This is a genomic window from Rheinheimera marina (assembly GCF_042654345.1).
In the GTDB taxonomy this organism is placed as follows: domain Bacteria; phylum Pseudomonadota; class Gammaproteobacteria; order Enterobacterales; family Alteromonadaceae; genus Pararheinheimera; species Pararheinheimera marina.
Genome location: NZ_JBHSGB010000006.1, coordinates 113,942 through 171,612 on the forward strand (window position 1 = coordinate 113,942; position 57,671 = coordinate 171,612).

Below are 57,671 nucleotides of genomic sequence, written 5' to 3' on the forward strand. Positions count from 1 at the left end.
TCCATCCGGATGTGCGGCAACGCGCTTTGTCCGTCCCACGGCGCCGGGCTCAGTTCGCTGAAGGCAAAATGATGAGCGGAAAATAGCTGATGATCCGGCCAATAGCCGGGCACTTCGCCTGGGAAAAAGGCGACAGGCAACGTCTGCCCGCGTTTGGTGGCACGTAAACAAGGTTGCTGCTGCCCCTGGTGTTCAATACTGCCTGCGTCACTGGCCCGCACCGCGGCAAGCACCATGACTTCAAACTGGCACAGTTGGTATTGGCTTTGGCTGAGCTGCTCGGCCACTAACTGCTGTAACAACAGGCTCAGTGCCTGATGCTGGTCTGGGGTGACATGGTCCGCTTTACTGACGGCAAACAGCACTTTGCTGATCCGCGGTTTAAACACCCGGCGCAGCCAGTGGTTGGGACCGTAATTAAAGCTCTGCAGGATCAGTAGGATACTTTGCTTCAGTTCAGATAAGGCAGCTTCACCGGCATTGAGTGCACCGAGAATATCCACCAGCACCAATTGCCGGTCAAGTCCGGAGAAGAACTGCTGGTAGAAGGGTTTGACCACCAGTTTCAGGTAATTCTGGTACTGCTGCTCCATCAAAGTCACCAAAGCTCCGCCTTGTGCCAGCTGCTCTGGCAATAACGGCAGTAACTGCAGCACAGGTGTGCCTTCCAGCTCTGCAGGCACCAGCAAGCGACCTGGCTGATTCAGGTACGCACCTGCTGTCTGACTGAACGCCTGCAATAAATCCCGGTACTGCGCACAAAGCTGCTGAACGGAAAGCGGATCAGTCTGGGTTAAATCAACCTGGTGCAACTGCTCGCGAAAAGACGCGGCCACAGCCTGACGGTGCGGCTGGCGGAACAACGCCCAGCAGTGTTCACACCACTGGGAATAACTTTGCTGCAGCATGGGCAGATCCAGCAACCATTCCCCCGGATAGTCCAGCAGCTGCAACGACAACTGCTGATAATCGCTCAGCAAACGCCGCACCGTCGAAGCACTTTGGTAACGTAAGGTCAGCGACAACTGGCTCCAGCCGACGGTCGAAGGTGGCCACTGTGGTTCAGTTAGCTTTAAATACAGTAAATTCTGTTCATAAGGGAAACGGGGGAAATGCAGCGCCTGACGGGCATCAATGCGCGCCCCTAACCAGCGTTTTTGCTGCATTACACTAAAGAATGGCATGGACTGGTTGTCGTGCTGCAGCAATTGCTGCAAGGCAGAAGTAAGAAAAGCAGTTTTGCCTGCACCGCTGAGGCCGGTTACTCCCAGACTCAGCTGTGTATCTAAGGCACGCTGGCCCAGAGTTTTCAGTTGCCAGCTTGCCTTATCTACCCACTTCATTGGCTTTTCCTTGCGGTAAACACCTGACTTGTACCTGCGATGTTTAAAGTTTATTCAGCTCACGGTTCAGTTGAAACTTGGCGGAAGTCACATGACTTTCCATGTCGCGTAAGCGGTATTCCAGACTGTTAAATTGCGCGACCAGGTGGTGTAAAGCCGATTTTGGCGCTTCACCCCGTTGCCAGACCCGGGTTTTGACTTCCACAGGTTTTTCTTCAAACTTGGCAGGTTCCACACCCTGGCGGGACTCGACCACTGATTTCTTTTCCAGAATAAACCAGGCTGCGACGTACAACACAGGTAACAAACCGCCTAAGCCTAACAGCACCGAAGTCACCACAATCAGGCGGATTAACCAGACTTCCCAACCGAAGTAATCCGCAATACCTGCACAGACCCCGGCGATTTTGCCGTTCCGGTCATCCCGGAACAGCTCACGACGTATTTTAGTCATGTTTTTCCCTCCAGCGCGGAGACTCCGCGTCCAGGATGGCTTCCAGAGTTTTAATCCGGTCTGCCATTTTTTCCGCTTTATGCGACAAATCATTTAACTGAAGCAGTTCATTGTCACTCAGCCCCTGCCCTATTTTGTTTTTGCTTCTGTAGTGCATAAAGACCCACAGTGGCGCGACAAAAATCATAAACAGAATGACAGGAATTCCAATAACCTCACCTATTTCCATGATGCACTCCTACAACGCCTGATAATCAGGCGTTATCTTTTTTAGACAATTTAGCTTTCAGATCAGCCAGTTCGGAATCTATCTTGTCAGAAGATGCCAGTTCAGCAAACTCATCTTTTAAGCTTTTCTTGCCTAAATCATAGGATTCAACCTGAGCTTCCAGCGAATCGATCTTCTGCTCATAACGCTCAAACTTATACATGGCATCCTGCAGACGGCTGCTGTCCAGTGTCTTTTTCACATCCAGACGTGACGCTACTGTTTTTTGGCGCATCAGAATGGTTTTCTGACGGGCTTTGGCGTCAGCCAGTTTTTCCTGCAGCTGAGCCACTTCGTCCTGTAACTTGCTGATATGCTCGTCCAGGTGCTGAATATCGGCTTCTACCGCTTTGGCCTGCTCCGCCGCTTTTTGCCTTTCAATCAGCGCCGCACGGGCCAGGTCTTCACGTTCTTTGCTCAGTGCCAGCTCAGCTTTGGCTTGCCAGTCTTCCACTTCGGCAGTCAGTTTGCTGATGACCCGTTGCAGTTCTTTTTTCTCTGCAATGGTTTTGGCAGAGGTGGAACGCACTTCAACCAAGGTGTCTTCCATTTCCTGAATAATCAGGCGGACCATTTTTTCTGGATCTTCAGCTTTATCCAGTAACGCGTTGATATTCGAATTTACGATATCTGAGAAGCGAGAGAAAATACCCATAGCAATTTACCTCTTAAGGATGTTTCGGTTTCGCTAGATACTATTCAGGATCCTTGCCAACTCGAAAAATTAATTTAACTTATTGTTTTATATAAATTTAATTTAGAACAAAAAAGCGCTATGCCAGGTTGCCGTTATGAAATACACTACTTATTAGTTAAATTCACCATTTCGTGAGCAGGCATGAGCAGAAGTTTTCAGCAAGACAACTTAATAGGTCAGTCCAATAGTTTCTTAAGCGTTCTGGAACAGGTGTCTCAGATAGCGCCACTGCACAAGCCTGTGCTGATTATTGGCGAGCGCGGCACAGGGAAAGAACTGATTGCGGCCCGCCTGCATTACCTGTCCCAACGCTGGGATCAAAGTTATCTCACCCTCAACTGCGCAGCACTGAATGAAAACCTGCTGGAAAGTGAATTGTTTGGCCATGAAGCAGGCGCCTTTACCGGAGCGGCCAAACGCCACGAGGGTCGCTTTGAACGCGCCAATGGCGGTACTTTGTTTCTGGACGAATTAGCCAACACGCCAGCCATGGTACAGGAAAAATTACTACGGGTAATAGAATACGGTGAATTCGAGCGGGTCGGCGGCAGTCGGCCAATTCGGGTGGATGTACGGCTGATCTGCGCCACCAATGAAGACTTACCAACAATGGCTGAGCAAGGCGAATTTCGTGCCGACTTGCTGGACCGTCTGGCCTTTGACGTCATCACTTTACCGCCGATGCGTGAGCGCCGCGAAGACATCTTAGTGCTGGCCGAGCACTTTGCCGTCAATATGGCGCGTGAACTTGGTTATGAGCTGTTCAGTGGCTTCAGCGACAAAGCCAAACGCACCCTGCTGGACTATGAGTGGCCGGGTAATGTACGGGAGCTGAAAAACGTGGTGGAGCGCAGTGTCTACCGCACGAATAACCCTTATGTGCCGGTGCATCATATCCAGCTGGACCCCTTTGAGTCGCCGTTTCGTCCACAACAACGGGTCCGTACATTAGACCGGGCACCGAAAGCAACTGCAGCCTCAGCACCAGTAAAAACAGAGACCCAGCCTGTAGAAACTCAAGTCACAGCGCTGCCAGCCAGTCAGTTTGACGCCAACAAAGGCGCTGATTTCAAACTGCTGTCTGAGAAATTTGAAACGGATTTAATCAAGCAAGCGCTGGCCGCCTGCCAGTATAATCAGAAGAAAACAGCCGAAGCACTGAACCTGACCTATCATCAGCTCAGAGGCTACATGAAAAAGTACAAGATGCTGGATAGCCAACAATGAATACCGCTTTTTGCAGCAGCCTGCTGAGCACACTCTGCCTGCTGAGCGCCTGCCAGCCACAGTTGCCCCAGACACTGGCCGAAGGGCTGGTCTATTGTGCGGAAGGCTCACCGGAGAGCTTCAATCCACAGCATGTGACCTCTGGTACCACCATCGACATAGTCAGCCAGCAACTCTATGATCGGTTGCTCGAAATCAATCCACAAAGCGGTGAACTGGAAGGCGCCTTGGCAAAAAACTGGCGGGTCAGCCAGGACGGCCTCACTTACTGGTTTGAATTGCGCCCAAACGTACAGTTTCATCACACTGGCTATTTTACGCCGGGCCGGCCCTTCCAGGCCGACGATGTGGTGTTTACCTTTGAACGTATCCTGAATAAAAGCCATCCTTATCACCGTATTGGCGGTGGCAACTACCCTTATTTTGAAAGTGTCGATCTGACCTCGCTGGTGACGGCAGTGGTGGCCGAAGATGCCGGCACAGTGCGTTTTGAACTCAGTCGGCCGGACAGCTCATTTTTATCCAACCTGGCCACCGACTTTGTATCCATTCTGTCCGCCGAATACGCCGCACAGCTGCTGCAACAGCAACAACCTCAGCTGATTGATATTCACCCGATCGGCACTGGCCCTTTTATGTTTCAGGATTACAAAAAGGATCAGTTCGTCCGTTATTACCGCCATCCCGAATACTGGGGTGGTAAAGCGCAGCTGACTCAGCTGGTGTTTGATTTAGTGCCAGACAGTGCCAAACGCATGGCGATGTTACTGACCCATGAATGCGACGTGGTGGCCTATCCGCGCCATGCTGAGCTGAAACTGGTGACAGAACGGCCGGATGTGGAAGTGAAAAGCCAAATCAGCATGAACGTTGGTTTCTGGGCTTTTAATACGCAAAAGGCGCCCTTCGACAACGCCAAGGTGCGCAAGGCACTGGCGATGGCGATAGACCGCACCACTATTTTGCAGGCGGTGTATTTCGGCCATGCCGATTTAGCGCGCAGTGTATTGCCGCCCACCTCCTGGGCTTTTGACAGCAGCGCGCCAGAACAACCTTATGATCCAGAGCTTGCCAAACAATTACTGGCCGAAGCGGGTTACCCTAAGGGCTTCCAGATGGATATCTGGGCCATGCCGGTACAGCGTCTGTACAACCCCAATGCGCAGAAAATGGCAGAACTGATGCAGGCCGATTTAGCCCGTGTTGGCGTCAGAGCCCGCATCGTCTCCTTTGAATGGAATAGTTTCAGACGCAAACTCAGCGACAATGAACATGATTCTGTGCTGATTGGCTGGTCGGCAGACAATGCGGATCCGGACAACTTCTTCCGGCCGCTGCTCAGCTGCGCTGCCGCAGAAAACGGCAGCAACAGAGCCAACTGGTGCGATCCTAAATTTGATAACCTGCTGAACCAGGCGCTGCTGACTGCCGACCCCAAACAACGGCGCAGTTTTTATCTGGCGGCCCAGCATTATTTAGCTGAACAAATGCCACTGTTCAGCATTGCGCATTCCAAGCGTTTTCAGGCGCAAAGTGTCAAAGTGTCTGGTGTGGTGATGAGCCCTTATGGTGGCGTATCGATGGCCAAAGCAGAAAAGGATTTATGATGCTGCATTATTTTCTGCGCCGGGTGTTTTTACTAAGTTTTGTCTTTGTTGCCCTGACCATTCTGGGTTTCAGCCTGAGTTACCTGTTCCCCGGTGATCGCCTCAGCACCTTGTCAGGTTTGACCAACATCAGCGAAGCACAGCAACTGGAGCTGATCCGACATTATCAGCTCGACCAATCGGTACTTCAGCAGTATCTGGCCTATGTCGGACGCATCCTGGACGGCGACTGGGGCTTATCCTTTGCCAGCCAGCAACCCGTGCTGCCAGAGCTGTTGGCCGTGTTTCCGGCCACGCTGGAACTTGCGGCCTATGCACTGATGCTGTCGTTTTTAGTCGGGGTGCCTGTGGGTTTGTTTTGCGCTATACGCTCCGAGACCATTCTGGCCCGCTTATTCTCAGCGCTCACCTTAATCGGCTATTCGCTGCCGGTGTTCTGGTGGGCGTTGTTACTGATTATGGTGTTTGCCTTGTCGCTGGGCTGGTTGCCCACCTCCGGGCGCTTGCATGTGCTGTTCGACGTGCCGGCGAAAACCGGTTTTATGCTGCTGGATATTTACCTGTCCGATTTAACCCATAAAACAGCCGCCTTTCGTGACGCTTTACACCATCTGTTACTGCCCACCATAGTGCTGGCTACCTTCCCCACCACAGTGATGATCCGTTTCACTCGCAACTCAATGCAAAGCGTGTTGGAGCAGGGTTATATCAAGACGGCCCGCGCCAAAGGTCTGAGCCGTGCTCAGGTGTTGTACCATCATGGCTTGAGAAATGCGTTATTGCCGGTGATCCGCCAGGTGGGCCTGCAATTCAGTACCCTGATCACACTGGCGATGCTGACGGAAGTTATTTTTTCCTGGCCAGGTATTGGCCAGTGGCTGATAGACAGTATTTACCAGCGCAATTATCCGGCTATCCATGGCGGCTTGCTGATGGTGTCCTCTTTGGTGATTGCCGCCAATATGCTGACTGAAGTTTTACACACCCTGTTTAATCCATTGGCGCGTAAAGGCTGATATGAAAAAGTTTCGTCTTTATTTTGAAGAGCATAACCGTGGCCCGCTGACTCAGCTCTGGCTGCAGTTTCAGCGCCAGCACAGTGCTATGTTCGGCCTGGTGTTGTTTGTGTTTTTTCTGGCTCTGGTGTTGCTTGCTCCTGTGCTGAGCCCCCATGACCCCTATCTGCAGAACCCGGACTTGCTGCTGCTGGCACCGTCCTGGAGCGAAGCTGGCCTGGTCAGCTATGCCTTTGGCACCGACGATTTGGGTCGCGATATTATGTCGCGTCTGATCACCGGTGCCGTCTACACCTTTGGTCTTTCTATTGTCGCCGTTTTAATGGCTCTGCTGCTAGGGCTGGCGCTTGGCATGATGGCCGGCATGAGTAAAGGCGTGAAGTCCAGTGTGTTTAACCATTTACTTGATTTGGCCCTGACCATCCCGTCGCTATTACTGGCCATACTGATAGTGGCGGTGCTGGGCCCTGGCTTATGGAATACAACCTGGGCCATCGTTTTGGCCCTGTTGCCTCAATTTGTGCATGGCATCCGCAACAGCATTCAGGAAGCACTGAAGCAGGATTATGTGGTGGCCTACCGGCTGGACGGCGCCAATAACTGGCAGGTACTGCGCCATGCCGTACTGCCGAATATTTGGGAACCTGTCACTCTGATGTCCAGTATGGCGTTATCAACCGCCATGCTGGATATAGCAGCCTTAGGCTTTTTGGGCTTAGGTGCGCAGGCTCCGACCGCTGAATGGGGTGCCATGATAGCGGATGCGCTGGATTTGATTTATCTGGCCCCTTGGGCCATCGCCCTTCCCGGCATGCTGCTCTTTGCGGCCGTGCTGTCAGTCAATCTGGTGGGTGACGGTTTGCGTACAGCCATTAAAAAACGGCGGGAGAGCTGATGATTCTGCTTGATATCAAAAACCTGACCATCGAACTGGAAACAGCGGATGGGTTGATTCGCGCTGTTGATCGGGTAAATCTGACGCTGAAAGAAGGCGAAATCCGTGGCCTGGTTGGCGAATCCGGCTCAGGTAAAAGCTTGATTGCCAAAGCCATAGTCGGTGTGCTGAATAAACGCTGGCGCATCACGGCGGACCGCTTCAGTTGGCAAGGCCAGGATCTCTTGCGCCTGCCCTACCAGGAGCAACGCAGCATTATCGGCCGTGATATCGCGATGATTTACCAGGAGCCCAGCCGTAGCATGGATCCGACCTCGCCGATTCTGGACCAGCTGACCGAATCTATTCCGGATGGCGAACTGGAAAGTCGCTGGTTTGGCCGGCCTTTTGAGCGTCGAAAAAAAGCAGCGGCTTTGCTGCACAAAGTAGGGATCCGCGACCACCAGGCTATTTTTCAGTCTTACCCTTATCAATTGTCTGAAGGGGTTTGCCAGAAAATATCCATCGCGATGGCCATTGCGAAAAAACCCAAATTATTGATTGCCGATGAACCGACCACAGCACTGGAAAGTACCACACAGGCCCAGTTGTTCCGCTTACTGGCAAGCTTCAATCAGCTCAAAGGAATGTCCATTCTGCTGATCAGCCACGAGCTTGAAACCGTCGCCCGCACCACAGACACCATGAGCGTGTTGTATTGCGGCCAGTTGGTTGAAGCCGGGGAAACGGAAGCCATACTTTCCAGACCTATGCACCCCTATACTCATGCGCTGATTAAAAGTGTGCCCGAGTTCCAGCCTGAACTGCAAAGCAAACAGGCCTTGTATGCCTTGCCTGGCAGTATCCCGACTCTGCAGCATCTGCCGATCGGCTGTCGCCTGGGGCCACGTTGTCCGAATGCCCGCAAAGAATGTGTAAAAACCCCATTGCTGGACCGTCAGCAAAACCATTTCTACAGCTGTCATTTTCCGTTAGGGGGTAAAAAAGCATGAAACCTCTGTTACTGGAAGTGCGGCAACTCTCAAAAAGCTATCAGAGAGCTCAGGGGGTATTTGGCCATAAAAAAGTCCAGGCCTTGTCCCACGTCAGCTTTACCCTGGAAGCAGGCCAGACTCTGGCGATAGTCGGTGAAACAGGTTCAGGTAAAAGTACGCTGGCCAAATTACTGATTGGAATTGAAAGCCCGGATCAGGGCGAAATACTGCTGGAAGGTCAGGCCATCCAAATCACTGATTTCAAAGACTACAATCAGGTGATCCGTTATATCTTCCAGGACCCTGCCCGTTCGTTGAACCCGCATCAGAAAATTGGCCAGATGCTGCAGGATGTGCTGCGTTACAGCTCTTCACTGCCTGCAGAGGAGCATCAGGCCAAAATACGCCTGACCTTGCGCCAGGTAGGCCTGATGGACGAACATGCCGATTACTACCCTCATATGTTCTCTGGTGGCCAATTACAGCGTGTGGCGCTGGCCAGAGCCCTTATTCTCGACCCTAAGCTGTTGATCCTGGATGAAGCACTGACGGCCATGGACCCGTCGTTACGGGCGCAAATCGTCAACCTGCTGCTGGAGCTGCAAAAACAACAAGGTTTGGCTTATTTGCTGATCACCAACCATTTACGCTTGGTACGACACATTGCCGACAAGATGTTGGTTCTGCATCAGGGCAATGCACTGGATTATGGTGATACCGCCGCAGTGTTTGCCGATCCACAGTTTGACTACAGCAAAAAACTGATCAGCAGCGCGATGAGTTAAGGCGTTGCCGTTGATTGCTCCTGCATAAACAGCATACCGTACGTCCTGTCCATCGCCGTTAATTGCTCCTGCATAAACGGCATACCGTACGTCCTGTACATCGCCGTTAATTGCTCCTGCATAAACGGCATACCGTACGTCCTGTACATCGCCGTTAATTGCTCCTGCATAAACAGCATACCGTACGTCCTGTACATAAAAAAACCGGCGCTTGGGCGCCGGTTTTTTATCACAACGTCTGTTATTGTTCGTCGCTGCTCGCGACTTCCAGGCTACGTACAATTTGCGCTTTGGCTTTTAACGCTGCGATCACTGCGGCATAGCTTTGCTGTGCTTTCTGCTGGCCAAACTGCTCCAGATCTTCTTTTGAAGGTGTCGCAGTCACCTCAACATTCGTCACTTTCGTCACGGCCAGCACCACTGAATCGCCAGCAACTGTGGTCAGTGAACCATAAGAGACTGCAGCCTGCTCAGACGGCTTCGCCAGTTCAAAAGCCTTAGTACGGATATCAGCATCCAGGTCGCCACCAAAACGTGGTACTGCAGTTTTGCTTTCTACAGTCAGCTGATGCTGTTGCGCAACGGCATCCATAGAACCACCCGCTTGCAGGGCTGCCAGCAGCTCCGCGGCCTGAGCCTGAGCCATCTCTTCCGTCTTCTGACTTACTACAGCGGTACGGACTTGCTCTTTGACTTCATCAAAGCCTTTGGTTTTTTCTGGCTGATGCGCGCTGATCCGGGCAACCAGCACCTGGTCGGCCGAAACTTCCAGCACATCACTGTTCACACCACCGGCAATAAACTCTTCAGAGAACAGTGTGCTGACCACTGCAGGTGCATTCAGCGGAGCTGGTGCAGAGCCCTGAGTAAAAGCCGGCACTGATTCCACTTTGCCACCTATAGCTTCTGCAGCTTCTTGCAGCGAATCAGCAATCTCGAAGCTCTTTTCGCCTAACGCCTGTTGCAGTTCAATAAACTTCTCTGCGGCCTTCTGATCTTTCAGCTCAGTAGCAATCTGCGTTTTCACGTCAGCAAAGTCTTTGGTCTGAGAAGCTTCAATCGCGGTCAGTTTAATCAAGTGGTAACCAAACTCAGTTTTTACCACAGGGCTGACATCGCCCACTTGCTTCAGTGCAAAGGCGGCTTTCTCAAACTCAGGGTCCATCACACCGGCTTCAATAAAGTCCAAATCACCACCGTTCTCTGCAGAGAAGGTGTCGCTGGATTCTTTTTTCGCCAATTCAGCAAAGTCAGCACCTTGTGCCAGCTGCGCAGCCAGGGCTTCAGCTTTGGTTTTGATCTCTGCGTTATCCTCAGCAGATTCCAGCAGGATATGCGACACACGGCGGCGTTCATCCGTTTTGTAACGATTTAAGTTGGCATCGTAATACGCCTGCAGGTCGGCATCAGAAACTTCGATACCCGCTGCATTGTCCGCTTTATTTAACTGCACATAATCCACAGCCACGGTTTCTGGCGAAACAAACTGATTCAGGTTGGTCTGGTAATAGTCCTGCAGCATCTGTTCCGTGACTTCAACTTTATCAGCAAAGCTGGCCGCTTTAACCTGCAGATACTGCACATCACGGGTTTGCTGTTGTAATTGGGCCAGGAGAGTTAATTCAGACTCGGTGGCAAACTCGCTCGATACCAGGCTGCTCACCAGCTGATTACGTGACATTTGACCACGCAGGTAATCACGGAACTGGTTTGGCTCGTAGCCGTTTTGGCGTAATAACGCCAGGTAGCGGTCGTTGTTAAACACGCCGTCTACCTGAAACTCGGTCATTGCCAGAATGGTTTCTCGCACTTGCTGATCACTGACCATCAGATTTAAATCGGTCATCAACTGCTTTTGCAGTTTTTCATCGATCAGCTTCTCCAATACCTGGCTGCGGAAGCTGTTCATGTAGTTAGTGTCGCTGGCCAGGCTGCTGAACATATCACCAAACTGCTGCTGCATCCGGTTACGTTCGTTCTGCAACGCCGTATCAAATTCTGCTTTTGTAATGTCTTCGCCGTTTACCACAGCAACCACAGGCTCTTTGGTGTTACCCAGATAGCTGCCAACCCCGGCTAATGCAAAGGTCAGGATCACAAAACCAAGGATCACCTTGGCGATCATCCCCTGAGAACCTTCTCTGATCTTCTCTAACATGCTGTCTACGTCTCTTTTGCCAACAATGTGGTATTAAAAAAAAAGCGCATCTTAGCAGATACGCCTTTTTCATTAAAGCTGCGGCAACGTCAGGCTTGGTGCTATCTGCGCCACGGCTTTTCCCCAACCGGTTGACCAGTCGGGGTCTTGATTAGTTCACGCTGTCTTTTAATGCTTTACCAGGCTTGAACGAAGGGATCTTCGCAGAAGCGATCTGGATAGTTGCACCAGTTTGTGGGTTGCGGCCTGAACGTGCGGCGCGCTCGCGAACGGCAAAAGTGCCGAAACCAACTAAGGCTACTGAGTCACCTTCTTTCAGAGCTTGCGTCACTGCGTCGATGAACGCGTCCAGTGAACGACCAGCTGCCGCTTTAGAAATGTCTGCACCAGCAGCGATTTTGTCGATAAGTTGAGACTTGTTCACAATATCATCCCCTTCAATTGTTATTATTTTCAACAACTACCAAAAATTACTTTGTTGTGTAGTGGCGCACTTGTTATATCAAGCCTGATTTGGGCTTGCAAGCACAAAACGCTGCCCCACAAAAACTTTTTGTCTGGCTGCAAGCCTTGTCTGACAAGGCCTGCAGCGAAACTGACCATAACTTAACACACAAAAAGCGTTTGAAAAGCCCCTAGGCAGGATTTTTTTGGCTTTTTTTCGCTTTTGGCGCGGCTTTTGGTGCAGTTTCAGCCGTTTCGACCACGGCCATCCCTGTTGGTGGTTCCTGCAGGGCCAACTCCAGCACGTCATCAATCCATTTCACAGCACGGATATCCAGGTCCCCTTTAACGTTATCCGGAATGTCTTTTAAATCCCGCACGTTATCATGAGGGATCAATACCCGCTTAATGCCGCCACGATGGGCTGCCAATAACTTCTCTTTCAGACCACCAATAGGCAGCACTTCACCACGCAGGGTGATCTCCCCTGTCATGGCCACATCAGCGCGCACCGGGTTGCCTGTCAGGCTGGACACCAACGCTGTCACCATGGCAATACCGGCACTTGGACCATCTTTTGGTGTGGCGCCTTCTGGCACGTGCACGTGAATGTCACGTTTCTCATAGAAATCTTCATTGATCCGCAGTTTCTCCGCGCGACTGCGCACCACGGTCATAGCGGCCTGGATCGACTCTTTCATCACATCGCCAAGCGAACCTGTGTAGGTCAGCTTGCCTTTGCCGACTACGGCAGCGGCTTCAATGGTCAACAGGTCACCGCCCACAGAAGTCCAGGCTAAGCCTGTCACCTGACCGATGCGGTTGCTGTCTTCGGCTTTACCGTAATCAAAACGTTGCACGCCGAGGTACTCTTCCAGGTTGGCCTGGTTGATGATGACCTTCTTCAGCTTGCTGTCGAGCAGAATATTTTTCACGGCTTTACGGCACAGCTTGGAGATTTCACGCTCCAGGTTCCGCACCCCGGCTTCGCGGGTGTAGTAACGGATAATACCGATAATGGCGCTGTCTTCCACTTCAATTTCATTTGGTTTCAGACCATTGCGCTCCATTTGCTTGCTCAGCAAATGCTCTTTGGCAATATTCAGTTTTTCATCTTCGGTGTAACCCGACAGGCGGATCACTTCCATCCGATCCAGCAGGGCCGCCGGAATATTCAGACTGTTCGACGTAGCAAAAAACATCACGTCTGACAGGTCGTAATCCACTTCCAGGTAATGGTCCGAGAACGCTGTGTTTTGTTCCGGGTCCAGTACCTCCAGCAAAGCTGCTGACGGGTCGCCACGGAAGTCTGACGCCATCTTGTCAATTTCATCCAGCAGGAACAATGGGTTACGTACACCGACTTTCGCCATTTTCTGGATAATCTTACCCGGCATCGAGCCAATGTAAGTGCGGCGGTGACCACGGATTTCCGCCTCGTCACGCACGCCACCAAGCGCCATCCGCACGTACTTACGGCCAGTGGCTTTGGCCACCGACATCCCCAGCGAGGTTTTACCAACGCCCGGCGGGCCAACCAGACACAGAATTGGGCCTTTTAACTTGTTGACACGTTGCTGAACAGCCAGATATTCCAGAATACGTTCTTTCACTTTATCCAGACCGTAGTGATCTGAGTTCAGAATTTTTTCCGCGCCGGCCAGGTCTTTTTTCACCTTGCTGCGTTTTTTCCACGGCACATTGGTCAGCCAGTCGATGTAGCTGCGTACTACTGTGGCTTCAGCAGACATGGGTGACATCATTTTCAGCTTCTGCAATTCAGCCGTCGCTTTTTGTTTCGCTTCCGCCGGCATTTGCGCCGCTTCAATCTTGTTATTCAGTGTTTCGAATTCGTCCGGCGTGTCTTCCAGCTCACCCAGCTCTTTCTGGATAGCTTTCATCTGTTCGTTCAGATAGTACTCACGCTGACTTTTTTCCATCTGTTTCTTGACACGGCTGCGAATACGACGTTCCACCTGCAGAATGTCGATTTCACTTTCCATCATCGCCATCAGAAACTCTAAGCGCTCGGTCACATCGATGATTTCGAGCACTTTTTGTTTGTCTTCCACCTTCAGCGGCATATGAGCCGCCATGGTATCCGCCAGGCGCGCAGCGTCATCAATACCAGACAATGCCGTTAAGACTTCTGGCGGGATCTTTTTATTCAGTTTGATATAGCCTTCAAACTGATTAATGGCCGAACGTAAAATGACTTCCTGCTCACGGCTGTCCAGCTGAGGCGTCGGGATTAAATCCACGTACGCAGCGAAGGTTTCTTCGGTATCGGTAAATTCAGCCAATTCGGCGCGTTTGCCACCTTCAACCAGCACCTTCACGGTGCCGTCAGGCAACTTCAACAATTGAAGAATGGTGGCGACAGTACCCACACGATACAAATCGTCGTCTTTAGGGTCATCCAGCGTGGCGTCTTTCTGTGCAACCAGGAAAATCTGTTTTTCCTTTTCCATGGCCGCATCCAGGCACTTGATTGACTTAGCCCGTCCGACAAACAGTGGGATCACCATGTGCGGATAGACGACCACGTCCCGTAATGCCAACACTGGCATATGCAAACGTTCTGTCTTTGCTACTGTCATGAAATCTCTCTTGAATTATTTACTGCAGGGGTGAATTCCCAGTATATGGGGGCACCATTTGGAACTTCAACGAGTTAGTTAAAATTTTGAACCAGCTGAGCACCAAATAGACAAAGCCGGTATACACCGGCTTTGTAAGTGGTAGAACAGCTTATTGGCCTGATGCCTCAGCGGTTTCGTAAATCAGGATAGGCTGAGATTCACCGCGGATCACGGTTTCGTCAATCACCACTTTGCTGACATGTTCCATCGATGGCAATTCATACATGGTGTCGAGCAAGACGTTTTCGACAATAGACCGCAGACCACGGGCACCGGTTTTCCGCTCCATCGCTTTGTTGGCAATAGCTTTGAGTGCATCGTCACGGAACTCCAGTTCTACGCCTTCCATCTGGAACAAGGCGCCAAACTGTTTGATCAGTGCGTTCTTCGGTTCGCTCAGAATTTGCACCAGAGCGTCCATATCCAGCTCAGTCAGCGTCGCCACTACTGGCAGACGACCGATGAACTCAGGGATCAGACCGTACTTCACCAAATCTTCAGGCTCCACATCACGGAAGCTTTCAGTCAGGCTACGGCTGGACTCTTTGCCACGCACTTCTGCACCAAAACCAATACCTGAACCTTTGGCACAGCGCTGCTCGATCACCTTATCCAGGCCAGCGAAAGCACCGCCACAGATAAACAGGATTTTCGAGGTATCCACCTGCAAAAACTCCTGCTGCGGGTGTTTACGGCCGCCCTGAGGCGGTACTGAGGCAATGGTGCCTTCAATCAGCTTCAGTAAGGCTTGCTGCACGCCTTCACCAGACACATCGCGGGTGATGGACGGGTTATCGGACTTGCGTGAAATTTTGTCGATTTCGTCGATGTACACAATACCACGTTGGGCTTTTTCGACATCGTAATCGCATTTTTGCAGCAGCTTCTGGATGATGTTTTCCACATCTTCACCCACATAACCGGCTTCAGTTAAGGTGGTGGCGTCGGCCATAGTAAATGGCACATCCAGCAAACGGGCCAAGGTTTCAGCCAGCAACGTTTTACCGCTGCCGGTCGGGCCAATCAGCAGAATATTGGATTTACCCAGTTCCACGTCGGCTTTCTGTTGCACAGAACGTAAACGCTTGTAGTGGTTATAAACAGCCACGGCCAATACTTTCTTCGCGTGTTCCTGACCAATGACGTAATCGTCCAGGTGGTCGCGGATCTCCCGCGGAACAGGCAGTTTGCTGGCATCACGCTTAGGCGAAATATCTTTAATTTCTTCGCGGATAATGTCATTACACAAATCAACGCATTCATCACAGATATACACCTGCGGGCCTGCAATCAGTTTGCGTACTTCGTGCTGCGACTTACCACAGAAGGAGCAGTACAACAGCTTGCTGCTTTTCTCGCCGTCAGAGCGGTGATCAGACATGGAACTTCCTCTTCAACTGGGGCCTGCACCGCACTGGCTGCACAACCCCGAACTCAATTACTTCGCATCCCTTTGCGTTAATATGGCATCGACCAGGCCATATTCCAAGGCTTGTTGCGCACTTAAGAAGTTATCGCGCTCTGTGTCCTTGATAATTTGTTCGTAACTCTTGCCAGTATGCTCAGCCATCAGACGGTTTAGTTTCTCTTTCACCGTCAGAATTTCACGGGCATGGATTTCAAAATCCGTCGCCTGGCCCTGGAAGCCACCCAGTGGTTGGTGAATCATCACCCGGGCATTTGGCAGAGCATAACGCTTACCTTTGGTACCGCCTGACAATAAGAATGCCCCCATGCTGCAGGCCTGACCGATACAGACAGTCGCCACGTTCGGTTTGATGTATTGCATGGTGTCATAGATAGACAAACCAGCCGTAACCGAACCACCTGGTGAATTGATATAAATGTAGATGTCTTTCTCTGGGTTCTCTGATTCCAGAAACAACAGTTGGGCGACAATCAGGTTGGCCATATGGTCTTCCACCTGACCGGTCAGGAAAATCACCCGTTCTTTCAGTAAGCGGGAGTAAATGTCAAAAGAGCGCTCACCTTTAGCGGTTTGCTCAATAACAATAGGGACCAGCGCGCTGACGATATCACTCATTTTTGGCTCGAATGCCATCATGGTACTTCCTTATGCTGAAGGGCCTCAGAAAAGAAAATGGCCCGAACTTTGATGCTCGAGCCATTAAAACTGTCAGACCAACAGATGTCAAATCTTAGTTTGACGCCTGTGGATTCATGATTTCGTCGAACTTGGCTTTCTGTTCAGTCACTTTGGCTTTTTCCAGAACCAGGTCAATTGCCTGCTCTTCTAAAGCCACGTTGCGCATACCTTGCAGCAGCTCTTTATTGCTGTTGTAGTACTGCACAACTTCTTGTGGGTCTTCATAGGCAGAAGCCACAGTTTCGATCAGCGCCTGAACGCGGGCATCATCAACCTGCAGGTTGTTTGCTTTGATCACTTCGCCCAGTAACAGGCCGACTTTCACGCGGTCTTTGGCTTGCTCAGCAAACAGAGAGGCTGGCAGTTCTGGCAGGTTTTTCGCGTCCAGATTGTTGCCGAAACGTTGCAGAGCCTGACGACGCAGCACGTCCACTTCACTGTCGATCAGTGCTTGTGGCACGTCAACTTCGTGGTTAGCCAGCAGGCCTTTCACAACCTGGTCTTTTACTTTGGCTTTGATGTTGTTGCTCAGCTCGCGTTCCATGTTTTTCTTCACTTCAGCGCGCAGTGCATCCACTGTTGGTTCAGCCAGGCCGAACAGCGCAGCGAACTCTTCGTTCACTTCTGGCAGCTTTTGCTTCTCAACGCCGTTCACTTTGATAGCGAACGAAGCCGCTTTACCTTTCAGGTTTTCAGCGTGGTAGTCTTCAGGGAACGTCACTTCGATCGTGAATTCGTCACCGCTTTTCTTACCGATGATGCCGTCTTCGAAACCAGGGATCATACGACCCTGACCGATTTCCAGCGTGAAACCAGAGGCTTTACCGCCTTCAAATTCAACACCGTCAATGGAACCGGTGAAGTCCATATTGACGCGGTGACCTTTGGCGATAGCGGCTTTGGTTTTGTCCCATGTGGCGTGTTGCTTACGCAGCGTGTCAATCATTGTGTTCAGATCGGCGTCAGTGATATCAACCACTGGCTTGCTCACTTCCACTTTGTCCAGGTTGTTCAGCTGAACTTCCGGGTACACTTCAAAGGTAGCAACGAATTCTAAATCCTGACCTTCAGCCAATTGCTTAGGAGCAAAAGTCGGAGCGCCGGCTGGCGTCAGTTTGTTCTGGATAATGGCTTGGTAGAAATGGTTTTGCATTTGACGTGAAGCCACGTCTTGCAGCACTGGCAGACCAAACATTTTTTTGATCATTGATACCGGAGCTTTACCAGGACGGAAACCGTCAATACGGCGGGTTTTAGCGATAGTACGTAATTCTTTTTCAACTTCAGCGCTAATTGCCGCAGCCGGGACTGTAATGGTTAAACGGCGTTCTAAACCCTGAGTGGTTTCCACAGAAACTTGCATCTTGTTACCTCAAAATCAAATCAGGCGTTTCATGACGCCATCTTAGTGCTGGTCCGGGAGCCTTCTGTTGACGCGTCATCCAGACCTGTTATACAGGACGCGGCATTATAACGAGGCTTTTTCCCTGCGTCGAGCTTTTGATAAAAACTCAGATTTGGCGCGGCTTAGAAGGCTGATTTTGCTATTTTTTTGCGATAACTTTCCACTATTTTGCCACCCGCTTTACTTGCAGCAGCTTGCGTGCTCGGGGCACACTGCCCCTTCAGTTTTACACCGATAAGAACTATTTATGACCGAACTGGATCTGTGGCCACTCTGTGGCATTTTGTTGCTCGCTGTCGGGCTATTGCTGAAATTCCACCCGCTGCTGGTGGTGATTTTGTCGGCACTGGCGACAGCACTTGCCACCGGCTGGCCCTTGCTACAGTGGCTGGAACAGTTAGGCGACACCTTTTTACGCACCCGCAACCTGCCGTTAATACTGCTGTTACCGCTGGCGGTGATTGGCTTGCTTGAACGCCATGGTCTGCGTTTGCAGGCACAGCGGCTGATAGGCCAGATTAAAGTGGCCACCACAGGCCGTTTATTGCTGGTGTATCTGGCGCTGCGCGAAAGCTCAGCCGCCGCCGGGCTGACCAGTTTAGGCGGGCACCCGCAAATGGTCCGCCCCCTGGTCGCCCCTATGGCGGAAGCCGCCCACCCGGATGGTGCCAAACACCCTGTGGTGCGAGCTAAAATCCGCGCTATGTCCGCGGCAACAGACAATGTGGGCCTGTTTTTTGGCGAAGATATATTTGTCGCCTTTGGCGCCATTATTCTGATGCACACCTTTTTACGCGAGTCCGGTATTGAGACAGACCCGCTGCATATCGCGCTCTGGGGTATTCCCACTGCTGTGGCCGCCTTTTTAATTCATGGCTACCGGCTGGTCCGGTTTGACCGCTACCTGGCGCGACTGCAGCAGGAGCAAAGCCATGATTGATTTGCCCTTGCTGTACCTGATCGTTGGCCTGTTGTTTGCGGTGGTTGCTATTTATGCAGTGCAAGACCGGCGTTTAGCCGCCGCGCTGTTTTGGGGCAGCTATAGCCTGATTTTTCTGGCTGGCGATCTGTTGCCTAAAGCGCTGGTCGGTGCACTGGTGGTGCTGATGAGCGTGATTGGCGGGCTGTCGCTGGTAAAAAGCCGCAGTTACATCCCGTTGTCGGACGAACAGCAATTGACCTCAGTCAACCGGCTTGGGCACAAATTATTTGTGCCGGCGCTGCTCATTCCACTGGGCACTGTGTTTGGTGTTTTGGTGTTGTCTCATGTGCAGATCTTCGACCAGCCGTTGTTGGCTCCTGCCAATCTGACTCTGACAGCACTGGCGGTGGCCGCCACACTGGCGCTCGGTTTTGCGCTTTATTACTGCAAAGAAACTCCCGCACAGGCGCTGTCAGAGTCTTCCCGCTTAATTGAAGCCATGGGCTGGGCCGTGTTGCTGCCTCAGTTATTGGCCACCTTAGGCTTGCTCTTTACTCAGGCTGGAGTCGGTGATTCTGTCGCCGCGTTAAGCCAACGTTATCTGGCGCTGGACCATCCGCTGGCCGCCGTCGCCTGTTATGCCATTGGTATGGCGCTGTTTACCATCATTATGGGCAACGCCTTTGCCGCCTTTCCGGTGATTACCGCAGGTATTGGCATTCCATTGCTGGTGCAGCAGCACGACATTAACCCGGCCATGATGGCCGCCATTGGCATGTTTAGTGGCTATTGCGGTACCCTGCTGACGCCGATGGCCGCTAACTTTAATATAGTGCCGGTGGCACTTTTGGAACTGAAGGACAAACATGCGGTGATTAAAGCGCAGGCGCCAACCGCCTTTGGTTTGTTGCTGACCAATATTGCATTGATGTACGTTTTTTTAAGGTGGTTTTAAATGGCAACAATACTGCTCACTGGCTTTGAACCTTTTGGCGGCGAAAGTGTGAATCCTTCCTGGCAGGCCGTTCAGGCACTGGATGGGGTCAGGCTGGATGACGAAGTGCAAATTCGTGCAGTGCAGCTGCCTTGCTCATTCGCGGCCAGCCTGCAGGTGCTGCAGGAAAACCTTGAGCACTATCACCCCGTATTGGTGCTATGCCTGGGTCAAGCCGGCGGGCGCACTGACCTGAGTTTTGAAAAGGTGGCTATTAATCATATCGACGCCCGCATTGCTGATAACGCAGGTGCGCAACCGATTGATCAACCGGTGATTGCAGGAGGCGCAACCGCTTACTTCAGTACGCTGCCACTCAAAGCCATGGTGGCTAAACTGCAGCAGGCCGGGTTTGCCGCCAGTATTTCCTATACAGCAGGCACCTTTGTCTGCAATCAGGTGTTTTATGGCCTGATGCATCTGCTGCAAAACCAGCACAAGGTGAGGGGTGGCTTTTTACATATTCCTTATTCGCCAGGCCAGGTAAAAGGCAAACAGTTGCCATCCATGCCCCCTGAACTGGTCACAGAAGCATTGAAGCTCTGTCTGCCGGTGGCACTGCAAACTGAACAGGACTGGCTGATCGCCGGTGGCACACTGGACTAAAGCCGTCAGGGCGAATAAAATTCGCCCGCTTCGCTTATCACAGGCCAGACGGGACGACCCGCCTGCGCGTCACAACATCGGGGACGACCCCATTCATTGCGAGTCACAGTCCGTCGCAGAACAGCATCTGCCATGGCGCTCGTTGGAGATACAGCATGAACTGGGTTTTATTAATCATTGCGGGCTTATTGGAAGTCGGTTGGGCTGTGGGCCTGAAATACACTGAAGGGTTCAGTAAGTTCTGGCCTTCCGTCTGGACTTTGCTGGCGATGCTGCTGAGCATCAGTCTGCTTGGTCTGGCGATGCGGGATTTACCTGTAGGTACTGCTTATGCCGTCTGGACCGGCATAGGAGCCGTGGGTACGGTGATTGTCGGAATTTTCTTGCTTGGCGACCCGGCCAGTTGGCCGCGTTTAATCAGTATTACCATGATTTTGCTCGGTATTATTGGGCTTAAACTGTCCAGTTAAGCTGAATGCCATATGGGGAGCCAAAGGCTCCCCTTTGGCTGGAGCTACAGCGTGATATGCTGTCGCACCCGCTCCGCCAGACCCAAACCAGCCTCTGACATCGTCAGGTAGGTGTGATCAGCTCCAGCTGCCATGATTTGCTGCGCTTCGTCACTGTGCATACTGTGCGACACGATCAATCCGGCAAAGCCAGCCTGACGTAGTTTCCGCGTTGCAATCACCTTGGCTTCCACATCATTCAGACACAACACCACAGCACGAATGGCATTGAGCTTCACGCCCTGCCAGAACACCTGGTCTTCTGCATCGGCATAGAGCACGTTTTTACCCAGTTCATGGTGCTGCGCCACTTTCGCCGGGTCCGAGTCCAGCGCCACCAGGTGACACTTGTGTTCCAGGTATTCATAAGCGGCACTGCCGGTGCGACCCATACCCATAATCAGTACTTCGGCGTCGCCCAGCGACACAGGTTGTTCATCCGGGTGATGGCTGTCGCGCTCAAAAGGGATCAGTCGCTGCGCCAGTTTTTCGTAAAGCGGGTGGGCAAAACGGTTCAGTGGCGCCGACACCACAAAAGACAAGGCCACAGTCAGCGCCAATGGGATCAGGAACTGCGGCATCGCCACCGCGACTACAATCAGCGCAAACTCACTGTAATTGCTCAGCACCAGGCCCGATAAAAACGCGCTGCGCGCCCGCAGTTTAAACAGCACCAGCAAACCAAAAAACAGCAAGGCTTTCACGGGCAACAACAAGGTCATCAAGCCAGCAAACATCCAGGCCTGCGGATCCGGCATACCGCCAAGGCCAATCTGCAGGAAAAAGCCAACCAGGAAAAACTCTTTTAACGCCCACAAAGTCTTTGATAACTCGCCCGAGCGGTTATGCCCTGCCAGCAAAGCACCAAACACCAGCGCCCCCAGTTCTGAACTCAAGCCAAGCAAATGAAAACCTGAGCCCCCCACCACCACGGCCAGCATCACGCCAAACAGAATTTGCAGGTCGTCATGGCCCATCAGGTCCATCAGTTTGTAAAGTAGCGGTCTGAGCAGTGGCACCAGCAGCACCAACAAGGCCCAGGCGGACGGCGTAGTGCCCTGCGATAAGCTGAGCAGCGCCATCGCGATCAGGTCCTGCATGACCAAAATACCTATTGCGACCCGGCCGTGAAAGGCGCGGATTTCGCGTTTGTTTTCCAGTACTTTTGCCGCTAACACCGTGCTGGAAAATGCCAGCGCAGAGCCCAGCATCAAAGCATGCATCCAGTCAGGTTCAAAGGCGAGGTAAATCACCGGCGCATAAAACAGTGCCGACAGCGCAAAGTGCGCCAGGCTGCCACCCAGCACTTCAGTTTTCGCCAGGCTGCGGATATTGAGCTTCAGACCCACAGTAAAGAGCAGCAGCAACACGCCCAAATGGGCGACATGGGCAATGATGGCATTGCCTTCTTTCGGCAAATTCAGCTCAGGCCCAGTGGCGGTGATCACAAAGCCGGCAGCCAGATAACCAATTAACGGGGGCAACCCCACCATCCGAACCAGTAATCCAAGACTAAAGGCAAAGCCTATCCATACAGCCTCAAGTAACATTTATTTTCCTTTGTCCAGTACGTCTTTGTTTTTATCGCTTGCGCGTTCGACCCAATCTTTTGAGGTACGATGCACACCACGGCGCAGTGCAGAGCTGGCATCTTCCAGTAAATTCACGCCGGTCAGAATACCGACCACCAGCACCGACAGCCAAATGGCCGTGTGGTAATAGCCGATGCCAGCCGCCACACCAATGGCCGCCAGCATCCAGATAGTCGCCGCCGACGTGACGCCAACCACCAGGCCGTCGCGGGTTAACATGACGCCTGCGCCTAAAAAGCCGATGCCAGTTACCACCTGACCAATGATCCGGCTAGGGTCCATGAGCGCTGTCTGCAGTGACAAACTCAGGGCAACAAATAAATAGGTGCCCAAAGTGATCAGAATAGAAGTGCGAATGCCCGCTGGCTTGCCACGCAGTTGTCGTTCAAGCCCAACCACAGTGCCACACAACAGGGTACAGCCTACCCCAGCCCAACTCAGTGGACTGATATCAAACCAGGCCTGCCAATTCATTGCTGCACTCCTTGCTGTTGCTGCCGGTTGCGTTCACGCGCGGCAAGCCACTCGTCTTGCGTCATCGCACTTTGCTGTAACGGCGGCTGCCAGCTGGCTTTGCGCTGAGCAATATTGGCGGCAATTTGTTGGTACTGCTGTGCTGTTTTTTTACGCCAGTCGACAATCTCATCCATATGCCGGTAACAACCGACACAGACTTTTTCTTCATTCAGACGGCAACAAGCCACACAAGGCGACTCCATACTGCGCTCCGTTTAATTCTATCTTGTTGCAGTGTAATCAGTTTTTGTTCCAGACCAAAGTTTTTGCTGTTAGTCAGCTGTGGTTGTCAATTGGTCTGCTTTGCTTTACCGGGCCGGCTAGTTGTGGCAGTTTGAGCGCACAAACAACAAGGAACACTGCCATGAAAAACTATAACTACAGCCTGCTGGCGCTGGCTTTATCCGCCAGTTTCGTCACCCTGGCCGACGACAAAACGCCAGCCTGGTCAGTCGACAAGCCGATAGGGAAATTTGAAGACATCAAAATTGACGTGCAAAGCGGCACCTGGATGAACGTCAGCGTCAGCCCGGACGGCAAAACCATTGCCTTTGATTTACTGGGCGACATTTACACCATGCCGATTAGCGGCGGCAAAGCCAAGCTACTGACCTCCGACATTGCCTGGCAAATGCAACCTGTGTTCAGCCCGGACGGCAAGCATATAGCGTTTACCAGCGACCAGGGGGGCGGTGACAATATTTGGGTGATGAACACCGATGGCTCCAATCAAACGGCGGTCACCAAAGAAACCTTCCGCCTGCTGAACAGCCCGGCCTGGAGCCCGGACAGTGAGTTTATCGTTGCCCGCAAACACTTTACCAACACCCGCTCTTTAGGCGCAGGCGAAGTCTGGCAATACCACAAAACCGGCGGTGCTGGCATGATGCTGACCGCCAAGGCCAATGACGAAAAAGATCTGGGCGAACCGGCGTTTTCGCCGGATGGTAAATACATTTATTTTTCGCAGGACGACACCCCAGGCAAAACCTTCCATTACAGCAAAGACTCCGAACAGGGCATTTACGTGATCAAGCGCTTCGAGCGCGAGACCGGTAATATCGAGGTGCTGTTAAGCGGTGCCGGTGGAGCCATCCGGCCTACCCCGTCACCGGATGGTAAATACCTGGCTTATATCCGCCGCGTCGACTTCCAGAGCACGCTGTTTTTGTACAACCTGGAAACCGGCGAGCAGACCAAACTGGACGATAAGCTTGACCGCGACATGCAGGAAACCTGGGCTATTCATGGCGTCTACCCGACTATCGGCTGGACACCGGACAACCAGAGTCTGGTGTACTGGGCTGGCGGCAAAATCAACAAATTTAATCTCAAAGAAAAAAGCCGCAGCGAGATCCCATTCCATATTGAACGGACCAAAAAAATTCAAACCGCACAACGGGTGAAACAGGACATCAACCCAGACCAGCTGGATGTGAAAATGCTGGGCAATGTGCAGGTATCACCAGACGGCAACACCGCTGTGTATTCGGCGCTGGGCCACCTGTACACCAAACAGTTGCCTTCTGGCACACCACGGCGTTTAACCAGCCAGACTGACCACTTTGAGTTTTATCCGCAGTTCTCCCGCGACGGCAAACAGCTGGTGTATGTCAGCTGGCACGACGATAAACAAGGAGCCGTGCATTTACTGGATCTGGCCACAGGCCAGCAACGCGTGCTGACACCTGAACCAGGTAAATACGTCGAGCCGACCCTAAGCCCGGACGGCCGCACTGTGGTGTACCGCAAGTCAGGTGCAGGTTCGTTGTTATCCAAACAGTATTCCCGCGATACCGGCCTGTATGCGGTGCCGGTCAGCGGCGCACAACCGCCCAAACTGATTGCCCGCAATGGTTTTGCGCCAATGTTTGGCAAAGACAACGAGCGCGTTTTTGCCCAGGACTACGGTCAGTCCCCGGTGCTACTGAGTATCGATCTGGCGACAGAGCAGCAACGCACCTTATACAGTGCTAAATACGGCACCGAATTTAAGCTATCACCGGACGGCAAGTACCTGGCCTTTATCGACCGCTTTAAAGTCTATGTCACGCCATTTGCTGAACGCGGTGCCGTGCTTGATATCAGCGGCAGCGATACCCAGTTCCCGGTCAAGCAGTTGTCGGTCAAAGCCGGTAGCGACATCAGCTGGACAGCCGACAGCGCCAGCCTGTACTGGCATTTAGGCCCTGAGTTGTATCACAGCTCCATTGCCGGTCTGTTCGATGTCGGCAGCAAAGTGAAAATTGCCGCCAAAAATGGCGCCAAGTTAGGCTTTGATGTGCCAATGGCCACACCAACAGGCACTGTCGCTTTTGTTGGTGGTCAGGTGATTACTATGGAAGGCGACGAGGTTCTGCAAGACGCTGTGGTGCTGGTGGAAGGTAACCTGATTAAAGCAGTAGGCAGCAAAGCCGATGTGCAAATTCCGTCAGACGCCAAAGTTATCGATATCAGCGGTAAAACCCTGATGCCAGGCTTGTTTGATGCACACGCGCACGGCCCGCAAGGGGTGAACCAACTGATCCCGCAGCGTAACTATGTCAATTACGCCAGTCTGGCACTCGGGGTTACCAGCATTCATGACCCGTCAAACGACACTCAGGAAATTTTTACGGCCAGCGAACTGCAAAAAGCCGGCCTGAGCATTGGCCCACGTATCTTCAGTACAGGCACTATTTTGTATGGCGCTTACGGTGCCGGTTACACCTCGCATGTCGACAGTCTGGATGATGCCAAATTCCATATGGAACGGCTGAAAAAAGTCGGCGCCTTTTCGGTCAAAAGCTATAACCAGCCAAGACGTGAGCAGCGTCAGCAAATTATTGAAGCCGCCCGCGAACTGGACATGATGGTGGTGCCCGAAGGTGGCTCACTGATGCAGCACAACCTGAGCATGGCGGTGGACGGCCACACCACGCTGGAACACTCGCTGGCCGCAGCCGTGTTGTACGATGACGTCAAACAACTGTGGTCACAAACCAAAACTGCCTACACCCCTACCCTGATCGTGGCGTACGGCGGCATTTTTGGCGAAAACTACTGGTACGACAAAACCGATGTGTGGAAACACCCACGCCTGAGCAAGTTTGTTCCGGCGGACGAGCTGCGGGCCCGCAGTATGCGCCGGCCAAAAGCACCGGATCATCATTACAACCACGTTGCGATTTCAAAAATGGCCAAAGAGTTGAATGATTTAGGGGTGGTGACCAATATGGGCGCACACGGTCAACGTGAAAGCTTAGGTGCACACTGGGAGATCTGGATGTTCGCGCAAGGGGGCATGAGCCCACTGCAGGCGCTGAAAACAGCCACCATCAATCCGGCGAAAACCTTTGGAATGGACCAGCAGTTGGGCTCGATTAAAGCCGGCAAGCTGGCGGACTTAATCATACTGGACGCCGACCCGCTGAAAAATATCCGTGATACCGACAAGGTGAAGTACAGTATGGTCAACGGCCGTCTGTTTGACGCCGAAACCATGGATGAGCTGCACCCACAACAGGTGCACAATCAGCCGTTTTTCTTCCAGCGCTGAGCCTGGACTCGCAGGCCTGCATTGCAGGCCTGCTTGCTCTTTTAATCACCTAAACGTTCTACTAAGTTGAACGGATATCACACAATTTAGCAATATTCTTTCCAATAAATGCCACCTAAACTGCCAGCAGTGACTTTACCAGACGAGGTACGAATGTCTTTACCCCTGATATTTTTCGGCCATGGCAGCCCGATGAATGCGTTGGAGTCCAGCTCATTAACCCAAGGCTGGGCCCAACAAATTCCTGCCAAGCCGCCACGCGCTATTCTGATGATCTCGGCCCACTGGTATACCCAGGGCAGCGCGGTCACCGCGCAGGTCGCGCCTGCGACCGTGCATGACTTTTTTGGCTTTCCACCGGCCCTGCACCAGTTTAATTACCCGGCACCGGGTGACCCGGCACTGGCCAACCAGATTGCCAGCCTGCTCGCCCCTCAGCCAGTACGACTAAGTACGGATTGGGGACTGGACCACGGCACCTGGTCGGTGTTGACCCATTTGTATCCGGACGCCTCAGTGCCTGTGGTGCAATTGAGTCTGGATGCCAGTTTAAGCCCACAACAACACCTGCAGCTCGCCAGTCGCTTACGGCCACTGCGCGATGAAGGCGTGTTGATTGTAGCGTCTGGCAATCTGGTGCATAACCTGAGGTTGCTGCGCTGGCACAGTGAGAAGGTACCTGACTGGGCCAGAGATTTCCTGACACCAGTGCGACAATGGATAGAACAAGGGCAATTTGACCAGGTGGCTAACTACAGTCAGTTGGGTGAAGCCGCGCAACTGTCAGTTCCGCATCCGGATCACTTTCTGCCTTTGTTGTATGTGTTAGGTGCCAGTACAGCCGCCGACAAACTGAGTTGGTTTAACGACCAGTTCGAACATGAAGCGCTGTCGATGTTGTCATTACGTTTTGATGCGGCTTAAGGCCTCAACCGCAGTTTAATGTCAGTTTTTATACTGCTGTTTTTGCTGCTCGGCATCTGTGATCAGCTGAGCCAGCGCCGCCCCGGTCAGTTGATGCTGATGCATCAGCTGACGCATTTCAGGCGACAATTCAGCGCTGCTGTGGGAGGCAGATGGTAACTTCAGCTGGCGACTGAACGTCAGGGCATAGTCGGCCACTGCGGCAATCAGGTAAGCGGCAATTATCAGCGCCGGGTATTTCAGTTTTTGTACCATTGCAGTACCTCCTGCTCCCAAACCGCCCGCTCAGCCGGTTGTAAACTGGCAGCCACAGCGCCAGCAAATTTATAGTCTTTATTCGCTTTTAAATGCAGCAGCACAGCACCGGGTTCAGTTTCCATATCCTGGTACTCCAGCTCTGCCGCTTTTAACACTTTGGCAAACTGCAAGATTTTTGCAGTAAATTCGTTGCCCATAGGCACAGGCGCCATTAAACGCACCTGACACAAGGTATTGCGGCATTCACTGGCCAAAATTCGCAGTTCGTTGTTGCTGGTGGAGACGGCCAGATGTGCCAGCAGGTATTCGGTCGCTTCAGCCCAACCTTCATCCCGTTCCTGCCGTTCCCAGGGCGCAAAACGTTCACGCAGCTCTTTTTCCTGGCGCACTAAAGCGCGCAGATTGATAAAAGCGTCCAGTACAACGGCGGCTTGTGGGTTGGCTTTTTCAAAACGCTGCGCCTGGCTCAGCTGGGAGCTGGTCATAGGTTCCGGCAGAAGCCAAAAGCTCAACCAGGGTTTGGCCTGATACAGCATCACCCCAAGCACGACAGCAGCCCCATAAGACAGCCAGCGCACGGCAGCAGATTGCAGTAATAAGTGAAGCTGAGCTTTCATACAGACTCCGGAACAAAAGGCCGCAAAGTGTAACAGAGGGCAACAGGTGACTAAAGGGCGGCGGCACCGACTTTGTTAAATTTGTTTACACCAGAGTTCGGTGTCCTGCTCCAACAAGGAATACTGAATGGACTGTTGAAACTGGAACCCCAGCTTAGCCACCACAGCTTTGGAGCCGTGGTTCTGCGGGTGGATTAAGGCAACCAGTTCATGCAGCCCCAGTTGCTGCGCCCAGCCAAGCACGGCCAGACCGGCTTCGGTGGCCAGCCCTTGCCCCCAGAATTCTGGCAACAGCCGGTAACCCAATTCTGATTGCTGAATTTCAGTAATAAATTTAATGCCACTAAAGCCAATTAAACGCCCGGAATCCCTATGAATAAGTGCCAGACGACCGTAGCCGTAAATCCGATAGTCACGTAGTGGATGGTCATGCAAATACTGCTGCACTTGCTGCACCGACTGAACCTGTTGGTTGCCAACGTAACGCACCACCTCTGGCAACGCCATCAGAGGAAAAAACGCTTCGGCATCGTCCAGCGTAAAAGGCCTTAACAACAGTCGTTCGGTGTGTAAAGTGACAGGCATATCCTTCTCCTGTGCAGGTCACTGCAGCCAGCCGGAAAACGACTGGCTGTCGGTTAACCCGGCCGTTTTTTCTGGAACGAGGCTTTGCCGCTGGATTTTTTCACCTGGGCCGCCGCCTTTTTCGCCGGGTTCTGTCCGGTATGACGGGTCAGCGCAGGTTGGCCTGGTGTGCGTGGCAGTTTAGGGCCTTTGAGCAGTTTGGCTTCTTGCTTCTCGTCAGGCACCAGGCAACCTTTGCCGGTACCTATCAGGTGTTTCATGCCCATTTTCAGCAAGGCTTCACGAATAAGCGTCCAGCCTTTGGGGTCATGGTAACGCAGTAAGGCCTTGTGCAGACGGCGCTGACGTTCACCTTTAGGCACCGCCACCTGTTCCGTATTGCCCTTAATGTTTTTCAGCGAATTCAGCTCGGTATGGTAAATAGTGGTCGCATTGGCCATTGGGCTTGGGTAGAAGTTCTGCACCTGGTCCAGGCGGAAATCCCGTTCTTTCAGCCAGAGCGCCAGATTGATCATGTCCAGATCGGTGGTGCCCGGGTGCGCCGAAATAAAATACGGGATCAGGTACTGCTCTTTACCGGCTTCTTTACTGAAGCGGTCGAACATCTCTTTAAATTTGTCGTACGCGCCCATGCCCGGCTTCATCATCTTCGACAATGGGCCTTCTTCGGTATGCTCAGGGGCAATCTTCAGATAACCACCGACATGGTGCTGCACCAGCTCTTTCACATAATTCGGGTCTTCCACCGCCAGGTCGTAACGCACACCGGACGCCACCAGAATTTTCTTCACGCCTTTGAGCTTACGGGCCGCGCGGTACAGCTGCACTGTCGGGCTCTGGTCGGTGTCCATATGCTCACAAATGGTTGGATAAACACAGGACGGCCGGCGGCAGGTTTGCTCCGCTTTCGGGTTTTTACAGCGTAATTTGTACATATTGGCGGTCGGGCCGCCCAAATCGGAAATGACGCCGGTAAAGCCCGGCACCTTGTCACGAATCGCTTCAATTTCCTGCAGAATAGATTCTTGCGAACGACTCTGAATAATACGGCCTTCGTGTTCGGTAATAGAGCAAAACGAACAGCCGCCAAAGCAGCCACGCATGATATTGACCGAGGTTTTGATCATGTCGTAGGCCGGGATCTTCGCCTTGCCATACACAGGGTGCGGCACGCGCTGGTACGGCAGGCCAAACACGCCGTCCATTTCTTCGGTGGTCAGCGGAAACGCCGGCGGGTTGATCCATAAATGGCGATCACCATGGCGCTGCATAATAGCGCGGGCACAGCCCGGGTTGGTTTCCTGGTGCAATATACGCGAGGCATGTGCGTACAAGGCTTTGTTCACACTGACCTGCTCAAAGGCCGGCAGTTTGACGTAAGTTTTTTCCCATGGCTTTTGCCGTGGTGCCTGTACCATCACTGGTTTGGCTTCAACTGGCTGCGGCTGGGTTAAATCAATACCCTGCTTGGCAAATTCAGAAAAGCTGCCACAGCCAACATCGTCCGCCCCATAAGGGTTTGGAATAGGGTCAATTTTGCCGACTTTGTCGATGGCGGTAGAATCCATACCACGCCATTCCGGCATCGCTTCTTTGCGGATCACCGCAGTGCCACGAATGCCTTGCAGTTCGGCCACCGGCTCACCAGCGGCCAGACGGTGCGCCACTTCAATCAGCGGGCGCTCGGCATTGCCGTAAATCAGCAACTCGGCTTTGGCATCAAATAAAATGGAGCGGCGGACTTTTTCCTGCCAGTAGTCATAATGGGCAATGCGGCGCAGGCTGGCTTCAATACCGCCGATAATCACCGGCACTTCTTTGTAGGCTTCTTTGCAGCGCTGCGAATACACAATCACCGCGCGGTCTGGCCGCTTGCCGCCTTCGTTACCCGGCGTGTAGGCATCGTCGTGGCGCAGCTTTTTATCCGCTGTGTAGCGGTTAATCATTGAATCCATATTGCCGGCGGACACACCAAAGAACAGATTGGGTTTGCCCAGACGCATAAAGTCGTCTTTGCTGTTCCAGTCCGGCTGCGCAATGATACCAACCCGAAAGCCCTGACTTTCCAGCATCCGGCCCACCACGGCCATACCAAAACTCGGGTGGTCGACATAGGCATCGCCCACCACCAGGATCACGTCACAGCTGTCCCAGCCAAGTTTGTCCATCTCGGCGCGGCTCATGGGTAAAAACGGCGCCGGGCCAAAACATTCGGCCCAGTATTTCGGGTACGAGAATAACCCACGTTCGGCTTGCATCCGGGCAACCGGGGCTGAAGGACGAAGTTTTTCAGTGGTGTTAAGCATAGGGTTCTCGTATCTGCTGTGCGTGCTCAGAAAATGGCCGCGCATTATACCTGCAACACCCCGGCTTGCCTAATGCCAGAGGGTGTTTTTGTTATTGCCGTACAAAGTTCAGACTAAAGCCTTCGGCCAAACCGTCGCTGACCTTCACCAGCAGCTGTTTGGGCCCTTGCAGCTGGTATTCAATTTTCTTTGGAAAATCATGCGCCTGGTTTTCAAATACAAAGTGGTTTTGCTCGCAGTGCGTCAGCTTAAAGGCGACAGGCAAACTATTGTGTGGCACCTTCGCCAAGTAAAACACCTCACCCTGCATCTGCACTAAACGGAGCTCTTCGGTGCTTTGCAGCTCACCTTTGGCGTTTTTGTGTTGGCCCCAGCCTTCCATACTGTGATGCGACAACCGCAGCCAACGTTCGCTGATCTGCTGTTCGCCTTGCTGTGCCAGCCAGTTGCCCGCCAGGACGCTGACGTGCTGCAAGTTGCAGTCTGCCAGTGCCAGCGTAGGAATAAAAAATAACAGGCCTAATTTCATTGGGGTCTCCTGCTTGATCTGCCCACAGCATAAGCAAGAGTCTGAGTCAGTGCCAGCCCTGGATCAGGCTGACACCGACACGGCAAGCCACAATGGTGGGTTAGCCGTACATCACGATAGTGGCGACACCAATGAACATAAATACCGCACAAGCGGCACGGCGCGCCCAGTCGAGCGAAATTTTCTCCAGCAACCAGCTACCTGCATACACCACAGGCACATTGGCCGCCAGCATGCCAAGCGTAGTACCCAGAATAACCATGCTGGTGGCGTCATAGGTAGCGGCTAACAACACTGTGGCAATTTGGGTTTTATCGCCAATTTCAGCCAGGAAAAACAGCACTGTACTGGCGACAAAAGCGCCGTACTTCAGTACGCTGTTGTCGTCGCTGTCGTCTTTATCCGGGATCAGCAGCCATAAAGCCACCGCAATAAATGAGCCCCCCAGCAACCAACCATGCCAGCCTGTTGGAATAAACTGAGCCACCCAGGCACCAAACCAGGCAGACGCCGCGTGGTTTAATAAGGTTGCCAGCAGAATACCGGCGATAATAGCGGTTTTGGAGCGAAAACGCGCCGCCAGAAATAACGATAAGAGTTGAGTTTTGTCACCGATTTCGGCCAGAGCGACCGCGGAAAACGAAGAGAAAAAAGCTTCCATCATGGTTGTGAACCTGCACCGGCGGGACATTCAACATAAGACAACAATCCGACGCCCGCCTGGGATCAGAATGCTGTCTTAGGTCTCATCAATCAGCAGCAACTGCATTCGCTGTGACGTCACTGCCATATGCGTGAGGCATAAGTCTGTTGACAGTGCCGCTTTGTGGCTGGTTTGAACCGCAAAGCAGATTACTCCCCCAAGAGCGCGGGCATTCTAGCCGCGCTGTTGGGGCAAACACAAGGCTTTTTTAGCCCGATTCAACCAGCAAGGTGGCGGGCGTGAAAGCGTAAATGCTCTTCAATAAAGCTGCTGATAAAGTAATAACTGTGGTCATAACCCGGTTGCATGCGGATTTGCGCGCCGCTTTGGCTATGCTGGTTTGCGTCTTGCAACGCCTGTGTGCGCAGCTGTGCCGGATAGAACTGGTCCGCTTCGCCCTGGTCCACCAGAATAGGCAAGGTCGTCTGGGTTTTGGCCAGCAGGTAAGCCGCGTCGTACTGCAACCACTGTGCTTTGTCGTTGCCCAGGTACGCGCTAAAGGCCTTACGGCCCCAGTCGCATTCGGTCGGCTGGCAAATTGGCGAAAAGGCCGACACTGAGCTGTACCCGCCTTCACGCAGAGCAATCACCAAAGCGCCATGGCCGCCCATCGAGTGACCGGAGATCGCCTTGCGGCCATTGGCCGGCAAATGCGCATTCACCAGTGCCGGTAATTCCTGACTGATGTAGTCGTACATCCGGTAATGGGCTGCCCAAGGGGTTTCAGTGGCATTGACATAAAAACCAGCCCCTTTACCTAAGTCGTAGGCCGGGTCATCCGCCACCAGGTCACCGCGAGGGCTGGTGTCCGGGATCACCAGCATCAGGCCAAGCTCAGCGGCAATACGCTGGGCACCGGCTTTGACAGAGAAGTTTTCGTCTGTACAGGTTAAACCCGACAGCCAGTACAGCACAGGAACCTTGCCCTTGGCTGCTTGCGGTGGCAAATACACCGAAAACTGCATCACACAGTTCAGGCTATTGGAATGATGTTCATAGCGGCGCTGAAGTCCACCGAATAACTTGTGCTCGGCCAGTTGAATTAACGGCATCACGTTCTCCCTGAAATGCAGACAGCCGGCCTGATGCCAGCTGTGTTACCTGTTAGTCAGGCTCCAGTCAGGCTGGAGCCTTGTTCGTCGACCATCAGAAATGAATAACGGTACGAATTGACTTGCCTTCATGCATTAAATCAAAGGCTTCGTTAATTTGCTCCAGCGGCATGGTGTGCGTAATAAAGGTGTCCAGTTCAAACTCACCTTTTAAATAGCGTTCCACGTAATCTGGCAGCTCGGTGCGGCCTTTGACGCCACCAAAAGCCGTACCACGCCATACGCGGCCCGTCACCAGCTGGAACGGACGGGTTGAAATTTCAGCACCAGCTGGCGCTACGCCAATAATCACCGACTCACCCCAGCCTTTATGGCAACACTCTAAGGCAGAGCGCATCACATTGACGTTACCAATACATTCAAAGGAGAAATCCACGCCACCGTCGGTCATTTCGACAATCACGTCCTGAATTGGCTTGTCGTAGTTTTTCGGGTTGATCACGTCGGTCGCACCCAGCTGACGGGCAATATCAAACTTCGACTCGTTGATATCAATGGCAATAATCCGGCTGGCTTTGGCCATCACCGCACCAATAATAGCCGACAGGCCGATGCCGCCTAAACCAAACACCGCGACTGTGTCGCCTTCTTTCACTTTGGCCGTGTTCATCACGGCGCCCATGCCAGTGGTGACGCCGCAGCCCAATAAACACACTTTTTCCAGCGGCGCCGCTTTGTTGATTTTCGCCAGCGAAATTTCTGGCAGTACTGTGTACTCAGAGAAGGTCGAGGTACCCATGTAGTGGTAAATCGGCTGACCGTCTTTGGAGAAACGGGTGGTGCCGTCAGGCATCAGGCCCTGGCCCTGGGTGGCGCGAATGGCCTGACACAGGTTGGTTTTGCCCGATAAACAGAACTTACATTTGCCGCATTCCGGCGTGTACAGCGGGATCACGTGGTCACCAACCGCCACGCTGGTCACGCCCTCGCCCACGGCTTCAACAATACCGCCGCCTTCATGGCCTAAAATGCAGGGGAATTTGCCTTCAGAATCCTGACCGGACAAAGTGTAGGCGTCGGTATGGCAAACACCGGTCGCAACAATACGCACCAGCACTTCACCTTTTTGTGGTGGCATTAAATCCACCTCTTCAATTTTTAATGGCTGACCTGGGCCCCAGGCCACAGCTGCGCGGGTTTTGATCATTTGCATTGTCTGTTCCTTTTGTAAAAGCGACTTCAACTATAGCGCTATTGTAATTTTTTCCAATTCAATGATAATCCGGCAAAAATACAAATGAGTTTTGCATAAATGAAAGAGTGGCTTGAATGAAAGAGTGGCTGGAATGAAAGAGTGGCAGGGTGTCAGCGAATTTGTAGCCGTCGCAGAACAAGGTAGTTTCTCTGCGGCTGCCCGCAGCTTAGGCATTTCCGTTGCCCAGGTCAGCCGCACCATAGACCAACTGGAGCAGCGGCTCAACATCAAGCTGGTCCAACGCACCACCCGTCAGGTTCGGCTAACCGACAATGGCCAGCTGTATTACCAGCAATGCCGGCCTCTGGTGTTTGGCTTGCAGCAGGCCAACCAGTTGCTGCAAAGCCTGCAGCACGAACCCAGCGGCCCAGTCCGACTGACCGCGCCGGTTTATTATGGCGAAACTTTGATTGCGCCCTTATTGCACGAGTTTTTATTGCGCCACCCCAAGCTGCAGCTGGATTTGGTGTTAACCAATGACCAGCTGGATTTAGTCAAAGGTGGTTTCGACGCAGCCATCCGGCTCGGCCAGTTAACCGACTCCAGCCTGCAGGCCAGAAAACTCGGCAGCAGGCGCTTATTTCTGGCGGCAAGCCCAACCTATTTGCAACAGCACGGCACCCCGCAAAACCTGAACGAGCTGCAGCACCATCAGTGTCTGGTCGGTTCGCTGGAAGTCTGGCGTTTTGAGCAGCAAGGTCAAAAGCTGCAAATCCGGCCGCAGCCTTATTTAAAGTGCAACAGTGGCGTGGCGCTGACCGACGCCTGCATAAAAGGCCTTGGCATTACGCAGCTGCCCGACTATTACCTGAAACCTTTCCTCGATTCTGGCCAGCTGTTGTCATTATTGCCGGACTACCAGCCAACCGACGACGGCATTTGGGCACTGTACCCACTGACCCGCCACTTACCTTTAAAAGTGCGGCTGTTGCTGGATTACCTGCAACAACAGCTGGCTGACGCCCATTGATCCAACACAACTCAGTACTGGCGTAGCATGCTGCGCCATTGTTCTGCTCGCCATTTTCCTGCTCGCCATTTTATGGCTCACCTCACCTGGGCTCAGGCCCCTACAAATCATTAACAATGCCTACGCTTGGCGTCATAAAAAACCGCTATACTGCCGCCTTCGCTGTTACTAGGATCCGTCTTTTATGTCCGATTACTCCACCCACGCCCCTGCATCAAAAATTTCCAGCCTTGAATTTACCGTGCTGGTCGCCCTGCTGATGTCGGTGGTGGCTATTTCTATTGATGCCTTATTGCCAGCGCTGGATTTTATCCGTGCAGAGGTGCCAATGAGCCACCCAAATCAGGCGCAGCTGCTGATCAGCAGCCTGTTTTTAGGCATGGCCGCCGGCCAGCTGATTTGTGGCCCGCTGTCAGACGCCACAGGCCGCAAGCCGGTGCTCTATGGCGGCATTGCGTTGTATTTAGCGGGCACCGTGCTTTGCTACTTCGCGCAAAGTATTGAAGGCTTATTGCTTGGCCGCATTATTCAGGGCCTTGGCGTGTCTGGCCCTTATGTGTCAGCCATTTCGATAGTGCGCGACAAATACGCCGGTAATGAAATGGCCAGAGTGATGTCGCTGGTGATGCTGATTTTTATTCTGGTGCCAGCCATTGCGCCCAGTTTAGGCCAGGGCATTTTGTACATTGCCGACTGGCGCGCCATTTTCCTGATGTATTTGGGCTATGCCCTGCTGATTGGCGGCTGGATCCACTGGCGGCTGGACGAAACCCTGCCCAAAGCCAACCGTATACCAATGACAGTCAGCGGCTTTAAAGCAGGCTTTGCTGAAGTGATAAGCAATGGCCCAACCGTCTGCTACACCCTCTGTATGGGGTTGTTTTTTGGCAGCTTTATTGGCTACCTGAATTCGTCCCAGCAAATTTTTCAGCAGCAATTTGGCACAGGTGAAGCCTTCACCTTGTACTTTGGCTTTTTGGCGCTGGTATTTGGTGGCGCCTCCCTGGTGAACGCCAAATTTGTCCAGCGTTTTGGCATGGAGCTGCTGTGCCGCCGCGCCGTGCTGGCCATTCTGGTGTTGTCAGCGGCCTTTTTAGCACTGCATGCTGCGGTGCAAATTGAGCTGTGGATGTTTTTGCTGTACGCCTCTGGTTTATTTTTCTGCTTCGGCCTGGTGTTTGGCAACGTCAACGCCATGGCGATGGAACCAATGGGCCATGTGGCTGGCATAGCCTCTGCGGTGATAGGCGCCACCTCGTCTTTGTTGTCGCTCACCATAGGTACTTATATTGGCCAGCAATACAATGGCAGCTTAATCCCGGTGACCAGTGGCTTTTTAGTGCTTGGCAGTATTTGCTTAGGCTTGCTTTATCTGGCCGCCAGACTGAAAACCCAAGAGACAGCAGCAACCGCCAGTTAACCCCGTTGTTGTGGCAACCCACCTGACTGCATCAGTCAGGCGGGTTACCACTGTGCCCTTTTGTATTTAGTTTCGGCTTACAGGCTTAGTCGCTTAGCACCACAACGCCTTTCTGTTGTACCGCTTGCAGCCAGGCTGAGTCTGTACCGGCTTCTACCACCAAGGTATTGGCAATGGTGATGTCGCCAATTGCATAAGCCGACGCGGCATTTACTTTTTCGGCCGACGCCAGCACCACGGTTTCAGCGGCCCGCCCTGCCAAAGCACGTTTAATGCATGCTTCTTCGTAATCACCTGTGGTTAAGCCCGCCGCCGGGTGCACGCCTGTCACGCCCATAAAAAATAAATCGGCCTGAATGCGGGCAATACTTTCCATAGCCCCAGCTCCCACCGCCACCACTGAATGCTTAAAGAGCTTGCCGCCAATCAGAACCACGTCCACCAACGGAAAATCCGCCAGCCCCACCGCAATAGTCGGGCTGTGCGTCACCACGGTAAAAGGCAAATCCTTTGGTATGTGGTTTAACAACTCAGTGGTGGTGGTGCCGCCGTCAATAATTACCACCTGACCGGCGCTGATAAGACCGGCAGCCTTTTTGGCAATGGCGCGCTTTGAAGCCACAGCCACCTGCTGGCGCTGACTAAAGGTGGCCGTAGCCGCCGACGCGGGCAACGCGCCGCCATACACCCGTTGCAGCAAACCGGCTTTGGCCATGTCGCGCAGGTCACGCCGGATGGTGTCCTCCGACACCTCAAATAACACACTCAGCTGCTTGGACAACACCTGACCTTGCTCGGCCAGTTGCTGCAGGATCTGTTGTTGGCGTTGAGGGGTCAGCATAAGAACTCCTTGGTCATGCACATTTAATCTTGTTTTTGCACGATAATTATGATTAAGATCGAAAATACCAACAAAAATGGAGTTTGCCAATGAAACGTGCAGAAATACGCAACATCAGTGCGGAAACCTTGTCGGATAACTGGTACCTGCTGAAGAAATACAGCTTTGAACTAAAACGCCGCGACGGCGAATGGCAACAGCAAAGCCGCGAAGTGTACGACCGCGGCAACGGTGCCACTATTTTGCTGTACAACAGAGCGCAAAAAACCGTAATCCTGACCCGGCAGTTCCGTTTTCCGGTGTATATCAATGGCCACGAACAACCACTCATTGAAGCCGCCGCCGGCTTGCTGGACGAAATGTCACCCGAGCAGCGCATTAAAGCCGAAGCAGAAGAAGAAACCGGCTACCGGCTAACCCAGGTTGAAAAGGTATTCGAAGCCTATATGAGCCCGGGCTCAGTTACCGAAAAGCTGCACTTTTTTATTGCCCAATACGACGCTTCGCAGCAGGTTCATGATGGCGGTGGTTTAAAAGCCGAAGGTGAAGACATTGAGGTGCTGGAACTGGGCTTTGCCGACGCGTTAAAGGCGATAACAGACGGCGTAATTGTGGACGGCAAAACCATTATGTTGCTGCAGTACCTGGCGCTAAAGGGGCTGATGCAATGACGCAGGCGCCATTACTTGTGTTAGTGGCTGGCCCTTATCGCAGCGGCACCAACGGCGAGCAGTCACTTATAGACGCCAACTTGCAACGGCTGGAAGCGGCCGCGTTGGCTGTTTACCAGAAAGGCCATTTGCCGGTGATTAGCGAGTGGCTGTCGCTGCCGCTCGCCCACACTGCGGGGTCTAAAGCCCTGGGTGATGACATCAGCGAGTCGCTGCTTTACCCGCTGGCACACCGGCTGATTGGCCGATGCGACGCTATCTTGCGGATCCCTGGCCAGTCCGCGGGGGCGGATATGGATATTCTGGTTGCCACAGCGCATGGGCTTCGCATTTATTATTCGTTAGACGACCTGCCAAAGGTGTAGAGCTTGTGGGGTGTTATGCGCTAAACCATGCAGTAGCTGCAGCCAGTAAGTAGTTTACTGGCGACCTGGCTTGTTAGTGAGCCCGTTTACGGGTCCAAGGAAACCAACTTGGCGTCTGATAAATAATTTCATGAAGAACTTCGCCAAACGTTATAAGCAATATATCACCTGCCATTACTTCGACTGTATATACAGTCGCTCCCGCAATCTTTCCATGGGGAGCTTCCTTAAAAGTAAAACCAGCAAGAGATTCAGGAATAAATTTATCCCCTAGATCAAAGGTGGGTAGCAACTTGAAGCTCCTTTACTCATAACGCCAAACTAACCGACGCTCTTTTCGGCGTCCGAGTTAAGCTTCTTGTTAGCTTTTGTAAACATCCCCTAGAATCGGTGCATTCCTGATTAGAGTTCTCCGGCGTACACTACGTCTGAGGAGAACAGCATGAAAAAGTCACGGTTTACAGAAACACAAATCATCAAAGTGTTGAAGGAAGTGGAAGCCGGCCGGTTGGTCAAAGAAGTGTGCCGGGAATATGGCATTTCAGATGCGACTTACTACAACTGGAAGGCCAAATACGGCGGCATGGAGGCGTCAGATGTGAAGCGCCTCAAAGACCTTGAAGAAGAAAACCGCCGCTTAAAGCAAATGTATGCCGAGCTCAGTCTGGACCACAAAATCCTGAAGGATATTGTAGAAAAAAAGCTGTAAAGCCGGCGGTGCGACGTGAGCTGGCCGATTATGCGATACAGACTCATGCGGTCAGTCTGCGCCGGGCGTGCCGGGTGGTGGGTTTAAGTGATTCGGTGTATCGGTATCGGCCAGACGTACACCGAGATGATGCGCTGATAGCGACGCTTCAGGCCGTTTCAGAACGCTATCCGGCCTATGGCTTTAGCAAGCTGCTCAAGGTAATGCGTCGCCAGGGCCATCTCTGGAACCACAAGCGTATTCACCGGGTGTACTGTGAGCTGAAACTCAATAAACGGCGCAAAGGTAAAAAGCGCTTACCTAACCGAAATCCAGCGCCATTAGCTGTTCCGGCGACACTGAACCAGTGCTGGTCGATGGATTTTATGAGTGATGCACTGATGTGTGGTAGACGCTTTCGAACCTTTAATGTCGTCGACGATTTTAATCGTGAGGTGCTGGCCATAGATGTCGACCTGAGTTTACCGGCGCAGCGGGTGCTCCGGGTGTTAGAGCGGATTGTTGCCTGGCGTGGATTGCCAGCAAAACTACGGATGGACAATGGGCCTGAATTTATCTCAAGCACGCTTGCAGATTGGGCAGAGCAACATGAAATAGAACTGGAATTTATTAAACCGGGCAAACCCACACAAAATTCTTACGTGGAACGGTTCAATAAAACATACCGCACTGAAATTCTGGATATGTATGCGTTTAAAACCCTGACGGAAGTTCGGGAACGCACAGAACACTGGATGCGGGAATACAACGAAGAACGGCCACATGATTCCTTAGGCGATTTAACCCCTTGGGAATATCTGGCAAAAGCAGAGGCGGAAAACTCTAATTTAGGCTGCCACTAAAAATGGGATGTTTACAATAGGTTCAGGCGTGACATTCAAATAACATATTTCGTCTTACCGTCTTTGTATTTCCTGATAATGTTTTGAATGGCAATCGCCTTTTCCTTGTTTTTAGTCAGCTCTAGTAACTCCGGTTGTGTCTTAGCGAGGATTGCAGCTATGCAGTTCGCGGCCTTTAAAATTGGCATCTGCTTACACTCTTCCAGATAAAGCTTCATCACAATATTTTCTAATGGCTGTATTTTTAAAGTGCGTGCTTTACCGCCTTTACTCCCTAGTTGCTTAGCGGAAGTTTGCGTACGTCCATGTTTTTCCAGCACCTCAGCGCGCGCCAGGCAATCCACTACAGCTTGATACAGCGATTCTGTTGGCTTGGCCTGAGTCAAAGCTGCACCTTCTGAATCACTGATAGTTAATCGACTATAGTGAGCGCAAAGCATCAGCACTTTTACAGCAAATACCTCAAACCATTCCAGTTTTTTTACTCCGGTTTGGGATATATCAAATACAGCCAAACATTGAAATAACGTCCTTCCAGAGAATTGCCATGCTTGTATGTAATTCGGCTCTAGCGGTGATGAAATAGTTTTTTCACCCAATATAGCTTTTACAATAAAATCCATATTTGCTACGGCATTTGCGATAACCATACAGTGCTCGTTAGTCCGTTTTGACAGCATCTTTCTGGCTACTATCACAGCAAACGTGATTGTTTCTGCTGGCTGAAAGTTGAGCGGTGTCCAACGTTCCTTATCAAACGGAATAGGCTCCGGCTTTGATTTTGGGAAATAGTCGATTTCATCTTCTGGGCTCGGTTCAAACCAGTGTTTACTCAAAGTCATTCGCTCCTATCTGGCATTGAGTTTTGAAATAGTCGGTAATACGCTGCATGGGCTCTCGCAAGCGTTCAAAATTTTTAATGACATAGCCACCTGTAACATCTGAGCCGGATTTATGATTCACCAACTGCTTAATGGCAAACATAGAAATATCCAGCGATTCTGCAGCTGTGATAAAGGTTCGCCGTAAATCATGCATCGTAACCTCAATACCGGAATCGGCTCTTAATCGCTCTATCGCCCCCTTGGGGTTGGCAAAGTAACCCGCTTTACGGGAGCTAAACACGTAGTCCTGAGTTTTGAAGCGCAACCGATATTTTAAAATAGCTTCAATCAAATCAGACATGGGTAGCGTCAATGCTGTATTGTTTTTGGTATCAGGGATATAAAACGTCTTTTCCTGAAAATCTACATTGTTCCAGGTCAGCGTTGCCGCCTCATTTCGCCTTAGTCCAGAGAGAAGCAAAAACAAAAAATAGTCTGCGGCTACATGGTCATTGGCCGCTCCAGTGTTAAATTTCAGATGTTTTATGGCCGCGTACCAGATTGGCAATTGGTGCTGTTTTAGAATGGTTTGTCGACGTGGTTCTTTCGCCCAGCCTTTAAGCTGTGTGATACGCACTACAGGGTTAGCTGGAAACAAACTATTCCCTGAATCATCTTCATACTGCACCTGTGCGAACCGATGCAAAGCGCTGAGAACTCGCATCACATTGTTTGCAAAGGATGGGCTTAATCGCTCTTTCAGTTGATTATGGCGCTTCACCACCATATCCCTATTGATACTGGCAAAAGGCTTTGTTTTCCAGTCACTCAGCTCGCCGTTAAAGTAGTATTCGTATTGCGTATAGGTTCGGGGTTTTAAATCACATTTAACAGCTTTGTAGTCCTGCCAGACATCCCACAACGTCATACTCTGGACTTTATGCCGTTGGCGCTTCGTAATAGGGTTAGTACCTGTAGCAATTTCACCAAGAAACTCCTGCGCCTTTTTACGTGCTTGCTCTACCGTAATTTCGGGATAGCGACCAAGCGTGATGCGCTTCACTTTTCCGTCAATGCGTTTCTCCAAGATAAAGGATTTACTACTTCCGGCGGTCACCCGCACAGCAAAGCCCTTTAGAACTGGATCTCGGTAAAAGACTTGCCCCGTTTCCGGTGACGGCAATTTGTCTACAAATTGCTTGGTAATTTTTGGTGTAGACACAGTGTAGGCGGCCCACGTCAAGTTCTGATGGGTTATTTAAAACACGAAATAGCTGAATGACTAATGAATACAAGGGCTTTAGCGGAGTTTCAATATTCTTAAAAAAGCTTCAAACAGTCCTTTTTAAAACAATTTAATAGAAGGGTGCGCGCCCGCAAGTCAGACATTTTTACGCCTTCTTTCCTGAATTTTACTCATGCCAAATTAACGCTGAAGTGTCTCTAAATCAACGACATTTTTCTGATATGGAAAAAATGTTTGCGGCAAAATCCGTACTCGGTGTTCACTAGTTGTCCGAAAATAAACTCATGGTCTATTACTGGGCATGCACACAGTGGTTTTGGTGCCTGTTGTAGATGATAAGAGGTGCCAATGGTCGGCAATGCACTAAACAACAACCCATAAAAAAGCCAGTTAAACAACTGGCTTTTAACGGGGCAAAAACCCGGCGTTACAGCTTAAACAGCGCTTTTAGCTCAGGCACAGCGGCCAGTTGTGCTTTTACCGACTCGTCGCCCACCACTACCAGCGTCATGCTCTCAATTGGCAGGTACTTTTTCGCCAGGTCAGTTAACTGCTGTGGCGTGACCGCATTGGTTTTCTGCACGTATTCTTCCAGGTACGTCAGCGGCAAACCGTGGGTTTTCAGGTGCCATAACTGGTTGATAATGGCGCTGCGTGACGAGTTTTGCAGCACAAAAATACCGCCTTTGTAGTTTTTAAAGCCATTCAGCTCTTGCTCTGTCGGTGCTGTGCTTTGCAGCAGTTTGATCTCTTTAATAATCTCCACCAACGAAGCCGCCGTGGCTTCAGCTGTCACGTCCGCCTGCTCAAACCAGACCGCCGCCTTGATTCTGCTGTTGATCGAACTGCGTGGCGAATAGGTGTAGCCTTTGTCTTCGCGGATATTACGGGTAATGCGGCTGGAAAACGCGCCGCCCAATAAGGTGTTCATTAAATCCAGGCCCACATAATCCGGGTTGGACGGGTCCACTACTGGCAAACCAATGCGAATAGTCGACTGCACCGCTTTGTCGCGGGCAATAAACACCAAACCTGGTTTTGCGCTTGAATCCGCCGCCGTCAGCACCCGGCCAGAGCCTGGCAACATGCTGGCAAAAGCCTCGCGAATAGCCGCTTCTGCTTTGGCTTCGTCAAACTGGCCTGAGACAAATAAATGGCTGCGGCTGGCCACCAGGTGCGTTTTTACAAACTGGTTAAAGTCGTCCAGCGTCAGGCTTTCCACCACTTTTTCGTCGGCATAAATTTTACCGTAGGGGTGATTGCCAAAAATATGCTGGTAAAAAGCGGCGGCGGCCTGGCTTTGTGCCTGGGACTTTTCCACTTTTAAGTCACGTACATAGTTAGCAACCAGCCGGTTTTTATCGGCTTCGGTAAAGTTGGGGTGAATAGCAATATCTGCCAGCAGTGCGGCCGCATCGCCAACAAAGTCAGACAGTACGTCCAGCTCCAGGAAGCTGCTGTTCACGTCCACCACTGTATTAACCTGACCGCCCATAGTAGCGGCGGCTTGTGCAATGGCTTTGGCGTCGCGGTTTTTGCTGCCTTCCAGCAATAGCTGGTAGCTCAGGTCCGACACCGCGTCTTTGCCAGCATCGTCCACATTGCCGGTTTCGGTCAGCAGCCGCAGCGTCACTTTTGGCGTATTGCCATACTGCACAAAGGTGACGTTCAGGCCATTGGGCAGGCTGATGCTGCGCGGTGCCGTTAACTTAAATGCCTTGGGTTCACTGCCTGCTGGCGGCGTTTCTTTTGCGTACGCCGGCGTCAGTGCCAATAAAGCGGCGGGCCACAGCGCCAGCAAAAAAGTTTTTATCGTGTTCATTGCTTCGCTCCTTCGTTGCCTGATGCAGCTGGTGGTGTTGCCTGTTGCGGTGCTTCGCCAGGTAACAGCGTCAACACAGTTCTGTTGCCCGGGCGCAGGTATTCGTTCACCGTGGCTTTAATCAGCTCTGGCGTCACCGCTTTAAACTGGGCTTCCAGCTCGTTAATACGGGCCGGGTTATTGTCGAACAGTGCAAAACTGGCCAGTAAATCCAGCTTACCGAAGCCATAGAGTTCATCCATATTGTCGTAAAGTGCTGAGCGCAGTTTCACCAGGGCGCGGTCAATATCGGCCTGCGCCACAGGTTGCTCCTGCAGTTTGCCAATTACGGTATCTACCGCCGCCACCAGTTGCTCAGTGCTATGCTGCTCGTCATGGGTGAAGGAGCTCATCCACAACATAGGGCCGTTGTAATTAAACATATTGCCCAGCAGATAGTTAATGCCGCCCCCCACAGAGCTGGTTACTTCACGGTTTTTTACCAGTTCCTGATGCAGCAGGCTGTCGGTGCCCTGCACTAACAGCTGGTCAATAATGCCCATCGCATAAAACTCTGGCGTGTTGCGCTCTGGCATTTTGTAGGCAAACGCAAAGGCAGGTTTAGGGGCCAGTTTGTCGTACTTCACAAAGCGTTTTTCCTGCTCCTGGCGTAGCTCCGTCAGTACTGGCGGTTCTGGCAATTCGGCTTTTGGAATAGCAGCAAAGTATTTTTTCACCATCGCCAGCGTGCTGTCGGTGTCCACGTCGCCCACCACCACGACCACCGCATTGTTCGGCGCGTAGTAGGTTTTAAAAAAGTCAGCCACGTCTTCCAGTGTGGCGGCATCCAGATGCGCCAAATCGCCATAAAAGTTATGCGCGTTGTACCAGTTATCAAAGGCGTACTGCGGCATGTCCAGCCAGGGGAAACCACCGTAGGGCTGGTTCAGCACGTTTACTTTCACTTCGTTTTTCACCACGCCCTGCTGGTTGGTCAGGTTGTCCTGAGTGATCGCCAGGCCTTTCATGCGGTCGGCTTCGGCCCACAGCATGGTTTCCAGTTTATGTGCCGGCACAATCTCAAAGTAGTTGGTGTAGTCAAAGCGGGTGGAGCCGTTCAGCACACCGCCGTTATTGGTGACCAGGTTGATAAATTCCATTTTGCCAAGGTTAGTCGAGCCCTGAAACATCATGTGCTCAAACAAATGGGCAAAGCCGGTACGGTTTTTTGGTTCGTTGCGAAACCCGATGTTGTAGTACACCCCCACCACAGCCGTCGGTGCCGTGTGGTCCGGTGAAATCACCACTTTCAGGCCGTTTTCCAGTGTGCTGTAGTGCAGCGGAACATTAAAGCTGACCGGGCTTTGCGCTGTGGCTGCCTGCTTGGCCAGTTGTTCAGCAACAGCAGCAGTGTCAGAGCTGTCTTTGGCGGGGTCTGTCGGTTTGGGATTGCAGGCTGCCAGTGCAGCAGCCAGCCCTACTATCCAATAGCGGCTTAACATAAAAAGTCCTTGTTGTGATCAGTGAAGCGGTTTTACTAAATCATTCAACCGGTTAAAAATCAAGCAAACCAATATCCTGTAACAATTTCCAGCCTCAGTTGGCCTGGGTTGCTGCGTTGCAGCCGCAGCGTTCGCAGCCTTTGTCAAACTGCACTTTCCAGACACCCGGCGCCGTTTGACGCCAGACTGAGTTAAACGTAGCGACCACTTTACCGTCCGGGCTTTTTACCGGGCCAGAACTATGGGCCAACAGCCCGTCGGCCGACACTTCGACCTGTGCAGGCTGCCAGGAAAACGGGGCTTGTTCCCCCTTAAAAAAGTCGGCCCAACCTGCGACCACTTCGGTTTTACCACGCAGCATCTGTTGCCCGAAAAACACCGTGTCGTCGGCCAGGTACTGCGCAAAGGCGTCTATATTCCGGTCCGCCATACTTTTGGCAAAAGCGCGTTCGGCAGCAAACACTTGCTCTTGCGCCGTCTGAGCCCAGAGTCCCCATGAACAGAGAACACAGCACAACAAAACTATTTTTTTCATACCCTTCCCTACCCCGATAAAAAAGGGGCAGCCAAGCTGCCCCAAACCAAATGCAAATCACGATGCGCGTTTTAAGCGGATATCAGCTTAGAAGCAAAGCCCGCCGCCCGGTGCCGCATTTGTGACCAGCGGACGTTAAAACGCACTAAGCCCCAGTAGGTCAACGGCACCAGCAATAAGCTGGTTAAGGTGGAAAACACCAGGCCACCAATAATGGCAATGGCCATAGGCGCATAACTTGGGCCGTCACCTCCAATGGTGGCGTCGCCCATCGCCAGAGGCAGTAAGCCCAGCACTGTGGTGGATACCGTCATCAGAATTGGCCGTAACCGCGCTTCGCAGGCTTCGATAATCAGCGGCACCAGGTCCGCCTCTGGCCGCTCGCCCCGCAGTTGGTTAATGCGGTCGACCAGCACTATGCCGTTGTTTACCACAATGCCCATCAGCACCAGCATGCCAATCATGCCCATAATGCCCATACTGGTGCCGGTGAACAGGAAGGCCCAGAACACACCAACCATGGAAAACAGCAGCGAACCAATCACCGCAGTAGGCAGTAACAAGGATTCAAACAACGCGGCCATCACCAGATAAATCATCGCGACGGCGAGCAGCATGTTGACCACCATAATGCCCTGCGCTTCGTCCTGATACTGGAAGCTGCCTTCAAACGACCAGCTGTAACCCGGCGGTAACTGCAACTGATCCATGCGTTGCTTAATTTCCTCGCGGGCTTTGTCCATGCTCAGGTCTTTACTCATGTTCATGCCAATCGCCAGCGTGGTCTGACGGTTAAAGCGGCGGATCTCAGCCAGCAATGGCTGCAGGCTCAGCTGGGCAACCTGGCTTAACCGAATGGTCACACCGTCCTGTACCGCCACAGGAATAGCTTCCAGCTCCGCCTGGGAATGACTGACCTTTTCGTCGTACAGCACCCGCAGTTGCAATTCGCCCTGTTCTGCACTGCGATAGGTGCGCAGGTTGACACCGCGCAGCGCCAGACTGACGGTATTGGCCAGATCCTGCGCACTGAGGTTGTAGCGCTGCAGCGCGTCCTGATCCAGTTTGATCTGCAGTTCATAGCGGCCATCGGCTATTTCTGAACGCACATCTTCCAGGCCTTTCACATCACGCAGCACTGGCACAATATCAGCCGCCAACTTGGTCAGCATCTCGGTGGACGGACCGGCCAGATGCAACTGCATACCGCCGCCGCTTTCGCTCCAGCCAAAGCTGGGTTCAGCCCTTACCAGCTTGGGCCAGCCCTCACGAATGGTCTTTTTAATGTCACCGACAGGTTTTACCAGCGGGTCGTTAAACATAATGATCGAAATGGCGTGATTGGCGGTGTAGTAGCTGTACACCGACTCAATTTCGAACTCGGCTTTGTGCTGATACAGATACTGCTCCATCCGGGTCACTTCAGCTTCCACTTCCTCCAGGCTGTAATTGCCCTGAATGTTGTAATTCAGAAATGCCCGGTTGGAATCGCCGCCATCGTCGTCGCCGCCTGACACCTGGCCCAGCGGAATGGCGACACTGGCCAGCAGCGCAAAGGCAATAGCTGTGGCGGTTTTGGGCTTGGCTAAAGTCCAACGCAGGCAGCGGCCATAAAACTTGTCCAGCGCACTGGGCTCAGCATTTTGCTGGCTGTGGATTTGTTTGATTTTGGTGGTCAGCAGCGGAATAAGCGTCAGCGCCATCACTAAGGACACGCCAAGCGCAATGGTAATGGCAATCGCCACATGCTCCAGAAACACAGTCACATCCACTTTCTGACCAATAATATTGGGCAAAAACACAATGGCTGTGGTGGCGGTACCCGCCAGTACCGCCAGGCTAACGCGGTAGACGCCACGTTCGGTCGCGGCTTTGATATCCGCATCGGCCGCCCGCTCACGGAAAATGCTCTCGGTGACAACCACCGAGTTGTCCACCAGCATACCGACCGCCAGCATCAGGCCCATCATCGACAGAATATTCAGGCTATAGCCGAGGAAATACATAGCGCCCAAGGTAATGGCAATAGACACCGGCACTGACAGCACCACCACCAAGGTAGTTGGGATATGACGCAAGAACAGATACAGCACGACAAAGGACAATGCCGCCCCCATGCCACCAGAGCTAAGCAGGTTGGACAGCGAATCAGTCACCCCTTTGGCGGTGTCGTCCATCAGAAATAAATTAATGCCGTTAAAGGCCGGGTCTTTGCCGGCGGCGTCCACCACCGCAATAGCGGCACGCGACACCTCCACCAGATTGGCGCCCGATTCTTTAAACACATTCATACCGACGGCATAGGTCTGGTGCAAATGGCGGCCTTCGGTGCGTTTTGGCAGTTCCAGCTGAATATCCGCCACTTCGCCCAAGGTCAGGCCCTGGCGAATCGGGTAGGCCTTTAACGCATCCAGGCTGGTAAATTCCCCAACAGGTTTCACCGTAATGCTTTCATTTGGGTTACGGATTTCGCCGGCAGTCATCGCAAAATTGCTCTGCTGCATTTGCTGCAGCAGCGTCACCGGGTCCACCTGCAAGGCGCGCAGCCGCTGCGGGTCCAGCCGGATACTGACCTGGCGTTTATCCACACCATACAGCTCCACTTTGGACACGCCAGACACCCGCTCCAGTGGCCGTTTAATCACCCGCTCCAGTAAGTCGTAGGCCATCGCCAGGTCACGTTCGCTGGAAATACGCAGCTGGAATATTGGCATGTCACTGGTATTAAACTGGAACACCATCACCCGCTCAACGTCACGTGGCAGCAAGTGGCGCATATTGTCCAGCCGCTCCCGCACTTCGATACTTTTGGTGTTGATGTTCTCTTCCCAGTTAAATTCCAGCGACACATCGGCGCCGTCTTCTTTCGAGAACGAACGCATTTTTTTGATGCCAGTCACTGTGGCCAGCGCTTCTTCAACTGGTCGGGTGATCAGCCGTTCGGTTTCTGCCGGTGTCGCATTCGGGTATGGCACATGCACATAGATTTCCGGAATATCAATGCCGGGGAATTTCTCCAGCGGCAGCATCCGGCTGGCCAGCATGCCAAATACCAGCATGGATAAAAACAACATGCACAAGGTCACCGGCCGCTGCAGCGCGAACCGGGTTAGCGCCAGAGGTTTATGCTGCATAATCCTGCTCCCGTTTTTTCGCAGTTAAGGCGTACAACACCGGAATAAATACCAGAGTCAGCAAAGACGCCAGCGACAGGCCCCAAATGACGGTAATGGCCATTGGCGAGCGCATTTCGGCACCGTCACTGCTGCCAAGCACCATAGGCAACAGGCCAAGCACTGTGGTTAAGGTGGTCATCAGAACAGGACGCAAACGGGTGGCACCTGCTTCTACCACCGCGGGCAGCAAAGCCATACCTTCGTCACGCAACTGGTTAATCCGGTCAATCAATACGATAGCGTTATTCACCACAATACCAGCCAGCATAATGACGCCGATAAACACAATCACCGAGACGCGGGTACCGGTCAGGTACAGACCCAGCACAGCACCAGCCCCAGCCAGTGGCACAGTGAACAGGATCAGCAGTGGCTGCAGCAGGTTTTCAAACTGAGACGCCATCACCAGGTACACCAGAAACACCGCCAGTAACAGCGCCATCACCAGCGAGTTAAAGGAACGTTCCATTTCTTCACTCTGGCCGACCAGAGTCACACCGACGCCATAGGGCAGGCTCAGCGCTGCCATCACCTGACGGGCCGTTTGAGTGGCTTGCTCCAGGTCGCCATACGCCAGGTTGGCACTGACCACCGCCACCCTCTGCTGGCCAATACGGGTAATTTCGCTTGGGCCTGTTTCACGTTTAATCTCGGCAACCGCTGATAACGGCAGCGGTTTTTCACTGCCAGGGTTAATAATAATTTGCGCCAGCTGAGCTTCTGAATTGCGGTATTGTTCGGCCAGACGGACCCGGATGTCTACTTTGCGGTCCTGAATGCTGAACTGTCCGGCCACTTCGCCGCCAACATAGTTCGCCACCCGTTTGGCCACATCAGCCGCATTCATGCCGTATTGCGCCAGCTTGCCATGGTCAAAGTGCAGGCTGATTTCCGGTTGTCCCGGGCGCAATGAGGTTTTGATGTCCGTGAAGCGGTCTTGCTGCTCCAGCATCAGCACCAGCTGATCAGCCGTTTGTTTCAGGCTGGCTAAGTCATGGCCTGACACTTCAATCTCCAGTGGCGTGCTGAAACTGAATAACGAAGGCCGGTCGATTTTGGCGGTTAAATCAGGCAATGCCGCCACCTGCTGGCGGAACAGTGCAATCAGCCGTTCTTCGTCGGCCACAGAAGTGCCTTCTTTCAGGACCACATTGAGCCGGCCCCAATGGGTGCCACCAATCGAAGGATCCACCGTCATCTGCTGACCGGTACCGACCATGCCGTATGTGCGGTCGATTTCAGGTTGCGCTTTGGCCACCTGCGCCAGCTGCGTCAGCATGGCGTCGGTGCGTTCAATGGCTGAGCCGACCGGCAACTGAATTTCGACATAAAACTCGCCCTGGCTCATAGCTGGGATCACATCAAAACCCAGGCGCGGGATCAGGCAATAAATCAGGGCGGTAATGCCTAGAGTGCCCAGGATCACTGTGCCTTTGATTTGCAAGGCAGTGCGCAGTACGCCGCGGTAGCCTGTTTCCAGCGCCGTTAAAAACCGCTGCACTACGGCCAGCAAAGGGGTCAGGATAAAACCCAGGCCTTTGCTGACACCACGCACCAGCACCATCACGGCGGTCATCAGGCCGAGCAGCAGATAACGCAACGCGACAAACACCAGGCGGAATGGCACTAAAGGCCACAGCGCCCAATGTTTAGGTTTCCACTGGAATGGCTCGGCCTCGCTTTCTGCCACATCAGCAGCACCGCTGCGCTCATTGGCGGCCATAGCCGGGATCAGCGTCAGTGCCACCAATAAAGAAGCTAATAAGGCATAGGTGACGGTCAGCGCCTGGTCTTTAAATAACTGACCAGCCACGCCTTCAACAAACACCAGTGGGAAAAACACTGCCACTGTGGTTAAGGTGGATGCGGTAATAGCCATTGAGACTTCACTGGCGCCTTTTTTCGCCGCTTCCAGCGGGGTCATGCCCTGCTCTTTGTAGCGGGCAATGTTCTCCAGCACCACAATGGCGTTGTCCACCAGCATACCTATCGCCAGCGCAATACCGCCCAGGCTCATGATGTTCAGGCTGATGTCCTGCGCATGCATCAGGTTAAAAGTGGCAATCACGGACACCGGAATGGAAATGGAGATCACCAGGGTGGTCCAGAAATTACGCAGGAACAGATAAAGCACCACCATCGCCAGCACACCACCTTGCCAGGCGGCAGATTTCACTTCGTCAATGGCGTTTTTAATAAAAGTGGACTGGTCGTACACCAGCGTCAGCTGATAGCCGGCCGGCAACTGCTTGCGTAAGTCATCCAGGCGAGAGCGTACCGTATTGGCCACCTGCACCGTATTGGCGTCACCTTCTTTGTAGATGGCTATTTCTATGGCCTGCTGGCCGTTAATGTAAGTGACACTCTGGCGGTCCGCAAAGGTGTCGCGTACTTCGGCGATGTCTGACAACCGCACCAGGCTGTCGCCCACTTTACTGACGTACAAATCTTGCATTTGCTGCAGGCTGGTAAACTGGTTAATGGTGCGCACCAGGTAGTCATTGCTGCCGGTTTCCAGGCGGCCACCGGCTTGGTTCACGTTTTGCGCTTTCAGCCGTTCATTAATGGTGCTGATATCCAGATTCAGCTGACTGAGTTTTTCGTTGTCGATCAGGATTTGAATTTCCTGGGTCAAACCGCCATCAGGCCGAACGGCCGCTACGCCGGTTAACGACTCGAGCCGGCGGCGTAAATCTTCTTCGGCAAAGGTACGCAGGCTGACCAGTTGTGCCGGGCTTAATGGCTGCTCCTGCTCACGGCTCAGCGCCAACCGGATCACCGGGTCCAGGTTCGGGTTAAAGCGCAGTAACAGCGGCTTTTTCACGTCCAGCGGCAACAGCAGCACATCAATTTTTTCGCGCACTTCAAGACCAGCCAGGTCCATATCACTGCCCCATTCAAACTCCATAATGACGTCCGAGCGGCCAGCGCGGGATACCGAATGCACTTTGCGAATGCCTTTGACAATGCCGACAGCTTCTTCAATCGGTTTACTGACCAGCTGCTCCACCTCAGCAGGTGCAGCCCCCAGGTATTCAGTGCGAATGGTTAAGGTCGGGTAGGATAAATCGGGTAACAGATTCACGGCCAGTCGGCTCATGGCGACCATACCGAATAACAGAATGCCTAAGGTAAACATCCACATAGTGACAGGCCGGGCGACCGCAAGATTCACCAGTTTCATAACAGATCCCTATTGTTGTTGATTATCCCCGGGGATCTCCCCCGGGGCGGGCAGGCCCTGCAGCTGCAGGTCAGGCTTTGGGGGCGATCACTTGGACCAGACTTTGCTCTTTCAGGCTGGCTTGACCGGCGGTGACCACCTGGTCGCCTTCGGTTAAACCGTCAATCACTTCCAGCATGGTGTCAGATTCGTAGCCGGTGCTGATGGTTTTACGCACCACTTTGTTATCGGCACCCACCACAAAGACCGAACTTTGGTTGTCCATCGCCATCACAGCACGTTTGGGCACCAGCAATGCATTGGCTTTGGCATCGTATTGCACCTCAACCTGAGCAAACATCCCGGCTTTGAGCTCACGGGCGCTGTTGTCGACCGCCAGGGTCACCCGTGCAGTGCCTGTGGTGGCATCCACCACCGGAGAGATGCGAATAATATGGGCTTGCTGGGCTGGCAAAGCCGCAAATTGCAGCATGGCGGTCTGGCCCACTTTAGCGCGCGGTAACTGATGTTCAGGCAGGTTAATCACAGCTTCCAGCTTTTGCTCTGAAACAATATGAAACAAAGCTTTGGATGAATACTCAGTGATCAGTTGGCCAACCTTGGCGTAACGGCGAGCCACTACCCCACTGATAGGGGCAATGATCTGGGTTTCTTTCAGTGCCAGCTCTGACAGTGCCACAGAAGCAGACAGCGATTCGACCTGCCATTTCAGTTTGTCGTAGACGTCAAAGCTCACCAGTTTTTTCTGGTACATGGATTCAAGACGGGATAATTCGCTTTTCAGCTGGCCCAGCTCCGCTTTGCCTTTGGCCAGATTCAGCCGCTGCCGCTCCGTGTCCAGCGTGGCCAGCACCTGGCCTGCAGTGACATGGTCTCCCTCTTCCACCAGTAATTGCTGCACTATGCCAGTGGACTTGCTGTTCACTTCCGCATCTTCCCGGGCTTCCAGCGTCGTAGTGGTGCGGTACAGGCTGCTGATTTCGCCACGGCCTAAGGTGGCAGCTTCCACCGGAATGCTGACCAGCACTTCGGCTTTCGCCGCGGTATCCGGGCTGCCTTCGGCATTGCCACAGCCACTGAGCACTAAACTGCTGGCAACCAGAGCGGCAATCAAACTTTGAGTAAAAACAGTGCGGTTATTCATGGTGAGTTCATCCTTATTCTTCAGTTGCCAGTGTTTTGCATGTGCTGTGCCAGTGCAAAAATTAAAATTAAAACATTTAAATTCAACAACTTAAACAACACCCTCATCCTAGGGTAATTCTACAAATAGTGGTTTTCACCATAAATTAGTAAAAAAGTAATCAGACCAGTGGCGAAAAATACCAGTCTTAGAGCATGTACTCTAAGCAACCTCTTTTCTATAATGCGGCCGATTTTTATCACAGGGTAATGAATAAATGTTACGAAAAGCTTCTCTGCCTTTAGCTGTAGCTATTGCACTATGCAGCGCCTCTGCCGCCGCTGAAGGGTATAAATTACTGGAACAATCCGTCAGCGCCGCTGGTAATGCCTACGCCGGTCGCGGTGCACAAGTCACCGACGCCTCATTGGTGTACTCCAACCCGGCCGCACTGACTCAGCTGCAAGGTGCCAATTTCTCTGGCGGTTTAAACCTGATCCACGCCAAAACCCGTTACAGCGATGCGACGGCAACCAGCGCCCAGGGCATGCCGGTGCAAGGCACTTCTGATGGCAAGCTGACCTTAAATGAACTGGTGCCTTTCGCCTTTTATGCCGACCACCTGAACGACAACGTCAGTTACGGTATCGGTCTGTACGCACCATTTGGCCTGTCGTCGGACTACAACAATGACTGGGTTGGCCGCTACTTTGCCGATGAAACCGCCATTAAAGTGGTTGCACTGCAACCCACAGCCGCTTACAAAATTGATGACGTCTGGTCGGTCGGCTTAGGTCTGAACCTGAATTATGTCGAAGGCACCTTATCCAAATACAAAGACCACTCTGGCCTGTGTGAATTGGGGACCAACATCAACGCCATGTTCGGTGCTGACGTGTACAACGCCGCCTACTGCGACAGCCACTATGAAGTGAACGGCGATGATATCGCTCCTGGCTACAACCTGGGTGTGCATGCCAACTTCGGCGACACCAAGCTGGCCGTGGTGTACCACTCAGAAGTGAAATACACGCTGAAGGGTGATTCTGAAATTACCAATACACCTATCACAGGTGCCAACGTGGTCGGTAACCCGAACTTTATGGTGGTATCGCCAACTCTGCCGGCCATTGACCTGCGCACAGGTAAACTGGCGTCAAACAGCCAACTGACTGAAAAGAGCAAACTGGACCTGACCACACCAGCCAACCTGACAGTGAGCCTGGACCAGCGTCTGAACGATAAAGTGTCAGTGCAGGCCAGTGTGAACTGGACGGGCTGGAGCAGCTTTAAGAGCATCGATATCGTCAGTGACGATGCCAACCCAAGCATTTCTCTGAGCACGCAGGCGGCGCAAAACCTGAATGCAGAAGGTTATATCGGCTATATCCCAGAGCACTGGAATGACGTCTGGTCCTTCTCTGTCGGTACTACTGTGGCCTATAACGAGCAGCTGACACTGAAAACCGGTGTGGGTTATGACGAAAACCCAATCACCAGCAGCCACAAAACCGCCCGTGTGCCAACCACAGACCGGATCTGGTGGACCTGGGGTGCCAACTGGGCCTACAGCGCCAACCAAAGCCTGGATATCGCTTACGGTTACATGTGGATGAACAGCGTCAGCATTAACGAACATGAATACAATGTGCAGGAACAGGCATTGTACAAGTCAGGTGTGCAGGCCAACTACCGCAATACAGCCCAGGTACTGGGTGTGCAGTGGAACTACAAGTTCTAAACCTGCCCAATGACAAAAGGCCGCAATTGCGGCCTTTGTTTTATCTATGGTATGCGGGTGATTTATTTCACCAGATTAATTTTATAACCACTTGGTGCCTGGGCAGATGGTTCTGCCGTCAGGATATAGTTGGCGCCGTCGACAAACTCCAGCAGCGCTGTTTTATCCAGCAGACTGATGGTGCCGTTGTCAGCCACCTGAACCAGCGAAATAGAGTACAAATCATCAGGCAATGTGACAGCCTGCTGCTTTTTAAACTCCAGCGCTTTGACATGGTAACGCGCGGTTTCGATGGTCTCGTTGGCACGGACAAAGTAGAAATGCAGGTTTTTAAAGTCTGGAATCAGGTTCAGCACATTCACTTCATGCTCATGAATTTGCGGCAGGTTACGCTCAACAAAATTCACCAGGCCTACTTTATTGTCGGCATCTTTAAACAAGGCCACAGCTTTGGTTTGGCCTGAGTTGACCGTCAGCAGCACGTTGTTCAGCAGTAATTGATTCTGCTCGTTGAGCACCGAAATACTGTAGTCGCCTTTGCTGAACTCCAGGTATGGCGTCAGGCTGTCTTGCTGCAAATCGGCTACTGGCAGGTTGTTAATGGCAATTTGCCCCTGCTGGTTATCCAGGCTGTTGTAAATACGAATTTGGCCTTTGGCGTCTTTGTGTTCCAGGCTTTCGACCGTAGTGGAATTCAGCAGAATATCTACCGCCACCTGTTGCTGCATCGGACCAATTTTGTCACGCACAATCAGCACATAACTGGTGGTGTATTTGAAGTCATAGGCGGCAGATTCAAAAAATGGCGTGGTTTGCCCTGTCACCGCCAGGAACAACTTCAGCTTGCCCCGTTTAATCATTTTGCCTGTGCTGGTCAGCTCTTTGTCTGACAGCGATTCCAGCAACACCGCTTTGCTGAAGTCTTCATTTTCGCCTGCAGTGTACAAATCGACATTTTTGTAGTTCACCGACAGGTTGGCGGAAAAGGCGCGGAACTGGTCGTCAAAACTTTCTTCGCGTTTGTGCACCAGGCTCAGAATAGTCGGGTTGGCCACGTCGCCAGTCATCACCAGTAAGGTTTTTTCCGACTGTTTCAGGTCGAGGGTAGCTTCTTTGATCAGCGCTGAGCTTTGCGCATTTTTCAGCTGATAGGTGTACGAGCCCGGGTCGATGGTCAGCATATTGGACGCATCACCAAAAGTGGCCGTGCCCGCTGCTGTGTCTTTCACTGTCAGTGACGTATTGGCGCTATTGGCGGCACCGTTGTAAAACTGGATATAGCTTTTATTAAAGCCTTCTTCGTTGCTGTCTGAGCTACTGCCACCACAAGCAGCCAGTACCAAAGCCGACAACAGCGGCACTACCAGCCGGATCCCCTGAGTCTTTAAGTTCATTGGTTTCTCTCTTTACCAAAGTTAACATTCGGGTCTGAGAGTATTGATGGGCTGTTGAAAAACCTAGCGTTTTTACCAGAACCGACACTTAATCACAGCTTTTAACATTTCAGCAGCAACACGACACAATTGAGGGATTGCCAAAACCTGGCCGGGAAAATTATCCACAAGCACCAGCTGATCCATCGATTGAAGGATAGGAGAAGCCGAAATTAAAAAAACCCGCCGCAGCGGGTCTTTTCAAGGGCGGACAAATTAGAAGGTGTCGACTTTCAGTGAGCCACTCACTGTGCTCATTTCTACGTTGCCTTCCCCTTTGCCTGTGCTGAACTCCAGGCTGGAGCGAGGGCCGTATTTGCTGCGTTCGGCTTTGTCTGACGTCAGATTATTACGGATAGA

At 52.3% G+C, this 57,671-nt stretch carries 52 protein-coding genes (2 of these 52 running past the window's edge); 18 read left to right on the plus strand and 34 right to left on the minus strand.

Features of this window, described 5'->3' with window-relative positions; translation table 11 throughout:
• The 4 genes in view from ACFO3I_RS06485 to pspA are tightly spaced (at most 43 nt apart) and all read right to left on the minus strand, a layout consistent with a single transcriptional unit that may run on beyond the window.
• Positions 1-1,343, minus strand: partial view of a YcjX family GTP-binding protein gene (locus tag ACFO3I_RS06485; RefSeq protein WP_377332707.1) — the 5' portion only. Its footprint begins 40 nt before the window's first position; only the first 1,343 of its 1,383 coding nucleotides appear in the window; its start codon is at positions 1,341-1,343; the stop codon falls past the left edge of the window.
• A gap of 43 nt (positions 1,344-1,386) precedes the next feature.
• The gene (gene pspC, locus ACFO3I_RS06490) at positions 1,387-1,797 is read right to left on the minus strand and encodes an envelope stress response membrane protein PspC (RefSeq protein WP_377332708.1); all 411 of its coding nucleotides are present in this window, start codon (positions 1,795-1,797) and stop codon (positions 1,387-1,389) included.
• Positions 1,790-2,026 (minus strand): envelope stress response membrane protein PspB, encoded by a 237-nt coding sequence (gene pspB / locus ACFO3I_RS06495; RefSeq protein WP_377332709.1) that lies wholly within the window; start codon positions 2,024-2,026, stop codon positions 1,790-1,792. The genes pspC and pspB overlap by 8 nt, the downstream gene beginning before the upstream one ends.
• A 25-nt stretch (positions 2,027-2,051) precedes the next feature.
• Entirely contained in the window at positions 2,052-2,720 is a 669-nt protein-coding gene (gene pspA / locus ACFO3I_RS06500; protein WP_377332711.1) for a phage shock protein PspA, read from the minus strand.
• Between the two features lie 183 nt (positions 2,721-2,903).
• Here pspA and pspF point away from each other — a divergent pair, with 183 nt between their 5' ends.
• Genes pspF through ACFO3I_RS06530 form a run of 6 tightly spaced genes read left to right on the plus strand, consistent with a single transcriptional unit; the run spans position 2,904 to position 9,266 of the window.
• Entirely contained in the window at positions 2,904-3,989 is a 1,086-nt protein-coding gene (gene pspF / locus ACFO3I_RS06505) for a phage shock protein operon transcriptional activator (protein WP_377332713.1), read from the plus strand.
• A complete protein-coding gene (locus tag ACFO3I_RS06510; protein WP_377332714.1) occupies positions 3,986-5,596 on the plus strand; it encodes an ABC transporter substrate-binding protein in 1,611 nt (536 codons plus the stop codon). The genes pspF and ACFO3I_RS06510 overlap by 4 nt, the downstream gene beginning before the upstream one ends.
• The gene (locus ACFO3I_RS06515; protein WP_377332716.1) at positions 5,596-6,612 is read left to right on the plus strand and encodes an ABC transporter permease; all 1,017 of its coding nucleotides are present in this window, start codon (positions 5,596-5,598) and stop codon (positions 6,610-6,612) included. The genes ACFO3I_RS06510 and ACFO3I_RS06515 overlap by 1 nt, the downstream gene beginning before the upstream one ends.
• Position 6,613: 1 nt before the next feature.
• Positions 6,614-7,507, plus strand: a complete 894-nt coding sequence (locus tag ACFO3I_RS06520; protein ID WP_377332717.1) for an ABC transporter permease subunit — start codon at positions 6,614-6,616, stop codon at positions 7,505-7,507.
• Complete coding sequence (locus ACFO3I_RS06525; protein ID WP_377332719.1) at positions 7,507-8,499, plus strand: peptide ABC transporter ATP-binding protein; 993 nt, start codon at positions 7,507-7,509, stop codon at positions 8,497-8,499. Before ACFO3I_RS06520 ends, ACFO3I_RS06525 begins: the two co-directional genes overlap by 1 nt.
• The gene (locus ACFO3I_RS06530; RefSeq protein WP_377332721.1) at positions 8,496-9,266 is read left to right on the plus strand and encodes an ATP-binding cassette domain-containing protein; all 771 of its coding nucleotides are present in this window, start codon (positions 8,496-8,498) and stop codon (positions 9,264-9,266) included. The genes ACFO3I_RS06525 and ACFO3I_RS06530 overlap by 4 nt, the downstream gene beginning before the upstream one ends.
• Here ACFO3I_RS06530 and ACFO3I_RS06535 read toward each other — a convergent pair.
• The 7 genes from ACFO3I_RS06535 to tig form a co-directional block, all read right to left on the minus strand.
• Positions 9,263-9,463: a hypothetical protein gene (locus tag ACFO3I_RS06535; protein WP_377332723.1), complete on the minus strand. Its 201-nt coding sequence runs from the start codon at positions 9,461-9,463 to the stop codon at positions 9,263-9,265. The two genes, ACFO3I_RS06530 and ACFO3I_RS06535, sit on opposite strands and share 4 nt — an antisense overlap.
• A gap of 44 nt (positions 9,464-9,507) precedes the next feature.
• Positions 9,508-11,424, minus strand: a complete 1,917-nt coding sequence (locus ACFO3I_RS06540; RefSeq protein WP_377332724.1) for a SurA N-terminal domain-containing protein — start codon at positions 11,422-11,424, stop codon at positions 9,508-9,510.
• A gap of 151 nt (positions 11,425-11,575) precedes the next feature.
• Positions 11,576-11,848, minus strand: a complete 273-nt coding sequence (gene hupB, locus ACFO3I_RS06545) for a nucleoid-associated protein HU-beta (protein WP_337840433.1) — start codon at positions 11,846-11,848, stop codon at positions 11,576-11,578.
• A 211-nt stretch (positions 11,849-12,059) separates the two neighbouring features.
• Positions 12,060-14,468, minus strand: a complete 2,409-nt coding sequence (lon, locus tag ACFO3I_RS06550) for an endopeptidase La (protein ID WP_377332725.1) — start codon at positions 14,466-14,468, stop codon at positions 12,060-12,062.
• Positions 14,469-14,619: 151 nt separating this feature from the next.
• Complete coding sequence (gene clpX, locus ACFO3I_RS06555; protein ID WP_377332727.1) at positions 14,620-15,891, minus strand: ATP-dependent protease ATP-binding subunit ClpX; 1,272 nt, start codon at positions 15,889-15,891, stop codon at positions 14,620-14,622.
• 57 nt (positions 15,892-15,948) lie between these two features.
• Positions 15,949-16,554: an ATP-dependent Clp endopeptidase proteolytic subunit ClpP gene (gene clpP / locus ACFO3I_RS06560; protein ID WP_337840894.1), complete on the minus strand. Its 606-nt coding sequence runs from the start codon at positions 16,552-16,554 to the stop codon at positions 15,949-15,951.
• A 115-nt stretch (positions 16,555-16,669) separates the two neighbouring features.
• Positions 16,670-17,980, minus strand: a complete 1,311-nt coding sequence (gene tig / locus ACFO3I_RS06565; RefSeq protein ID WP_377332729.1) for a trigger factor — start codon at positions 17,978-17,980, stop codon at positions 16,670-16,672.
• A 289-nt stretch (positions 17,981-18,269) separates the two neighbouring features.
• On the opposite strand from tig, the gene ACFO3I_RS06570 reads away from it, so the two are divergent.
• From ACFO3I_RS06570 to sugE, 4 genes are all read left to right on the plus strand, one after another.
• A complete protein-coding gene (locus ACFO3I_RS06570; RefSeq protein ID WP_377332730.1) occupies positions 18,270-18,962 on the plus strand; it encodes a DUF969 domain-containing protein in 693 nt (230 codons plus the stop codon).
• A complete protein-coding gene (locus ACFO3I_RS06575; protein WP_377332731.1) occupies positions 18,955-19,899 on the plus strand; it encodes a DUF979 domain-containing protein in 945 nt (314 codons plus the stop codon). Before ACFO3I_RS06570 ends, ACFO3I_RS06575 begins: the two co-directional genes overlap by 8 nt.
• Positions 19,900-20,544, plus strand: coding sequence for a pyroglutamyl-peptidase I (gene pcp / locus ACFO3I_RS06580; RefSeq protein ID WP_377332732.1), 645 nt, complete (start codon positions 19,900-19,902; stop codon positions 20,542-20,544).
• Positions 20,545-20,699: 155 nt separating this feature from the next.
• Positions 20,700-21,014, plus strand: coding sequence for a quaternary ammonium compound efflux SMR transporter SugE (gene sugE / locus ACFO3I_RS06585; RefSeq protein WP_377332734.1), 315 nt, complete (start codon positions 20,700-20,702; stop codon positions 21,012-21,014).
• 44 nt (positions 21,015-21,058) lie between these two features.
• On the opposite strand, the gene ACFO3I_RS06590 is transcribed toward sugE, so the two are convergent.
• From ACFO3I_RS06590 to ACFO3I_RS06600, 3 genes are read right to left on the minus strand one after another with little or no spacing between them, the layout of a single operon-like run.
• On the minus strand, positions 21,059-22,603 hold the full coding sequence (locus ACFO3I_RS06590) for a cation:proton antiporter domain-containing protein (protein ID WP_377332736.1): 1,545 nt from the start codon (positions 22,601-22,603) through the stop codon (positions 21,059-21,061).
• On the minus strand, positions 22,604-23,119 hold the full coding sequence (locus tag ACFO3I_RS06595) for an MgtC/SapB family protein (protein WP_377332737.1): 516 nt from the start codon (positions 23,117-23,119) through the stop codon (positions 22,604-22,606).
• Positions 23,116-23,364: a DUF1289 domain-containing protein gene (locus ACFO3I_RS06600; protein WP_377332739.1), complete on the minus strand. Its 249-nt coding sequence runs from the start codon at positions 23,362-23,364 to the stop codon at positions 23,116-23,118. Before ACFO3I_RS06600 ends, ACFO3I_RS06595 begins: the two co-directional genes overlap by 4 nt.
• A gap of 161 nt (positions 23,365-23,525) precedes the next feature.
• Between ACFO3I_RS06600 and ACFO3I_RS06605 the strand changes: the two genes are divergently transcribed.
• On the plus strand, positions 23,526-26,699 hold the full coding sequence (locus tag ACFO3I_RS06605) for an amidohydrolase family protein (RefSeq protein ID WP_377332741.1): 3,174 nt from the start codon (positions 23,526-23,528) through the stop codon (positions 26,697-26,699).
• 153 nt (positions 26,700-26,852) lie between these two features.
• Positions 26,853-27,623, plus strand: a complete 771-nt coding sequence (ygiD, locus tag ACFO3I_RS06610) for a 4,5-DOPA-extradiol-dioxygenase (RefSeq protein WP_377332743.1) — start codon at positions 26,853-26,855, stop codon at positions 27,621-27,623.
• Positions 27,624-27,644: 21 nt separating this feature from the next.
• On the opposite strand, the gene ACFO3I_RS06615 is transcribed toward ygiD, so the two are convergent.
• The 8 genes from ACFO3I_RS06615 to ACFO3I_RS06650 form a co-directional block, all read right to left on the minus strand.
• On the minus strand, positions 27,645-27,878 hold the full coding sequence (locus ACFO3I_RS06615; protein ID WP_377332745.1) for a hypothetical protein: 234 nt from the start codon (positions 27,876-27,878) through the stop codon (positions 27,645-27,647).
• A complete protein-coding gene (locus ACFO3I_RS06620) occupies positions 27,863-28,498 on the minus strand; it encodes a hypothetical protein (RefSeq protein WP_377332746.1) in 636 nt (211 codons plus the stop codon). Before ACFO3I_RS06620 ends, ACFO3I_RS06615 begins: the two co-directional genes overlap by 16 nt.
• Before the next feature lie 75 nt (positions 28,499-28,573).
• Positions 28,574-29,083 carry a GNAT family N-acetyltransferase gene (locus ACFO3I_RS06625; protein WP_377332747.1) on the minus strand — a complete coding sequence of 170 codons (510 nt, stop codon included), beginning with the start codon at positions 29,081-29,083 and terminating at the stop codon, positions 28,574-28,576.
• A 53-nt stretch (positions 29,084-29,136) separates the two neighbouring features.
• Positions 29,137-31,341, minus strand: a complete 2,205-nt coding sequence (locus ACFO3I_RS06630; protein WP_377333446.1) for a YgiQ family radical SAM protein — start codon at positions 31,339-31,341, stop codon at positions 29,137-29,139.
• 139 nt (positions 31,342-31,480) lie between these two features.
• Positions 31,481-31,918, minus strand: coding sequence for a DUF6265 family protein (locus ACFO3I_RS06635; protein WP_377332749.1), 438 nt, complete (start codon positions 31,916-31,918; stop codon positions 31,481-31,483).
• Between the two features lie 100 nt (positions 31,919-32,018).
• On the minus strand, positions 32,019-32,582 hold the full coding sequence (locus ACFO3I_RS06640) for a TMEM165/GDT1 family protein (RefSeq protein WP_377332751.1): 564 nt from the start codon (positions 32,580-32,582) through the stop codon (positions 32,019-32,021).
• Between the two features lie 257 nt (positions 32,583-32,839).
• Positions 32,840-33,673 carry an S-formylglutathione hydrolase gene (gene fghA / locus ACFO3I_RS06645; RefSeq protein WP_377332752.1) on the minus strand — a complete coding sequence of 278 codons (834 nt, stop codon included), beginning with the start codon at positions 33,671-33,673 and terminating at the stop codon, positions 32,840-32,842.
• A gap of 94 nt (positions 33,674-33,767) precedes the next feature.
• Positions 33,768-34,877 (minus strand): S-(hydroxymethyl)glutathione dehydrogenase/class III alcohol dehydrogenase, encoded by a 1,110-nt coding sequence (locus tag ACFO3I_RS06650; RefSeq protein ID WP_465269136.1) that lies wholly within the window; start codon positions 34,875-34,877, stop codon positions 33,768-33,770.
• 142 nt (positions 34,878-35,019) lie between these two features.
• Between ACFO3I_RS06650 and ACFO3I_RS06655 the strand changes: the two genes are divergently transcribed.
• Both ACFO3I_RS06655 and ACFO3I_RS06660 read left to right on the plus strand, forming a co-directional pair.
• Positions 35,020-35,898 (plus strand): LysR family transcriptional regulator, encoded by an 879-nt coding sequence (locus tag ACFO3I_RS06655; protein ID WP_377332754.1) that lies wholly within the window; start codon positions 35,020-35,022, stop codon positions 35,896-35,898.
• Between the two features lie 184 nt (positions 35,899-36,082).
• Positions 36,083-37,318, plus strand: a complete 1,236-nt coding sequence (locus ACFO3I_RS06660; RefSeq protein ID WP_377332755.1) for a multidrug effflux MFS transporter — start codon at positions 36,083-36,085, stop codon at positions 37,316-37,318.
• A gap of 85 nt (positions 37,319-37,403) precedes the next feature.
• Here the strand turns inward: ACFO3I_RS06660 and ACFO3I_RS06665 are convergent, their stop codons facing one another.
• The gene (locus ACFO3I_RS06665; protein ID WP_377332757.1) at positions 37,404-38,159 is read right to left on the minus strand and encodes a DeoR/GlpR family DNA-binding transcription regulator; all 756 of its coding nucleotides are present in this window, start codon (positions 38,157-38,159) and stop codon (positions 37,404-37,406) included.
• 89 nt (positions 38,160-38,248) lie between these two features.
• On the opposite strand from ACFO3I_RS06665, the gene ACFO3I_RS06670 reads away from it, so the two are divergent.
• Both ACFO3I_RS06670 and ACFO3I_RS06675 read left to right on the plus strand, forming a co-directional pair.
• Positions 38,249-38,830 (plus strand): NUDIX hydrolase, encoded by a 582-nt coding sequence (locus ACFO3I_RS06670; RefSeq protein WP_377332759.1) that lies wholly within the window; start codon positions 38,249-38,251, stop codon positions 38,828-38,830.
• Positions 38,827-39,195: a hypothetical protein gene (locus ACFO3I_RS06675; RefSeq protein ID WP_377332760.1), complete on the plus strand. Its 369-nt coding sequence runs from the start codon at positions 38,827-38,829 to the stop codon at positions 39,193-39,195. Before ACFO3I_RS06670 ends, ACFO3I_RS06675 begins: the two co-directional genes overlap by 4 nt.
• A gap of 73 nt (positions 39,196-39,268) precedes the next feature.
• Here the strand turns inward: ACFO3I_RS06675 and ACFO3I_RS06680 are convergent, their stop codons facing one another.
• On the minus strand, positions 39,269-39,487 hold the full coding sequence (locus tag ACFO3I_RS06680) for a hypothetical protein (protein ID WP_377332762.1): 219 nt from the start codon (positions 39,485-39,487) through the stop codon (positions 39,269-39,271).
• 150 nt (positions 39,488-39,637) lie between these two features.
• On the opposite strand from ACFO3I_RS06680, the gene ACFO3I_RS06685 reads away from it, so the two are divergent.
• A protein-coding gene (locus ACFO3I_RS06685) for an IS3 family transposase (RefSeq protein WP_377332763.1) occupies positions 39,638-40,746 on the plus strand; the annotation gives its coding sequence in 2 pieces (ribosomal slippage) (positions 39,638-39,890 and positions 39,890-40,746; 1,110 coding nt in all).
• Positions 40,747-40,781: 35 nt separating this feature from the next.
• Here ACFO3I_RS06685 and ACFO3I_RS06690 read toward each other — a convergent pair.
• From ACFO3I_RS06690 to ACFO3I_RS06725, 8 genes are all read right to left on the minus strand, one after another.
• Positions 40,782-41,582: a hypothetical protein gene (locus tag ACFO3I_RS06690; RefSeq protein ID WP_377332764.1), complete on the minus strand. Its 801-nt coding sequence runs from the start codon at positions 41,580-41,582 to the stop codon at positions 40,782-40,784.
• The gene (locus tag ACFO3I_RS06695) at positions 41,575-42,792 is read right to left on the minus strand and encodes a tyrosine-type recombinase/integrase (protein ID WP_377332766.1); all 1,218 of its coding nucleotides are present in this window, start codon (positions 42,790-42,792) and stop codon (positions 41,575-41,577) included. Before ACFO3I_RS06695 ends, ACFO3I_RS06690 begins: the two co-directional genes overlap by 8 nt.
• 451 nt (positions 42,793-43,243) lie before the next feature.
• Complete coding sequence (locus ACFO3I_RS06700; protein WP_377332768.1) at positions 43,244-44,638, minus strand: M16 family metallopeptidase; 1,395 nt, start codon at positions 44,636-44,638, stop codon at positions 43,244-43,246.
• A complete protein-coding gene (locus ACFO3I_RS06705) occupies positions 44,635-46,119 on the minus strand; it encodes a M16 family metallopeptidase (RefSeq protein WP_377332770.1) in 1,485 nt (494 codons plus the stop codon). The genes ACFO3I_RS06700 and ACFO3I_RS06705 overlap by 4 nt, the downstream gene beginning before the upstream one ends.
• A 94-nt stretch (positions 46,120-46,213) precedes the next feature.
• Positions 46,214-46,654 (minus strand): YybH family protein, encoded by a 441-nt coding sequence (locus ACFO3I_RS06710; protein WP_377332771.1) that lies wholly within the window; start codon positions 46,652-46,654, stop codon positions 46,214-46,216.
• Between the two features lie 71 nt (positions 46,655-46,725).
• Positions 46,726-49,788 (minus strand): efflux RND transporter permease subunit, encoded by a 3,063-nt coding sequence (locus tag ACFO3I_RS06715; RefSeq protein WP_377332773.1) that lies wholly within the window; start codon positions 49,786-49,788, stop codon positions 46,726-46,728.
• Positions 49,778-53,014: an efflux RND transporter permease subunit gene (locus ACFO3I_RS06720; RefSeq protein WP_377332775.1), complete on the minus strand. Its 3,237-nt coding sequence runs from the start codon at positions 53,012-53,014 to the stop codon at positions 49,778-49,780. The genes ACFO3I_RS06715 and ACFO3I_RS06720 overlap by 11 nt, the downstream gene beginning before the upstream one ends.
• A gap of 70 nt (positions 53,015-53,084) precedes the next feature.
• The gene (locus tag ACFO3I_RS06725; protein ID WP_377332777.1) at positions 53,085-54,158 is read right to left on the minus strand and encodes an efflux RND transporter periplasmic adaptor subunit; all 1,074 of its coding nucleotides are present in this window, start codon (positions 54,156-54,158) and stop codon (positions 53,085-53,087) included.
• A gap of 256 nt (positions 54,159-54,414) precedes the next feature.
• Here ACFO3I_RS06725 and ACFO3I_RS06730 point away from each other — a divergent pair, with 256 nt between their 5' ends.
• Positions 54,415-55,878 (plus strand): OmpP1/FadL family transporter, encoded by a 1,464-nt coding sequence (locus ACFO3I_RS06730; RefSeq protein WP_377332779.1) that lies wholly within the window; start codon positions 54,415-54,417, stop codon positions 55,876-55,878.
• A gap of 62 nt (positions 55,879-55,940) precedes the next feature.
• On the opposite strand, the gene ACFO3I_RS06735 is transcribed toward ACFO3I_RS06730, so the two are convergent.
• On the minus strand, positions 55,941-57,272 hold the full coding sequence (locus ACFO3I_RS06735; RefSeq protein WP_377332780.1) for a DUF4397 domain-containing protein: 1,332 nt from the start codon (positions 57,270-57,272) through the stop codon (positions 55,941-55,943).
• Between the two features lie 255 nt (positions 57,273-57,527).
• On the minus strand, positions 57,528-57,671 hold the 3' portion of the coding sequence (locus ACFO3I_RS06740; RefSeq protein WP_377332782.1) for a DUF4097 family beta strand repeat-containing protein. Its footprint extends 804 nt past the window's final position; only the last 144 of its 948 coding nucleotides appear in the window; the start codon falls outside the window, past its right edge; the stop codon is at positions 57,528-57,530.

What these genes read in the sequence shown, in the direction of transcription:
- pspC (WP_377332708.1), bottom strand. Translation starts at nt 1,797, where the DNA reads ATGACTAAAATACGTCGTGAGCTGTTCCGGGATGACCGGAACGGCAAA.
- pspB (WP_377332709.1), bottom strand. Translation starts at nt 2,026, where the DNA reads ATGGAAATAGGTGAGGTTATTGGAATTCCTGTCATTCTGTTTATGATT.
- pspA (WP_377332711.1), bottom strand. Translation starts at nt 2,720, where the DNA reads ATGGGTATTTTCTCTCGCTTCTCAGATATCGTAAATTCGAATATCAAC.
- pspF (WP_377332713.1), top strand. Translation starts at nt 2,904, where the DNA reads ATGAGCAGAAGTTTTCAGCAAGACAACTTAATAGGTCAGTCCAATAGT.
- ACFO3I_RS06510 (WP_377332714.1), top strand. Translation starts at nt 3,986, where the DNA reads ATGAATACCGCTTTTTGCAGCAGCCTGCTGAGCACACTCTGCCTGCTG.
- ACFO3I_RS06515 (WP_377332716.1), top strand. Translation starts at nt 5,596, where the DNA reads ATGCTGCATTATTTTCTGCGCCGGGTGTTTTTACTAAGTTTTGTCTTT.
- ACFO3I_RS06520 (WP_377332717.1), top strand. Translation starts at nt 6,614, where the DNA reads ATGAAAAAGTTTCGTCTTTATTTTGAAGAGCATAACCGTGGCCCGCTG.
- ACFO3I_RS06525 (WP_377332719.1), top strand. Translation starts at nt 7,507, where the DNA reads ATGATTCTGCTTGATATCAAAAACCTGACCATCGAACTGGAAACAGCG.
- ACFO3I_RS06530 (WP_377332721.1), top strand. Translation starts at nt 8,496, where the DNA reads ATGAAACCTCTGTTACTGGAAGTGCGGCAACTCTCAAAAAGCTATCAG.
- ACFO3I_RS06535 (WP_377332723.1), bottom strand. Translation starts at nt 9,463, where the DNA reads ATGTACAGGACGTACGGTATGCTGTTTATGCAGGAGCAATTAACGGCG.
- ACFO3I_RS06540 (WP_377332724.1), bottom strand. Translation starts at nt 11,424, where the DNA reads ATGTTAGAGAAGATCAGAGAAGGTTCTCAGGGGATGATCGCCAAGGTG.
- lon (WP_377332725.1), bottom strand. Translation starts at nt 14,468, where the DNA reads ATGACAGTAGCAAAGACAGAACGTTTGCATATGCCAGTGTTGGCATTA.
- clpX (WP_377332727.1), bottom strand. Translation starts at nt 15,891, where the DNA reads ATGTCTGATCACCGCTCTGACGGCGAGAAAAGCAGCAAGCTGTTGTAC.
- clpP (WP_337840894.1), bottom strand. Translation starts at nt 16,554, where the DNA reads ATGAGTGATATCGTCAGCGCGCTGGTCCCTATTGTTATTGAGCAAACC.
- tig (WP_377332729.1), bottom strand. Translation starts at nt 17,980, where the DNA reads ATGCAAGTTTCTGTGGAAACCACTCAGGGTTTAGAACGCCGTTTAACC.
- ACFO3I_RS06570 (WP_377332730.1), top strand. Translation starts at nt 18,270, where the DNA reads ATGACCGAACTGGATCTGTGGCCACTCTGTGGCATTTTGTTGCTCGCT.
- ACFO3I_RS06575 (WP_377332731.1), top strand. Translation starts at nt 18,955, where the DNA reads ATGATTGATTTGCCCTTGCTGTACCTGATCGTTGGCCTGTTGTTTGCG.
- pcp (WP_377332732.1), top strand. Translation starts at nt 19,900, where the DNA reads ATGGCAACAATACTGCTCACTGGCTTTGAACCTTTTGGCGGCGAAAGT.
- sugE (WP_377332734.1), top strand. Translation starts at nt 20,700, where the DNA reads ATGAACTGGGTTTTATTAATCATTGCGGGCTTATTGGAAGTCGGTTGG.
- ACFO3I_RS06590 (WP_377332736.1), bottom strand. Translation starts at nt 22,603, where the DNA reads ATGTTACTTGAGGCTGTATGGATAGGCTTTGCCTTTAGTCTTGGATTA.
- ACFO3I_RS06595 (WP_377332737.1), bottom strand. Translation starts at nt 23,119, where the DNA reads ATGAATTGGCAGGCCTGGTTTGATATCAGTCCACTGAGTTGGGCTGGG.
- ACFO3I_RS06600 (WP_377332739.1), bottom strand. Translation starts at nt 23,364, where the DNA reads ATGGAGTCGCCTTGTGTGGCTTGTTGCCGTCTGAATGAAGAAAAAGTC.
- ACFO3I_RS06605 (WP_377332741.1), top strand. Translation starts at nt 23,526, where the DNA reads ATGAAAAACTATAACTACAGCCTGCTGGCGCTGGCTTTATCCGCCAGT.
- ygiD (WP_377332743.1), top strand. Translation starts at nt 26,853, where the DNA reads ATGTCTTTACCCCTGATATTTTTCGGCCATGGCAGCCCGATGAATGCG.
- ACFO3I_RS06615 (WP_377332745.1), bottom strand. Translation starts at nt 27,878, where the DNA reads ATGGTACAAAAACTGAAATACCCGGCGCTGATAATTGCCGCTTACCTG.
- ACFO3I_RS06620 (WP_377332746.1), bottom strand. Translation starts at nt 28,498, where the DNA reads ATGAAAGCTCAGCTTCACTTATTACTGCAATCTGCTGCCGTGCGCTGG.
- ACFO3I_RS06625 (WP_377332747.1), bottom strand. Translation starts at nt 29,083, where the DNA reads ATGCCTGTCACTTTACACACCGAACGACTGTTGTTAAGGCCTTTTACG.
- ACFO3I_RS06630 (WP_377333446.1), bottom strand. Translation starts at nt 31,341, where the DNA reads ATGCAAGCCGAACGTGGGTTATTCTCGTACCCGAAATACTGGGCCGAA.
- ACFO3I_RS06635 (WP_377332749.1), bottom strand. Translation starts at nt 31,918, where the DNA reads ATGAAATTAGGCCTGTTATTTTTTATTCCTACGCTGGCACTGGCAGAC.
- ACFO3I_RS06640 (WP_377332751.1), bottom strand. Translation starts at nt 32,582, where the DNA reads ATGATGGAAGCTTTTTTCTCTTCGTTTTCCGCGGTCGCTCTGGCCGAA.
- fghA (WP_377332752.1), bottom strand. Translation starts at nt 33,673, where the DNA reads ATGCCGTTAATTCAACTGGCCGAGCACAAGTTATTCGGTGGACTTCAG.
- ACFO3I_RS06655 (WP_377332754.1), top strand. Translation starts at nt 35,020, where the DNA reads ATGAAAGAGTGGCAGGGTGTCAGCGAATTTGTAGCCGTCGCAGAACAA.
- ACFO3I_RS06660 (WP_377332755.1), top strand. Translation starts at nt 36,083, where the DNA reads ATGTCCGATTACTCCACCCACGCCCCTGCATCAAAAATTTCCAGCCTT.
- ACFO3I_RS06665 (WP_377332757.1), bottom strand. Translation starts at nt 38,159, where the DNA reads ATGCTGACCCCTCAACGCCAACAACAGATCCTGCAGCAACTGGCCGAG.
- ACFO3I_RS06670 (WP_377332759.1), top strand. Translation starts at nt 38,249, where the DNA reads ATGAAACGTGCAGAAATACGCAACATCAGTGCGGAAACCTTGTCGGAT.
- ACFO3I_RS06675 (WP_377332760.1), top strand. Translation starts at nt 38,827, where the DNA reads ATGACGCAGGCGCCATTACTTGTGTTAGTGGCTGGCCCTTATCGCAGC.
- ACFO3I_RS06700 (WP_377332768.1), bottom strand. Translation starts at nt 44,638, where the DNA reads ATGAACACGATAAAAACTTTTTTGCTGGCGCTGTGGCCCGCCGCTTTA.
- ACFO3I_RS06705 (WP_377332770.1), bottom strand. Translation starts at nt 46,119, where the DNA reads ATGTTAAGCCGCTATTGGATAGTAGGGCTGGCTGCTGCACTGGCAGCC.
- ACFO3I_RS06710 (WP_377332771.1), bottom strand. Translation starts at nt 46,654, where the DNA reads ATGAAAAAAATAGTTTTGTTGTGCTGTGTTCTCTGTTCATGGGGACTC.
- ACFO3I_RS06715 (WP_377332773.1), bottom strand. Translation starts at nt 49,788, where the DNA reads ATGCAGCATAAACCTCTGGCGCTAACCCGGTTCGCGCTGCAGCGGCCG.
- ACFO3I_RS06720 (WP_377332775.1), bottom strand. Translation starts at nt 53,014, where the DNA reads ATGAAACTGGTGAATCTTGCGGTCGCCCGGCCTGTCACTATGTGGATG.
- ACFO3I_RS06725 (WP_377332777.1), bottom strand. Translation starts at nt 54,158, where the DNA reads ATGAATAACCGCACTGTTTTTACTCAAAGTTTGATTGCCGCTCTGGTT.
- ACFO3I_RS06730 (WP_377332779.1), top strand. Translation starts at nt 54,415, where the DNA reads ATGTTACGAAAAGCTTCTCTGCCTTTAGCTGTAGCTATTGCACTATGC.
- ACFO3I_RS06735 (WP_377332780.1), bottom strand. Translation starts at nt 57,272, where the DNA reads ATGAACTTAAAGACTCAGGGGATCCGGCTGGTAGTGCCGCTGTTGTCG.